This is a genomic window from Olsenella porci, assembly GCF_009695875.1.
Lineage (GTDB): Bacteria > Actinomycetota > Coriobacteriia > Coriobacteriales > Atopobiaceae > Olsenella_H > Olsenella_H porci.
On record NZ_VUNC01000009.1, the window covers coordinates 1 to 56460 of the forward strand.

The 56460-nt window shown below is 64.1% G+C and carries 49 protein-coding genes, 1 tRNA gene, 1 pseudogene and 1 riboswitch (1 of these 52 only partly in view); of the genes and pseudogenes, 12 read left to right on the forward strand and 39 right to left on the reverse strand.

The genetic code is table 11. From position 1 onward, the window contains the following. Window positions 1–139 precede the first annotated feature (139 nt). The 10 genes from FYJ68_RS09515 to FYJ68_RS09560 form a co-directional block, all read right to left on the reverse strand. On the reverse strand, window positions 140–2626 hold the full coding sequence (locus tag FYJ68_RS09515) for a VirB4-like conjugal transfer ATPase, CD1110 family (protein ID WP_197674329.1): 2487 nt from the start codon (window positions 2624–2626) through the stop codon (window positions 140–142). Then, a complete protein-coding gene (locus FYJ68_RS09520; RefSeq protein ID WP_090862568.1) occupies window positions 2601–3017 on the reverse strand; it encodes a PrgI family protein in 417 nt (138 codons plus the stop codon). The genes FYJ68_RS09515 and FYJ68_RS09520 overlap by 26 nt, the downstream gene beginning before the upstream one ends. A 10-nt stretch (window positions 3018–3027) precedes the next feature. Next, entirely contained in the window at window positions 3028–3246 is a 219-nt protein-coding gene (locus FYJ68_RS09525) for a hypothetical protein (protein ID WP_059053491.1), read from the reverse strand. Between the two features lie 89 nt (window positions 3247–3335). After that, entirely contained in the window at window positions 3336–5150 is a 1815-nt protein-coding gene (locus FYJ68_RS09530) for a VirD4-like conjugal transfer protein, CD1115 family (protein ID WP_172824992.1), read from the reverse strand. Then, on the reverse strand, window positions 5147–5848 hold the full coding sequence (locus FYJ68_RS09535) for a hypothetical protein (protein ID WP_090862571.1): 702 nt from the start codon (window positions 5846–5848) through the stop codon (window positions 5147–5149). The genes FYJ68_RS09530 and FYJ68_RS09535 overlap by 4 nt, the downstream gene beginning before the upstream one ends. Window positions 5849–6016: 168 nt before the next feature. Continuing rightward, complete coding sequence (locus FYJ68_RS09540) at window positions 6017–6868, reverse strand: ATP-binding protein (RefSeq protein ID WP_154436062.1); 852 nt, start codon at window positions 6866–6868, stop codon at window positions 6017–6019. A gap of 131 nt (window positions 6869–6999) precedes the next feature. Beyond that, the gene (locus FYJ68_RS09545) at window positions 7000–7368 is read right to left on the reverse strand and encodes a helix-turn-helix domain-containing protein (protein WP_059053485.1); all 369 of its coding nucleotides are present in this window, start codon (window positions 7366–7368) and stop codon (window positions 7000–7002) included. Further along, entirely contained in the window at window positions 7352–7654 is a 303-nt protein-coding gene (locus FYJ68_RS09550; RefSeq protein WP_059053483.1) for a hypothetical protein, read from the reverse strand. The genes FYJ68_RS09545 and FYJ68_RS09550 overlap by 17 nt, the downstream gene beginning before the upstream one ends. Before the next feature lie 161 nt (window positions 7655–7815). Next, window positions 7816–8106: a helix-turn-helix domain-containing protein gene (locus FYJ68_RS09555; RefSeq protein ID WP_059053480.1), complete on the reverse strand. Its 291-nt coding sequence runs from the start codon at window positions 8104–8106 to the stop codon at window positions 7816–7818. Window positions 8107–8526: 420 nt separating this feature from the next. Continuing rightward, window positions 8527–8601, reverse strand: a tRNA-Val gene (locus FYJ68_RS09560). A 363-nt stretch (window positions 8602–8964) separates the two neighbouring features. Here FYJ68_RS09560 and FYJ68_RS09565 point away from each other — a divergent pair. Beyond that, window positions 8965–9462: a GAF domain-containing protein gene (locus FYJ68_RS09565; RefSeq protein ID WP_154436063.1), complete on the forward strand. Its 498-nt coding sequence runs from the start codon at window positions 8965–8967 to the stop codon at window positions 9460–9462. Here the strand turns inward: FYJ68_RS09565 and FYJ68_RS09570 are convergent. Further along, window positions 9459–9953 (reverse strand): MerR family transcriptional regulator, encoded by a 495-nt coding sequence (locus FYJ68_RS09570; protein WP_154436064.1) that lies wholly within the window; start codon window positions 9951–9953, stop codon window positions 9459–9461. The two genes, FYJ68_RS09565 and FYJ68_RS09570, sit on opposite strands and share 4 nt — an antisense overlap. A gap of 88 nt (window positions 9954–10041) precedes the next feature. Here FYJ68_RS09570 and FYJ68_RS09575 point away from each other — a divergent pair, with 88 nt between their 5' ends. Further along, window positions 10042–11208 carry an iron-containing alcohol dehydrogenase gene (locus FYJ68_RS09575; protein WP_154436065.1) on the forward strand — a complete coding sequence of 389 codons (1167 nt, stop codon included), beginning with the start codon at window positions 10042–10044 and terminating at the stop codon, window positions 11206–11208. Window positions 11209–11830: 622 nt separating this feature from the next. After that, window positions 11831–13033: an alanyl-tRNA editing protein gene (locus FYJ68_RS09580; protein ID WP_195837796.1), complete on the forward strand. Its 1203-nt coding sequence runs from the start codon at window positions 11831–11833 to the stop codon at window positions 13031–13033. Window positions 13034–13374: 341 nt separating this feature from the next. Here the strand turns inward: FYJ68_RS09580 and FYJ68_RS09585 are convergent, their stop codons facing one another. The 4 genes from FYJ68_RS09585 to FYJ68_RS09600 all read right to left on the reverse strand — a co-directional run bounded on the left by FYJ68_RS09585 (window position 13375) and on the right by FYJ68_RS09600 (window position 18350). Further along, complete coding sequence (locus tag FYJ68_RS09585; RefSeq protein WP_154436067.1) at window positions 13375–14109, reverse strand: DUF4428 domain-containing protein; 735 nt, start codon at window positions 14107–14109, stop codon at window positions 13375–13377. A 304-nt stretch (window positions 14110–14413) separates the two neighbouring features. Then, a complete protein-coding gene (locus FYJ68_RS09590) occupies window positions 14414–15040 on the reverse strand; it encodes a response regulator transcription factor (RefSeq protein ID WP_154436068.1) in 627 nt (208 codons plus the stop codon). Further along, on the reverse strand, window positions 15037–16524 hold the full coding sequence (locus tag FYJ68_RS09595) for a sensor histidine kinase (protein ID WP_154436069.1): 1488 nt from the start codon (window positions 16522–16524) through the stop codon (window positions 15037–15039). Before FYJ68_RS09595 ends, FYJ68_RS09590 begins: the two co-directional genes overlap by 4 nt. Beyond that, window positions 16521–18350 carry a hypothetical protein gene (locus FYJ68_RS09600; protein WP_154436070.1) on the reverse strand — a complete coding sequence of 610 codons (1830 nt, stop codon included), beginning with the start codon at window positions 18348–18350 and terminating at the stop codon, window positions 16521–16523. The genes FYJ68_RS09595 and FYJ68_RS09600 overlap by 4 nt, the downstream gene beginning before the upstream one ends. A 303-nt stretch (window positions 18351–18653) precedes the next feature. Here FYJ68_RS09600 and FYJ68_RS09605 point away from each other — a divergent pair, with 303 nt between their 5' ends. Further along, the gene (locus tag FYJ68_RS09605) at window positions 18654–19847 is read left to right on the forward strand and encodes an SPFH domain-containing protein (protein ID WP_229772179.1); all 1194 of its coding nucleotides are present in this window, start codon (window positions 18654–18656) and stop codon (window positions 19845–19847) included. Window positions 19848–20074: 227 nt separating this feature from the next. On the opposite strand, the gene FYJ68_RS10275 is transcribed toward FYJ68_RS09605, so the two are convergent. Next, window positions 20075–20392: a (2Fe-2S)-binding protein gene (locus FYJ68_RS10275; RefSeq protein WP_229772180.1), complete on the reverse strand. Its 318-nt coding sequence runs from the start codon at window positions 20390–20392 to the stop codon at window positions 20075–20077. A 389-nt stretch (window positions 20393–20781) separates the two neighbouring features. Here FYJ68_RS10275 and FYJ68_RS09615 point away from each other — a divergent pair, with 389 nt between their 5' ends. Next, on the forward strand, window positions 20782–21156 hold the full coding sequence (locus FYJ68_RS09615; RefSeq protein ID WP_154436071.1) for a 3-hydroxyisobutyrate dehydrogenase: 375 nt from the start codon (window positions 20782–20784) through the stop codon (window positions 21154–21156). A gap of 403 nt (window positions 21157–21559) precedes the next feature. Here the strand turns inward: FYJ68_RS09615 and FYJ68_RS09620 are convergent, their stop codons facing one another. From FYJ68_RS09620 to FYJ68_RS09665, 10 genes and pseudogenes are all read right to left on the reverse strand, one after another. Further along, on the reverse strand, window positions 21560–22909 hold the full coding sequence (locus tag FYJ68_RS09620; protein ID WP_195837797.1) for a serpin family protein: 1350 nt from the start codon (window positions 22907–22909) through the stop codon (window positions 21560–21562). 241 nt (window positions 22910–23150) lie between these two features. Next, a complete protein-coding gene (locus tag FYJ68_RS09625) occupies window positions 23151–24446 on the reverse strand; it encodes an O-acetylhomoserine aminocarboxypropyltransferase/cysteine synthase family protein (RefSeq protein ID WP_154436073.1) in 1296 nt (431 codons plus the stop codon). A gap of 70 nt (window positions 24447–24516) precedes the next feature. Continuing rightward, window positions 24517–25533, reverse strand: a complete 1017-nt coding sequence (locus tag FYJ68_RS09630; RefSeq protein ID WP_195837798.1) for a 4Fe-4S binding protein — start codon at window positions 25531–25533, stop codon at window positions 24517–24519. 156 nt (window positions 25534–25689) lie between these two features. Beyond that, window positions 25690–26526, reverse strand: a pseudogene (locus FYJ68_RS09635) (ABC transporter ATP-binding protein). Beyond that, window positions 26526–27530, reverse strand: coding sequence for an ABC transporter permease (locus tag FYJ68_RS09640; protein ID WP_154436075.1), 1005 nt, complete (start codon window positions 27528–27530; stop codon window positions 26526–26528). Before FYJ68_RS09640 ends, FYJ68_RS09635 begins: the two are co-directional and overlap by 1 nt. Before the next feature lie 13 nt (window positions 27531–27543). Beyond that, the gene (locus FYJ68_RS09645) at window positions 27544–28581 is read right to left on the reverse strand and encodes an ABC transporter substrate-binding protein (RefSeq protein ID WP_195837799.1); all 1038 of its coding nucleotides are present in this window, start codon (window positions 28579–28581) and stop codon (window positions 27544–27546) included. A gap of 1196 nt (window positions 28582–29777) precedes the next feature. Then, window positions 29778–30053 (reverse strand): BrnT family toxin, encoded by a 276-nt coding sequence (locus FYJ68_RS09650; RefSeq protein ID WP_154436077.1) that lies wholly within the window; start codon window positions 30051–30053, stop codon window positions 29778–29780. A gap of 340 nt (window positions 30054–30393) precedes the next feature. Beyond that, complete coding sequence (locus FYJ68_RS09655; protein WP_154436078.1) at window positions 30394–31269, reverse strand: class C sortase; 876 nt, start codon at window positions 31267–31269, stop codon at window positions 30394–30396. A 109-nt stretch (window positions 31270–31378) separates the two neighbouring features. Continuing rightward, window positions 31379–32884: a SpaH/EbpB family LPXTG-anchored major pilin gene (locus FYJ68_RS09660; protein WP_154436079.1), complete on the reverse strand. Its 1506-nt coding sequence runs from the start codon at window positions 32882–32884 to the stop codon at window positions 31379–31381. Window positions 32885–32983: 99 nt separating this feature from the next. After that, window positions 32984–36565: a Cna B-type domain-containing protein gene (locus FYJ68_RS09665; RefSeq protein WP_195837801.1), complete on the reverse strand. Its 3582-nt coding sequence runs from the start codon at window positions 36563–36565 to the stop codon at window positions 32984–32986. Window positions 36566–36805: 240 nt separating this feature from the next. Next, window positions 36806–36879: riboswitch (cyclic di-GMP riboswitch) on the reverse strand. Between the two features lie 332 nt (window positions 36880–37211). Between FYJ68_RS09665 and FYJ68_RS09670 the strand changes: the two genes are divergently transcribed. From FYJ68_RS09670 to FYJ68_RS09680, 4 genes are all read left to right on the forward strand, one after another. Next, a complete protein-coding gene (locus FYJ68_RS09670; protein WP_154436081.1) occupies window positions 37212–37409 on the forward strand; it encodes a hypothetical protein in 198 nt (65 codons plus the stop codon). 413 nt (window positions 37410–37822) lie between these two features. Next, window positions 37823–38614 (forward strand): DUF1295 domain-containing protein, encoded by a 792-nt coding sequence (locus FYJ68_RS09675; RefSeq protein ID WP_154436082.1) that lies wholly within the window; start codon window positions 37823–37825, stop codon window positions 38612–38614. 54 nt (window positions 38615–38668) lie between these two features. Continuing rightward, a complete protein-coding gene (locus FYJ68_RS10395; protein ID WP_268233786.1) occupies window positions 38669–38803 on the forward strand; it encodes a hypothetical protein in 135 nt (44 codons plus the stop codon). 6 nt (window positions 38804–38809) lie between these two features. Next, the gene (locus FYJ68_RS09680) at window positions 38810–39007 is read left to right on the forward strand and encodes a hypothetical protein (protein ID WP_154436083.1); all 198 of its coding nucleotides are present in this window, start codon (window positions 38810–38812) and stop codon (window positions 39005–39007) included. A gap of 223 nt (window positions 39008–39230) precedes the next feature. Here FYJ68_RS09680 and FYJ68_RS09685 read toward each other — a convergent pair whose 3' ends face one another. The 9 genes from FYJ68_RS09685 to FYJ68_RS10560 form a co-directional block, all read right to left on the reverse strand. Then, complete coding sequence (locus FYJ68_RS09685) at window positions 39231–40013, reverse strand: SDR family NAD(P)-dependent oxidoreductase (RefSeq protein WP_154436084.1); 783 nt, start codon at window positions 40011–40013, stop codon at window positions 39231–39233. A gap of 203 nt (window positions 40014–40216) precedes the next feature. Beyond that, window positions 40217–41452, reverse strand: coding sequence for an FAD-dependent oxidoreductase (locus FYJ68_RS09690; RefSeq protein WP_154436085.1), 1236 nt, complete (start codon window positions 41450–41452; stop codon window positions 40217–40219). 176 nt (window positions 41453–41628) lie between these two features. Beyond that, window positions 41629–42762 (reverse strand): nuclease-related domain-containing protein, encoded by a 1134-nt coding sequence (locus tag FYJ68_RS09695; RefSeq protein ID WP_229772181.1) that lies wholly within the window; start codon window positions 42760–42762, stop codon window positions 41629–41631. A gap of 486 nt (window positions 42763–43248) precedes the next feature. After that, window positions 43249–47961 (reverse strand): sensor domain-containing diguanylate cyclase, encoded by a 4713-nt coding sequence (locus FYJ68_RS09700; protein WP_154436087.1) that lies wholly within the window; start codon window positions 47959–47961, stop codon window positions 43249–43251. Window positions 47962–48214: 253 nt separating this feature from the next. Continuing rightward, the gene (locus FYJ68_RS09705; RefSeq protein ID WP_154436088.1) at window positions 48215–49042 is read right to left on the reverse strand and encodes a nitroreductase family protein; all 828 of its coding nucleotides are present in this window, start codon (window positions 49040–49042) and stop codon (window positions 48215–48217) included. Window positions 49043–49098: 56 nt separating this feature from the next. Further along, window positions 49099–50109: an NADP-dependent oxidoreductase gene (locus tag FYJ68_RS09710; RefSeq protein WP_154436089.1), complete on the reverse strand. Its 1011-nt coding sequence runs from the start codon at window positions 50107–50109 to the stop codon at window positions 49099–49101. Continuing rightward, window positions 50106–50567 (reverse strand): Rrf2 family transcriptional regulator, encoded by a 462-nt coding sequence (locus tag FYJ68_RS09715; RefSeq protein ID WP_154436090.1) that lies wholly within the window; start codon window positions 50565–50567, stop codon window positions 50106–50108. Before FYJ68_RS09715 ends, FYJ68_RS09710 begins: the two co-directional genes overlap by 4 nt. 149 nt (window positions 50568–50716) lie before the next feature. Then, window positions 50717–51364 (reverse strand): flavodoxin family protein, encoded by a 648-nt coding sequence (locus FYJ68_RS09720; protein ID WP_154436091.1) that lies wholly within the window; start codon window positions 51362–51364, stop codon window positions 50717–50719. A gap of 120 nt (window positions 51365–51484) precedes the next feature. Beyond that, a complete protein-coding gene (locus FYJ68_RS10560) occupies window positions 51485–51841 on the reverse strand; it encodes an SDR family NAD(P)-dependent oxidoreductase (protein WP_407670326.1) in 357 nt (118 codons plus the stop codon). On the opposite strand from FYJ68_RS10560, the gene FYJ68_RS10565 reads away from it, so the two are divergent. Beyond that, complete coding sequence (locus FYJ68_RS10565; RefSeq protein WP_407670327.1) at window positions 51758–52099, forward strand: TetR-like C-terminal domain-containing protein; 342 nt, start codon at window positions 51758–51760, stop codon at window positions 52097–52099. The genes FYJ68_RS10560 and FYJ68_RS10565 overlap by 84 nt on opposite strands. Window positions 52100–52289: 190 nt before the next feature. Here FYJ68_RS10565 and FYJ68_RS09730 read toward each other — a convergent pair whose 3' ends face one another. The 4 genes from FYJ68_RS09730 to FYJ68_RS09740 form a co-directional block, all read right to left on the reverse strand. After that, a complete protein-coding gene (locus FYJ68_RS09730) occupies window positions 52290–53312 on the reverse strand; it encodes an aldo/keto reductase (RefSeq protein ID WP_326832314.1) in 1023 nt (340 codons plus the stop codon). 27 nt (window positions 53313–53339) lie between these two features. Then, entirely contained in the window at window positions 53340–53495 is a 156-nt protein-coding gene (locus FYJ68_RS10570; RefSeq protein WP_407670328.1) for a flavodoxin, read from the reverse strand. 137 nt (window positions 53496–53632) lie between these two features. After that, entirely contained in the window at window positions 53633–54181 is a 549-nt protein-coding gene (locus FYJ68_RS09735; protein WP_154436092.1) for a flavin reductase family protein, read from the reverse strand. 8 nt (window positions 54182–54189) lie between these two features. Beyond that, window positions 54190–55131 (reverse strand): aldo/keto reductase, encoded by a 942-nt coding sequence (locus FYJ68_RS09740; RefSeq protein ID WP_154436093.1) that lies wholly within the window; start codon window positions 55129–55131, stop codon window positions 54190–54192. Between the two features lie 155 nt (window positions 55132–55286). Between FYJ68_RS09740 and FYJ68_RS09745 the strand changes: the two genes are divergently transcribed. Then, complete coding sequence (locus FYJ68_RS09745) at window positions 55287–55745, forward strand: MerR family transcriptional regulator (protein WP_154436094.1); 459 nt, start codon at window positions 55287–55289, stop codon at window positions 55743–55745. Between the two features lie 459 nt (window positions 55746–56204). After that, window positions 56205–56460, forward strand: the 5' portion of a protein-coding gene (locus FYJ68_RS09750; protein WP_154436095.1) for a hypothetical protein. The gene runs 20 nt beyond the window's last position; the window shows 256 of its 276 coding nt (coding positions 1–256); its start codon is at window positions 56205–56207; its stop codon lies beyond the right edge, outside the window.

Sequence of the window (56460 nt, forward strand, 5' to 3'; positions counted from 1 at the left end):
CCGAGGGCCCGTGTGGGCTCCGCGTCCGCGTCGCGCACGATCCCCGCGCGCACGGCGTCGGTCCTGCCCTCGAAGGCGACGGACGCCGGGTCCGGGGCCTGGGATGCCAGGCGGCTCTCGGCGTCCTTCGCGTCGGCGCTCATCTGGCGCCCCTCCCGCCGGAGGCGCGCTTGAGCTCGGCGACCTCGTCGGGCTTCGTGTTGAAGAGGTCGTAGAGCTGGCCCCTCGGGAAGTCGTCCTTTATGGGCACGCGGGCGGCGCCGGCGATGAGGAGGCCCTCGCCGGGCTTGGCGGACTCGTCGATGTATCCCTCCTCGCGCTCCGAGAGCCCCAGCAGGTCAGCCCAGGCCCTGCGGTCGAGCGGCGACTGCTTGTGGAGCAGCACGAAGTCGGAGTTGAGGACCATGTTGCGGGCCTCCTCGTGCTCCAGCATGTAGACGGAGTTCTGCGTGATGCCCGTGCAGATCAGGTTGAACTTGCGGCCCTCGGCCCAGAACTTCGAGAAGTAGCTCACGATCGAGGGGTGCTCGAAGAGCGACTGCACCTCGTCGATGTAGAGCCAGGTCGTGACGCCGCGCTCGAAGTTGGCGTACATGCGGTTGCGCACGCTCTCCAGTGCCGTGAGCATGCCGAAGGTGCGCATGTTCTGCGAGAGGTCGCGCAGGTCGACGCAGGTGATGCGCGCGTCGAACCCCACGTTGCTCTCGTGGCTGAAGAACGAGGTGGCCCCGCGCACGTAGCGCTCGTAGCGCAGCGCTATCCCCCTGGCCTCGGGCTCGGGCTGCGCGAGCAGGCCCTCGTAGAGGTCCGCGAGCACCGGCACCCTCCCCTCGGCGGCGCAGCGCTCGTAGGCGTCCTCGACGCAGCGGCTGATGATGGACTTGTCCGCCTCGGGCAGGCCCTGCCGGCCCTCCGCCATGGTCGCGCCGGACAGCGCGAGGAACGCGTCTATCTTGAAGGCGCGCTGCGAGGCCGTGGCGTGGCCCTCCACGTCCGCGAGGTCGAACGGGTTGAGGTGGGCGTCCGAGTCCGGGCCGAGCCTGATGCACGTGCCGCCGTTGGGCACGACGACCGAGGAGTACTCGCCGGCCGGGTCGAAGACGATGACCTGGTCGTCGGGGTACGCCAGTATCGTGTTCTCGATCTCGCGCTTGACCGAGAAGGACTTTCCGCTGCCGGGCTTTCCCGCCACGTAGCCCATGGGGCTCGCGAGGCGCTTGCGGTTGCAGATCACGAGGTTCGAGCTCTCCTTGTTCTGCCCGTAGTAGCCGCCGCCCTCCTGGTTGAGCTCCTGGGTGGCGAAGGGCATCTGCACGGCGATCTCCGCCGTGGTCATGAAGCGCCCCACGTCCACGTGGTTGTTGCCCAGGGGCAGGATCGAGTTCATGCCCTCGCGCTGGCGGTAGTCGAGCGCCTCGAGCTCGATGGAGTTCGACCTCGCGGCGCGCGTGATCTGGAGCACGCGCTCGTCGAGCTCGGCCTCCGTGTCGGCGTAGGCCCATGCGAGCCCCGTGTAGCGGAAGAGCCGCTGGTTCTTGTTCTGCAGGTCGTCGAGGAGGTCCTCCGCCTCCTCCTTGGAGTAGCGCAGCTCCGAGGGCAGGATCGTGTAGTCGTAGCCGCGCTTCACGGCGGCTCGCTGCTCGTCGATGATCTCCTTGTCCATCCAGGCGAGGCGCTGCTTCACGAAGGAGACCGCCCGCGCCTTGTCCATGCCCTGCACGTGGATGGAGACGGAGAGCGGGATCGGCAGGTCCACGATCTCGGCGATGCAGCGGTCCATGAGCTCGCTGCCGAACGAGCGGAACACGAGCGCCTGGCACCAGGTGCCGTCGATGCGGAGCTTGGAGGCCGAGCCCCCGGGCTTGGTCTCGATGCAGCCCGGGCACACCAGGTCCTTCGCCCTGAGCCCCGTGTGCGCTGCGAGGAGCGACCAGTCCGTCGGGATGCGGCGGCCCGGCCTTATGAGGGCGCCCATCGCCTCGAGGCGCGCCGGCCCGTCCAGGGGCTCGACCTCGCACCTCACGCGCTGGAGCGCCTGGGTGACCTCGCCGCGGATCCTCGCGAGGCGGGGCACCGCCGACTCCACGTCGCGCGCCCCGACCGCGTAGGTGAGGTGGCGCGTGCGCACGAGGTTCGAGATGCCCTCGCGCATCTTGTCGTTGAGGATGCGGTTGTACTCGGCGGCGAAGCGCCCCGTCACCGGGTCGGACTCGTCGAAGAACGATCGGCTGCCGATCTCCTCCGCGGGGATCGGCGTGTTGGTGATGGAGAGCTGCACCGACGAGTCGGCGCCGAACCCGTCCAGGAGCTGGCACCAGGCGGAGAAGACCGCCTCCTGGGCCTCCTTCCGGGCGCTCTGGTAGCTGATGTCCGAGAAGGCCACGGTCTGCGAGAAGAGCCCGCGCTCCACCTCGCAGATCCCGTCCGCCCACATGGACTCGAACCCGATGGCGTCGTAGACGTCGCGCGCCGCGTGGCGGCGGCGCCTCTGCTCGGCGGTGGCGTCGGCGAGCTCGCGGTCCTGCTCGCGCATGCGCTGCCCGACGGACTTGCCCCTGCCGGCGAGCCTCAGCCTCGGCCCGCGACCCTCTCCCTCGCCGCTAGCTTCCTTCCTTGCTCGGCTCACGGAGCTCGGCCCCCCTCCTCCTGGCGCGGCGCCTGTGGCGGCGCGTCGTCCTAACTGCGATTGGCCCGTCTGGGAGACGGTGGGCCTCCGGGCCCCTGTAGAGCAGCACGCCGTCGCCCGTCGCGTGCTCCCAAAGGAGCGGCAGGAACCGCTCCGCCCGCATGCCGTGCGGCCGCCAGAACCCGGCGAGCCAGAACGGCAGCGACGCGCACATGACGGGCAGGCTCGCGTCCGCGGCCTCGATGCCCAGCAGGAGCTGGCACGCGGCCGCCGCGGCGACCGACGTGGCGAGCCCGCCCGCGACGCACAGCAGCGTGCGCAGGCTGAGCTTGCCGACGACCTTCTCCTGGTACTCGCCTATGTCCTTGTGGACGGCGACCGAGAGCGGCATGGCCGGCCCCCTAGGCCGGGAGCCAGGACGTGTCGATCATCCCGAAGTAGACCGCCGCGGCCACGACGATGGCGCCGCCCGCGATGGTCGAGATGGCGCTCGCTATCTGCGAGCCGCCAGCCTCGGGCCCCCTGATCGCGATTCCCAGGGCGACCGCGCCCCAGACGATGAGGAAGCTCCCGAGGAACGTGACGCACCCCGAGACGAGCCTGATGATGTTGGAGAGCATCGCACCCCTCCCGTGTCGGATCCCTGCATTGCGGCGGCCTTTCCCGGCCGCGGCGCGGGTCGGCCGCCGGGTCCCCGCGCGGCCGTGGCTCATTTCATCCGTCCCGCCCCCTCCCCGCCGCCCGCGAGGGCGCCGCGCGAGAGCTCGCCCGCCCTGGGGTGGGACTCCGGGCTCAGCTTGCGGTCCATCACGGGGTCGCAGCCCGAGACGAGGAGGATCGCCATGCGGCGGTCCATCCTGCCGACCTCGGACGCCTGTATGAGGTCTCGGGCCTCGTGCTGGTAGCTCCTGGAGGAGCCGCCCGAGGGCCCGCGGCTCTCGGTGCTGGAGAGGGTGGAGACGGTCTGCTGCCCCACCTGCTCGGATATGGCCTTGTTGGTCTTGGTGGACTTGCCGCCGAGGAAGAGCGTCGTGTCGCAGCAGTCCGCGATGGTCTCGGCGTCCTCGCCGTAGCGCGCGGTGAGCTGCGAGAGCGACTGCACGACGAGCGTCATCCCGATGTTCCTGGACCGGACGGTGGCTATGGTGGTCTGGATGTCGGGGAGCTTGCCGATGGTGCAGAACTCGTCGAGCACGAGGTGCACCGGCGTCGGGAGCGAGCCCCCGTAGCGCACGAGCGCCCGGTCGCAGAGCCTTCCCACGCACTGCCACGCGAGGATCGCGTAGAGGAAGTTGTACGTGCTCTTGGTCTCGGAGGGCGTCGCGAAGATCGCCACGCGCGCGCCGGGGTCGCCCATCCCCTCGAGCCCGAGGTCGTCGTCCGAGAGGACCTCGCGGAGCTCGGCGGAGTCGAGCTTGCCCAGGCGGGCGTTGCAGCTGATGATGATCGACTTGAGGGTCTTCCCCGCGGCCGTCTTGAACGCGTGGTAGCGCGAGAGCGAGAAGTCGCCCGGGGCGGGCTCGGTCACGGGCACCCAGCGCACGCCCGGGCCGCGCCCGCGCGTGACCGACCTGCCGTCGCCCGAGGCGGCCTCGCGCACGGGCACGCACGTGCAGCCGGTGCGCAGCTCCTCGAAGAGCACGTCGAGCGGGCTCATGAACGACTCGTCCTCGTCCCTCGCCTCCGCGAGCGACAGCAGCGTCATGAGCCCCGGCAGGTTGCGGTCCGCCTCGGGGCAGTGCTCGACGAGGTACCCCACGAGCGCGGTGTACAGGAGCCGCTCGGCGTTCTCCCAGAAGGGGTCAGCCGAGCTCGTCCTCTCGCCGTTCGTGTTCTCTATGAGGCAGTCGACGAACTCGAGCACGTCCTGCTGGGTGCGCACGTAGGCGAGCGGGTTGTAGTGGCTCGAGCGCGAGAAGTCCACGGTGTTGAGCCACGCCACGCGGTAGCCGTGGGCGCGCAGCATCGCCCCGCAGGTGGGCTCGAGCGTGCCCTTGGGGTCGGTGACCAGGTAGGACGCGTTCATCTGCATGATGTTGGGGAGCACGTAGCCGCGCGTCTTGCCCGAGCCGGAGCCGCCCACCACGAGCACGTTGCGGTTGCGCTCGTAGCGCGCGTCGTGGTCGTCCCGGGACATCGCGAGGGACACGCCCTCCGTGAGCAGGATGTTGTGGTCGGGGTGCGCGCGGTCCGCGAAGGGGCGCATCTCGCGGGCGTCCGCCCAGCGGGCGCTTCCGCCCTCCTCGCCGCGCCGCCAGTTGCCGGAGTGCGCGAGGGCGCGCGCCCACGCGACCCACACGGCGCACGCCGCCACAGTGCCGCAGGCGAGCTGCGCGGGTCCCGCCGCCGGCAGCAGGTGCCGGGCGAGAGCGTGCGCGGGGAGGCCGGCGAGGGCGGACTCGACGGCGCCGACGGGGTCCGCGCCGGACGCGGCGGCGAGGTCCGCGAGGAGGTCGGCTGCGTCGAACGCGGCCGCGGAGCCGATGGCCGCGGCCAGTGTCCCCTTTGGTTTGCCGGCGCTCACTTTGACCGCTCCTCGCGCCTGGGCGCTAGGTCGCGCCCGCGCTCGCGGTCGCGCGCGCCGGACCCGTCGCGCATGGCCTCCGACGCCTCGCGTGCGCGCCTGCCGCGGTCCTCCAGGGGCTCCGCGTCTCGGTCCTTCCGGGCAACGGCCTTCCCGTCGCCGCGGGTCTCGCCGGTGTGGTCGTCGTCGCGCGCCTCGTCGGCGTGGCCCCTCTCGTCGCGGTCCCCGTCGTCGCGGGCGCGGGCGTCGCGCTCCGCGCGCTCGGCGGCCCTATGGGTCTCCTCGATGAGGTGGTCCAGGCACTCGGCCACCCTCGGCGCGTCGTCCAGCCTGAAGACGAGCTCGGTCCTGCCGTCCCGTCCCTCCACGAAGCCGTTGCCGACGCCGTGCGCCTCGAGGTCGGAGTGGATGATCCCCTTGAGCTCCTCGAATCCGTCGATGGCCTTGAGCTCGCGGACGTCGAGGCGGGCGTACTTGGGCGTCGCGCCATCGCGCGGCTCCTCCCTCGCGGGCCCCGGCGCCGCCTGGTCGCCGAGCTGCCGCCTGAGCGCGGAGAGCGCCTCCTCGATCCTCGCGGCCGCCTCGCCCATGGCGCCGTCGCGCGCGGAGAGCCCGGAGCGCTCCGCGGCGACCGTGCCGGCGCGGACGATCATGTCGTAGAGCCTCTGTCCCGAGTCGTCGCCGTAGTCGTCCGCCATGCCCGCCCCCCGTTCCTTGCGTGAGGGGCGGGCCGCCGGGACGGCCGCGCCCGGCCGAGTCCCCGCCATGTCCTGTGTGGCGCCGCGGCGACGCCGCCCCACACCCTTCTACAGGGGATGGGACGGCGCGTGTCGGCCCGCCGGGGCGCCTGGCTTCCCTGGGCTTCCCTAGGGTATCCCGTCATAAACTCTCCGCATCTGCGGGGGCGTGGCGGCGGCGCGCCGCTTGTCCGGACCGCCGAGCCTCACGTCGTCGCACGTCTGCCTGATCCGCGAGACTATCGCCCTCGCGGTCTCCGCCTCGCCCCGCCTCGCGAGCCGCGCCTCGAGCTCGTCCATGGTGTACTGGGTGGTGATGACCGTGGACCGCATCCCCTCGTAGCGCGCGTTCAGCAGCTCGAAGAGCGTCATGACCGTCCAGGGCGACTGCGTCTCCTTCCCCAGGTCGTCGAGCACGAGCACCTCGCACGAGAGGTATCGCTCCTTTACCGAGGCGGCGCTTGCCGGGGAGGCGTCGTCGAAGGTGTCCCTGATCCTCGCGAGGAGCTCGACCGAGGTCGTGAAGGCGACGGTCTCCCCCCGGTCGAGGAGCACGGACGCGATGCCGGCGGCGTTGTACGTCTTTCCCACGCCGATCCCGCCGTGGATGTAGAGGCCGTTGCCGGTGCCGTGGCGGTACCCCATCGCGAACGACGAGCACGCCTCGTCCGTGGGGAGCGCCGATCGGAAGCGGCGGCCTATCCCGCACCGTGCGAGGCGGGCCTCGCGGTCTTGCGCCTGGCGCTCGCCCTCCGCGCGGCGCGACTCCTCCTCGGCGGCGGCGGCGCCGCTGCACGAGCAGCGTTCCCTGGAGACCCACACGACCCTCTCGCCGACGACGACGCCCCTCGCCTCGAGCGCCCTCCCGCAGAACGGGCAGCGTGCGGCGGGCGGCTCGGGGCCGAGCCCCAGCTCCCTCGCCTGGGCCGGCCCGATGAGCGAGCGCCTGGGGTCTGGCGCCTTTGCTGTCTCTCCTTTCATGTCCCTCCTCTCTTATCGGGTGACGCCGCGTCACCCCTGCCGCTGACGCGATGTCATGGGGGCCCGGTTGGCGGCGTGACGTCCCGTCATGGGCGTGGGGCCTCCCGCCATGCCACGCCGTCATGGGTGGCTCAGCCTCCCACGGACCTGTTCCTCCGTTCCGTGACCCTGACCGCCCGCTCGACCGCGCTGTCCACGAGCCCGTACCTCTTTGTGATCCGCTTGTTGGGCAGCACGTGCTCGCCGAGCTCGACGATGAGGCCCCTGGCCTCCAGCGCTGAGACCGCCCGGTGGACCTGTCGCTCGCTGACGCCGAGCATGCGTGCCGTGCCCCTCTTGCTCTCGTAGAACTCGACGCCCTCGTGCCTGCAGAAGCCGAAGATCCTCGCGTAGACGAGCAGCTCGCAGCCTCGGAGGCCCATCCCCTCGGTCATGAACCGGTAGACCCGCACGTACTCGACGGCGCGCTCGTGCGCCCTCCCGTCAGTGCCCCGTGCCATGTGAGGACCTCTTGTAGACCGTCGCGTTCCTCCCCGCGGGGGAGTCCTTGTAGGGGACCGTGTTCCTGTCCCACCAGAGCTTGAACTCGTCCGCGTGGACGAGGGGGTTCCTGCGCTGGTCCTCGAAGATCCTGAAGGGTATCGGATCGACGTCCCTCAAGGCGAGCTCACGGACCGTGGTCACCTTCACGTGCATCAGCTTCCCCACGTCCGCTATGGTCAGGTAGTCCTGCACCATCTGCAGGACGTAGATTACCCTCTCCTCTTCGCCGCCTCTTCCACTCATCGGAATCGCCCCCGTTCGCCTCGTTGGGTTCCGACCGGCGTCCGAAGCCGGTGGTGGGGGCCTGCTGGCAGGCCGTTGGAGACGCGGGCCCGGCCTGCCGGCCGCTGCTCATAAAACGTTATACGAGCGACGTTGCCTTGTTCTTTCGGGGGCACGGCGGGTCACCAGACCAGACCTGCCGCTACGGCGGCGTCGAGGGCGCGCTTGCTCACGCGAATCCTCCTGCCGACCCTGCTCACGGGTATGGCGCCGTTCTTCACGAGCCGGTACAGGGTGCGCCTGGAGATCCCCAGGTAGAGCTCGACCGAACGCGTGTCCATCCAGAGGTCGCCATCGGCACCCGCCGCGCAGATGCGGGCGATCCTCTCGAGGTCCTCCTCGTTCCTCGGAACGGCGGGGGATTCTCCCCGATGCCCGTTGTCCGTGCGGCTCCCGGCCTGATCCGCAGCCATGCGAATCCCTCCCAAATGTTCCCGTCTCGGGTGACATCGTGTGCCACCATGTGCCAGTCGTGCGCGTCGCCATGAGTGGCGACGACACATGTATATGACTGGCACTTTCGACCATGCGTGCCTCGCGTGGACGCCTGGCTTCCACGGGCTTCCCGTGGCTTCCCGACCAGAAAATCGGCACAGCCACGGTCAGCTGGAAGAAGGATCATGGACGACCGTCATGCACGCGGGGCGGCACTGCGGACTCGAAAAATGTGTCTGCATAATGGAGAGTTCAAAATGTATAAGGTAAATTTTGACACGCAGATGAAACGGCATTCCGCGGAAGCGTCCTGGATGGGTTGCGTGCACTCCGCGTGCACTCTTGCGTGCACCAAACGAAAACAGGCCAGAGGACATAGCCTCTGACCTGCGAGTTTATGGTGGGCGTTAGAAGATTTGAACTTCTGACCTCTTCCGTGTCAGGGAAGCGCTCTCCCCCTGAGCTAAACGCCCGAATATGTGGAGCCGTTGGGGACGGCCCGTCATGCAAGGGAGAAGTATACGCGCACGGCTTCCCAAGGGCAAGGGAGACGGACGCCTCCACCTTCGCGCCTCCACATCGCCGAGCCTGGGCTCATCGGTTCCGTGTTGTACACCCATGGCACGACCGGCGCGCGACTTCCGACGAAGTGCCGCTGGCGGCCGGCGGGATGGGTCGCGGGGCAGGTCGCGCGCATGTCTCTCCCCCGGCAGATTCCAACACTGGCACCAGACGATGAAGGCAGCGAATGGGTACCATCCCCGCAACGCAGGGCTCGCTTGCGGGAGGCTCGCGAGCGACTGGGAACGTTTGACGATTGCAAGGGGGTCGTTGGGATGGCGGAGAAGGTCGACTACTCGCTGGTGGCGGAGCAGCTCAAGGAGCTTGCCGAGGGTGACGAGCGCTGGCTTCCCGCGCTCTCGAACGCCGCGGCGCTCATCTGGGACCAGGTGTCGGACATCAACTGGGTTGGCTTCTACCTGGTGGATGGGGCGGATGACCAGTCGCTCGTCCTGGGGCCGTTTCAGGGGCGGGTCGCCTGCACGTCCATCCCGTTTGGGAGCGGCGTGTGCGGGACCGCCGCGCGCGAGGATGCGGCGCAGCTCGTTCCCGACGTCCACGCATTCCCCGGCCACATCGCGTGTGACAGCGCGTCAAAGTCGGAGGTGGTCGTGCCCCTCCACCGCCAACTGTCGGACGGAAGCCAGCAGGTTGTGGGCGTGCTGGACTGCGACAGTCCGGAGAAGGCCCGCTTCACCGAGTGTGACCTGCGCGGATTCAGACTGCTGGCGTCGGTGATCGAGGAGAGCGTCGCGCTCGTGCCGTATCGCTAGAGGGCGGAGGAGGTGGTCCCGACGGCTGGGGCAGTCTCCGCCGTCGGGGTTGGCAAGTCCGCATGCGCGGCATCCCAGAGCCGCCTGCCGTCCGCGGGGAGGCAGTCGGGCAGGTCGGCTGCAAACTCCTCGCTCCCCCACTCGCACGCCTGACTGTAGTACCAGCACTTCCAGTCGATCATCGCGCGGGTGCGCTCCAGCTCCTCGATTTGCTCGTCCACCCTGCGGCGCTGCTCGCGGAAGAGCTCCAGCCGATCGTCGTAGGTGCTGGGACCCTCCTGACACCAGTCCATGAAGCGCTTGATGTCTCGGATCTCGAGCCCCGAGCGCTTGAGGCACTCGATCAAACGCAGCGCCTCGATCTGGTCGTCGCCAAAGCGTCGAGTACCCGACGTGCGCTCCAACCCAGGAAGGAGCCCCATCTTGTCGTAGTAGCGGATGGTCGAAACCGGAAGGCCGAACATCCGAGAGACCTGGCCGATTGTGTACATCGCGTGCACCTCAAATTCGTATCTAGACCTAAAGCTAGGTTGAGATTCTACAACAGAGAAGAACGTACCTTCGACGAAAGGAAGCGCCATGCTCGGAGACTTCACCTACCACAACCCCTGCCGCGTCCACTTTGGGCCCAACGCGCTCGACGAGCTCCCCAGCGAGCTCGCAGAGTACGGCCCCAAGGTCCTTCTCACCTATGGCGGCGGCTCGATCAAGAGAAACGGCGTCTATGACAAGGTCATCACCGCGCTTGAGGCTGCCGGCAAGACCGTGTTCGAGGTTCCGGGCGTCATGTCCAACCCCACCGCAGACAAGCTGCGCGAGGGCGCGAAGGTCGCACGCGAGAACGACGTCGACCTGATCCTGGCAGTGGGCGGCGGCTCCACCATCGACTACGCCAAGGGTGTCTCTGTGTCCGCATGGACCGAGGGCGACCCCTGGGAGCACCTGTACCTGCACATGGAGGAGCCGACCGGCAAGGTCATCCCCGTGGGCGACGTGTTGACCATGAGCGGCACCGGGTCGGAGATGAACGCAGGCTCCGTGATCACCAACCACGAGGAGGGCCTCAAGATCGGCCACGTGTTTGGCCCCAATGTGATCCCGCGCTTTGCCATCGTGAATCCTGAGGTCACCTTCACCGTGCCCGACTACCAGATGCGCGCAGGCATCTACGACGCCTTCAACCACATCTGCGAGCAGTACTTCTCCGGGACCGATGACAACACCAGCGACTACATCGCCGAGGGCCTCATGCGCAGCCTGGTGCACGCAAGCCGCATCGCGGTTAAGGACCCCACCGACTACGAGGCGCGCTCCAACATCAGCTGGGTCTGCACCTGGGCGCTCAACACGCTCATCGCGTGCGGCAAGTCGACCGACTGGGAGGTCCACATGCTGGGCCAGGCCATCGGAGCGGTTACCGACGCCACGCACGGCATGACCCTCTCCGCCGTGAGCCTGCCCTACTATCGCCTGGTCATGCCCTACGGAGTGGAGAAGTTCGCGCGCTTTGCCCGTGCGGTGTGGAACGTGGATGACTCCGGCAAGTCCGAGCGCGAGGTCGCCGAGGCGGGCCTGGAGGCAATGAGCGAGTGGATGGACCAGATTGGCGTGGTCAAGAGCGCCCGCGAGCTGGGACTGACCGAGGAGAACATCCCCGATGCAGTGAAGGCGACCTTCATCCTGGACGGCGGCTACCACAAGCTGACGACCGAGGAGGTCGAGCAGATCTTCCACGAGAGCCTGTAAAGCCGCGGCGCGCAGACGGCATGCGCTGGGCCGGGACGGTGGGTTGAGCCTTCCGTCCCGGCCCGCCTCTTTTCGGGCTTTGCCGCGGACGCCGGAGCCGGGTTTTGCTTCCGAGGAATATCGACCTGTAGCTATCAGTCAGACAGCGGGCAATCATCGACGAGCGGGACCCTGCTTAGGAATTGCGAGTATTGGCAATCGATGGGGTCCCACGGGGGCGTTCTGCTGAGGAAACGCGAGCTTTGGCAATGAGGAGCCCCCGATGACTGCCAATACTTGACTTTCCTCAGTAGGTAAGTGGTGCGCGGGGCCGTGCGGAGCTACCGGATTGCCACAACTCGACTTTCCTCAGCAGGTAAGGGGCGCACGGTGCCCTCACCGAGCTCCAGGATTGCCACAACGCGCATTTTCTCAGCAGGCACAGGCGCGAAAGCGCCGGCAACCCACCGTCGAAGATTCTTTTGGGAGTTCGACCGCCTGCAACGAGCCCACACTCCGCCGTAACGTTGCGACGGCAACCCCGTGCCATCGTCCCTCCCCCCAGGCACGTGGAAACGGGCCTATCATGTGCCGCGGCGAGAATTCGACGCGCCGCAGGCCGGCGCATGGGAGGCACGGGGACATGGAGACCTTTGACGAGCTGTACTACCGGGAGCCCTACACGCGCGTGTTCGACGCGACCGTCACGTCGTGTTCGCCGCGCGACGACGGCTTTGCCATCGAGCTGGACCAGACGGCGTTCTATCCCACAGGTGGAGGACAGCCCGGCGATCGCGGCACGCTCACTCTTGGCGACGGGGAGGACCAGGTCGTCGCTCACGTTCGCGAGGCCGTCCCAGGCGAGGGCGGCGAGGGCGTGGCTCACCTCTCGGACGCGCCGCTCCCCGTTGGCGCCCACGTCCACGGCGCGCTCGACTGGGCATGGCGCCGCGACAACATGGAGGCACACACCGGAGAGCACATGGTGTCGGGCATCGTCCACGCGCTCTTTGGCTACGACAACGTGGGGTTCCACATGGGCGAGAGGTGCATCGAGGTCGACTTCAACGGCATCCTCACGGCGGACCAGGCGCTCGAGGTGGAGCGCCGCGCCAACGCGGCCGTTCGCGAGGACGTGGAGGTCGAGGCGCTTCTCCCCAACCCCGAGCAGCTCGAGGCGATGGATTACCGCAGCAAGAAGGACCACGAGGGCCAGATTCGCGTGGTGAGGATCGCGGGCGTCGACTCGTGCGCGTGCTGCGGCACCCACGTGGCGACCACGGGGCAGGTTGGCCTGATCAAGATCCTGCGCGTGGGGACCAAAAAGAAGAAGACCCGCCTGGAGCTGCTGTGCGGACGACGCGCGCTGGAGCTGTGCGAGGAGCGCATGGGCCAGCTTCGCGAGGTGAGCAACTTCCTCTCGGTTGCCGACGAGGAGGTTCCCGAGGCGGTCCGACGGCTTTCGGGCGAGAAGGACGAACTCAAGCGGCAACTCAAGCAGTCCGTGCGGCAGCAGATCGACCGCGAGGTCAGGGCGTTTGAGCCCGAGGGCGGGCTGCTCGTGCGGTTTGAGCCGAACCTCGACGTCGAGGAGCTGCGCTACCTGTGCGAGCGCGCGCTGGAGCGGGACGACGTGGCGACGTGCGCGGCGCTCTCGAACGTGGAGGGCGATGCCGGTCGCATCGCCTACGTGATTGCCGCGAGCGAGACGGACCTCAGGCCCACGTGCAAGGAGCTCAACCGCAGGCTGGATGGGCGCGGCGGCGGAAAGCCGCAGATGGTGCAGGGTAGCTGGGCGACCTCTCGGGAGGACGCGGAGGCCGAGATCAGGGACGTGTTGGGCTAGGCGAGAAGGGCGGCGCCTCGGGGTGCGCGGCCCTCACCCAGGGCAGGACGCTACGTGCAGAGCCGACCGCCGGGGGTCTCGCAAGAATAGGCGCGTTCGACGGTGCCGTAAGCGCGCGATGTCTTACGAGACCCTCAGCCCGGGAGAAAAACGGCGTTTGCCCCACGGGACACAGCGGCCCATGGGGCAAACCGTTTCGTCTACGTTGCAGACAACCGCCCGCCGACGCTAACCCGACGTGGCAGCGCTGTCAGCGGCTGCCGCCGAGTCGCTCGAGCTGGTGTCGGGCTTGCCCCTCTCGAACGACATCTTGGTTCCGTCCTCCTCCATCGACAGGACCCCTAGGTGCCCATCGCCCCTCCGCAGTACTCGCAGCACCCGTTGGCATCCGGTATGGTCGTCGCGCCGCAGAACGGGCACGTGCGGGCAATCTTCGGAGCGGCGGCGGCCGCGACCCTCTCGCGCTCGCTCTCGCGCAGTTGCGTGAGCGCATCGCGAATCTCGCCCGCCTGCCGCTCCGCCTCGTGGAACTCCACGGAGTTGCGCTCCTCGATTCGATAGTCGTTCACCTTGAACGTGATCGAGTCGTAGTAGGGCACGTTCACATGAATGGTCACGTAGACGTCGTAGTCCACGTCGTAGCGAGGCGGGTCATAGCTGTGTTGCTGGCCGTCCTTGTCCTTCCAATGGAGCTCGGTGCGCGTCTCGCGCGTCTCCGTGTCACACCCCGTGACCTGCGAGAAGTCAAGCACATCTGGATTCGCGTCGCGCCAGCGCGAGGCAGACGTCACCAGAAAGCGTCCCGCATCCTCGTCCAGGAGCACCTTGGTGTCGCTCCCCAGCGTGCGCGTGACGTTGAAGGCAGTGACACGCTCCTTGTTCGCCTCGCGCCAGTCGAGCTGCTCGCGAATCTGCCCAACCGTCGAACGACGCCTGTCGCCGAAGAAGGGCGAGAGCTTGCTCGCGCACTCCTTGCAGAGGTTGCCGTCCTCGAGCTTGCGATTGCCGAGAAGCCCTATCTCACCGCCGCAGATGCTGCAGGCCTTCTTCTCGAAGATCTTCCCGAACAGCCCCATACTCACCACTCCCCTTCACCAGGCACATCCCGTCTCGTCCCCAACTCCCTTCACCACAGATTGTGTCGTGCCTCCGCCGTGCGAAGAAGTGCCCCGCGGCCCATCTGCGACCGCGGGGCAAGACACGACGTCCAAAGGAGGGGCTGGCGAGACGAACGGGGGGCCATCGCCCCAGCCGCACCCATCGCCTCCAACGTACACACCTCAGGAGGTTGTCGCGGTCCCTCGTTCCCGGCAGAGAGGGGAGCGTTGCGGAAACGCAGGCCTCAACCCCATCCCGGTGATGCCGCCTACCGAAGCAGCGTCACCTCTCCCCTCTCATGCCGGGGACGATGAAGCCGTTTGAGACCGCGTGGACGGCAAGGCGCAGGATGTTGTCGTAGCCGGTCTTGGCGAGGATCTCGGAGATGTGCCGCTTGACCGTTCCCTCGCTGAGATAGAGCTCCGCGGCTATCTCTCTCCTGGTCTTCGACTCGCACACCAGTCGCAGGATGTCTATCTCGACTTGAGAGAGCTCCACGCCATCAGGGATGATGCGCTGCCTGGAGAGGGGAAAGGTAGAGTAGCCCTCCATGGTCGAGCGGATGATGCTCAGAAGCTCGCCCGTCCCCACGTTCTTGTAGACGAAGCTGTCGACGCCCGCCTCGCGGGCACGGTCCACAAAGGTGATCTCTGGCAGGACCGTCATGATGACCACCCTTACGTCGGGGAGCTCCCCCTTGATGAGCCGGGCCGCCACGATGCCGCTCGAGTCGTTCTCGGTGCACACGTCGAGAAGTGCGCAGGTGGCGCCGGACCGGCGCGTAGCCTCGAGGGCGTCCGCGGCATTTGCGAGGGAGGCCACGACCTCCATGTCCTCCTGGGCGTTGATGGTGCATGCAAGCGATTCCCGAAGCATCGCCTGGTCCTCGACGAGCACGATGCGAATCATGCGAGCCCCCTCTCCCCTTGGGCCTCCTTGACGGATTCGCCCTCCCTGGCAGCCACCGCTCCCCCATCCCGCGGTAGAAGCACTGCCTTCACGACGAAGGGCGGACCCGCGCTCACGGAGAGCGTGGCGCCCACGGATTCCGCCACGCGACGCATGCCCGGAATACCCGTCCCCTCGACTATGACGTCTGGCACGTCCCCGTCGTTGCGCACCACCAGCGACGACTCGCCGTCGGGGCGACCCTGGAGCCTCACGCTCACGTGACGCGCCTGGGCGTGCTTCGCCGCATTGGTCACCGCCTCGAGAACGATCTCGGCGAACGCGCGGGCAACCGTCTCGTCGGCGGGAAGTTCTCCCGTCACACGCACGTCCACCCCCACGAGGGAGAAGGCGCTGCATATGGACTTCAGGCCGGCGCTGGCGGAGGGGCGGTCCGTCTCGACGAGGTCATCCATGATGCCGTTGAGGAACCCCGTGATCCTCTCGAGCGCCTCCGGGTCATCACGGTCGTCTTCGAGGAAGCGGTGGAGTACGGAGAGACGCGAGCCGATGGTGTCATGGACGCGCACCTTCATCCGCACGATCGCCTCGGCCTCTGCAACCTTCTGGACCCGCGCCAGCGACGTGCGCAGCTCCTCATTTGCAGCCTCTAGGAGCCTGTTGATGCTCTCCAGGCGCGCGTTAATCGCCGCCTCCTCGGTCACGTCGAGAGCCATCACGCGTACGCAGGGCGTCTTGCGCAGCACCACCCTGTCGCGCACGAAAAGCCGGGTCGTCTCGCCGTCCACTTCTACGAGCAGTCGATCGGCGGACGCCTCCCTTGCAAGGCTCCTGGCGCGAGGCCAAAGCCCGCGCGCATCCGCAAGGTCGGTCGTCAGCCCAAGGCGCACGAGGCTCTCCCGCATCGCGTCGTTCATGAACAGAACCTCGCAGTCCCCGTTCATCCACATCACGCCCTCGGGCAGGGCGTCAAGGGCATCGACGAGGGAGAGGCGCGAGACCGAGGCCCTGCTGTCGCGGACGTCGAGCGCCAGCGTCGCACCCACGCGGGCGGCGAAGTACGAGACGTCGACGACAAGGAGGATGGAGGACGCCCTTCCCATGGCAGATATGGCCGGCGGGGTACAGCAGGCGAGAAGGGCAAGCTCGGCAGCCATCCAGGGGCGTCGCATGCGCACGGCGTAGAGTAGCCCCAGGACGGTTGCGACCGCGTTTGCCCAGAGCAGCGGCTCGACCAGAAGGAGCACCGGATGCAGCCAGATGACGATCGCCCCCTGGTTCTCTATCGCCGAGTTCGCCACGGCGCATGCAAGCACAAGGTGAGTCGCAAGCATTGCCTCGTACCAGACGCGAAGCCAGCGGGAGGCACCGTCCCTACGCACGTAGACAAAGCACGCGTGGATGGTCTGACCGGCAGAGAGGAGGAACAGCAGCGTGCAGATGAGGACCAGCGTCGACGCCCGCATCAGAGAGAGGTGGGTCACGTCTCCCCTCCCCCCTGTCGCGTGGACTCGCGCACGCGAACGCGGACGGCAACATTGAGAGAGGTCGGAGACAGCTCGAGGGAGAGGACCTCGCCCGCACCGGCAAGGTCATCCCGAAGGCTCTGCGTGGCAGACTCCAGCCTGGACTGGTCCACCATCGCGGCCTCCAGCGCGGCCCGCATCTCCACGCCGTCCCCGTCCCCACCCACGAACAGCATGAGTATGGGGTCGGTCGCGAAGAGGGCGGCGGAAGCCACGTCATACAGGCAGTCGTAGAGAACGCTCACCACGCCGGCCGGCAGGTCCCCCTCCTCGCTCACCATCGCCGCGCAGTCGACACCGATTGAACGCAGGTCGGACGCCGTCTCGTTGAAGACGAGCTGTAGTCGGTCTCGGTCGAACTCGGGGTCGCTCCGCTCCGAGAGGACCAAGGCGCCCTTGCGCTTGCAATAGGCCACCAGCAGCTTGACCTCGGTGAGCATGTCGCGACGCCGCGCGCGGTCGTCCTCCCCTGCCCCCCTGGGAAGGGAGGCGAGGATCTGGCGCATGCGGCACACCTTGTCCGACACGGATTCCTCGATCCCACGGAGCAGGCTCTCCTCGCTCTGGAGGCGCCACAGCTCGCGTCGCACGCCGCTCTCGTGGCGGAGGACCTCGTTGCTTCTCCTCAGGCGTTCCTGCCTCTGGGTGAGGATGCGACGGCGCTCGTCAAGCGGGGCCACGTCCTCGGCGAGAAGAGCCGCCCCTCCGCTCACCCCATAGACCTTGAAGAGCGTGTGGGGGATCGCGGAGGTCCTGAATCGGGTTGCCCCGGAGTGCGTCCCCGATTGCGCGACCTTCCTCGTTAGATCGAGGACGCACTCCGGGACGGGACCTGCCGAGTCGGTGGAAAATGCCACAGAACCATCCCTGGCAAGGACCTTGAGATCGAGCGGCAGGCGAGAGAACGCCTCGTCGTACCAGCCATACGAGGGAAGGAGGCCAAAGTCCAGGGCAAGCTCGAGGAGGGTCACGACCACGACGCAGTAGTTGAGGGAGAAGTTAGTCCTGATCGCAAACTCGTGCCGAAGCGCATACATGAGGGAGTAGGCGGCAAAGGGGACCGCAACCATGACCAGAACGCCAATGACCCCGCGCAACCTCCGTCGGGACGCCACGAGGAGGAGTGCAAAGAATCCCAGGTACTCCGCCACATAGACCGCGACGGCAAGCCAATAGCCCCAGTTGTACGCATAGGCGGACTGCCAGTCGGGGTCAGAGACGTCAAACGAGAAGACCTGGAGGTGGAGGCTGTTGGTGAGCACCAGCGCGATGATTGCGCCGCTCGCCACCCAGAGGACCCTGCGCAGGACGATCGCGAATGGTCTCTCGTCCAGAGCCGAGGCGCGAAGGGCGCACAGGAGGCAGAGCGCCGGGATGAGCGTCATGGGGACGTAGTAGAGATACCAGAGGAAGGCGATGAGGCGAGGGGCGTCGATGGGAATGCGATATTTCACGAGCACGTCGAGCATCCACAGCCCAACGAGCAACGCGACGCCCTTGAGGCAGCGGCGAATCTGCGCGTCCGAGCACCTCATGTGAACCGAGAAGCCCCACACCGCCGCCGCTGGGGCAGCAAGGAGCATGAGGCCAGACGTCGAGGAGGGCACTGCGTTGTAGGAACCCCACGAGAAGGGAAAACCCAGCAGGAGCACGCTACTGCCCGGTTCGGGAGGCAGCATGCCTCCAAACGCCTGCATGGCGAGAAGGGTCAGGCACAGCATCGTCCCACCGGCACACGCGCCGACAAGTACCCTGCGCTCAAACGTGTCGTAAGACCGGCCCACGCGGGTTGCCCCTCTCCCTCACGCATCAGCGACAGCCCATAAGACGATTCTAGCTGCGTCGGACGCGGCACTTTTGGTCGAAGGGCCAACGTTCGCCAAGCGATATGGGACGTTCGGTGATACCGCCCCAACTGTCCCCGCGTCACTCTGAGGACGCAGGCAGTTGAGCCTGAAGGAGCCACGGACGAGAAGGAGCGTGAGCCATGGGGCTGATACGGGCTGGCGTTGGCGCAATGGGTGGGGTTCTTGCCGACACCTGGAGAGACTACTTCTACTGCGACTCGCTTGACGCGAACACCCTGGTTGCGAAGGGGGCGCAAGCGGGTCTCTTCGCAGGGCCGCTCGTCAAACACCCGCGGCGAGGACAACATCATCTCCAACGGGTCGATCATAGCCGTGAACGAGGGCCAGTACATGATCGTCGTGGAGCAGGGCGCGGTGGTTGAGGCGTGCGGAGAGGCCGGGGAGTTCGTGTTCGACGGCTCGACGGAACCGAGCCTCCTCTTTGGCGAGGGTGGCTCCCTCGGAAAGCGGATACGCACGTCCTTCGAGCGCGTGGGAACGCGCCTCTCGTTTGGCGGCGACACGGGCAAGGACCAGCGCGTCTACTTCTTCAACGCCAAGGAGGTCGTGGGCAATAAGTACGGGACCATGGCACCGGTGCCCTTCCGCGTAGTAGATGCGAACATAGGGCTGGACGTGGACATCTCCGTTCGCTGCAACGGCGAGTACTCGTACCGAATCGTCGATCCGCTCATGTTCTACAAGAACGTGTGCGCCAACGTCGAGGACACCTTCACGCGCGACAGGATCGACTCGCAACTTAAGAGCGAACTGCTCACGGCACTTCAGCCAGCATTTGCGAGGATCTCTGCCATGGGAGTGAGGTACTCGGCGGTCCCCGCCCACACAAGGGAGCTGGCGCATGCGCTCAACGAGGAGCTCTCCGACTCGTGGGGGCAGACGCGCGGAATCGAGGTGGCGGCGTTCGGGGTCAACTCCATCGCCGCGTCCCCCGAAGACGAGGCGACGATCAAGGAGCTCCAGAAGGCGGCCGTGCTGCGCGACCCCACGATGGCGGCGGCGAACCTTGCCGCATCCCAGGCCGATGCCATGCGCCTGGCGGCGTCCAACCAGGCTGGGGCAGCGGTAGGGTTCATGGGCATGGGAATGGCCAGCGCCATGAGCGGAGGCATGAACGCTCAGGGGCTCTATGGCATGGGCGCCGGGGGCGGGCCGGGGGCGGGTGGACCGTCTCCCGTTGGCGGGCCGATGCCGGCATCTCCCGGAGGGCAGTCCCAGCCTGCGGCGACGGACAATCCAAGGGCGACGGCTTCGAGTGCGTGGACCTGCTCATGCGGGGCACAGAGCACCGGCAGGTTCTGCAGCAACTGCGGCAGCCCCAGGCCACAATCTGCAGACGTTCCATGGACGTGCTCGTGCGGAACCCAAAACACAGGCAGGTTCTGCAGCAACTGCGGCCATTCACGGCCATAGGGATTCGGAGCAGTCTGGGCCAGACGAGACGGATGGCGACCCGCGCGCTGTGGCTCTCGCCCTAGGCAGGATGTTGCGCACAGCGCGACCGCCGGGCGTCTCGTAAGAAATGGCGCGTTTAGGAGCACGTAAACGCGCGGAATCTTACGAGGCGGTCCGACCAAGGGGACGTCGGCGAAAGTCCGGGACTCCAGGCAGGCGAGAAGCGCCGCCCGCCTTCGCCGCGACTACGACGCCAGGGCAGCCAGTTCCCGCTGCAGGCAGGCATCAATGGCGCCGACGCACCGGCCGCACCTGGTACCGGCGCCGGTGGTGCCCTCGACGTCCTCGAGGGTCCGCGCCCCGTTCGCGACGGCACGCTGGACGTCGGACTCGGTCACGCCCATGCAGGGGCAGATGACGGCGGAGGCGGAGTTCGTCTCCGCCTGCTGCTCGGTGCCGCCCTCGTGCTGACGGTCAACACCGCCGTGGCGACCGTGGTGGCCATGTCCGTGGTAGTGGTGGTTTCCGTGATGGTCGTGATGATCATGGTGGTCAAAGTACATAGGTATGTTCTCCTCTATCTAAGGCATGTAATGGTTGGGGTTTGCCCCGACTCGCGGAGCTAGTGATATGTTATCAACTACATAGCACTTGGCACAGAAGGGGCGCATGCCTGTGGGTTTCCCAAGCGGGGGGGCGGGCAAACGCTGGTTGCGGCAAGGCGTCCGGCGCGAACGGCCCGCTCAACTCTTAGCCCATTGACCCCGCGCAACGATTGGCGCGACTGGGGTTTGAGCAGCCGAGCGCCGAGGGGTGACCCAAACCGCGCCGACACCCCAGCCATCCAATCGGGCGAGACGACCCACAACGGAGCGGAACCCATCCCGGTAGGCAATCGTATAAGACCTGCTGACAAGCCGTTCTCGGCTAAACCCCAGAGGAAGGGAGTCACATGGACAAGGAACTGCTGGACTTCGCATCGACCAAGGTGGACCAGATGCTCTCCGCGCCGTCAGCTTCGGAGGAGACCAAGCGGGCGGCCCAGGCGTGGAAGGATGCCATCGCCGCAGGCAAGGACGCAGATGCCGCGACCAACACGCTCCTCGACGCCATCAGCGAGCACCAGACCACTATCGACGACCTGATTGCCTTCGCCGGATCCGACACCGGCAGGCAGGTCTTTGGCGAGGAGGGCGCCGCCAAGATGCTGGCACACTCCCAGGCGCGCAAGGAGGCCGGTGCCAAGTTCTGCGACTGCGCCGCCTGCAAGCCCTGCCACGAGCTGCTGCACAAGTTTGGCCGCGAGGAGGCGGACGTCTACCTGTAGGGAACGCCATGCAAGGCGCCACCGCCGGGTTTGGCATGGGGGATACCCAGCGAGGCCCATCTGCTGTCACTCGGCGGCATGGCGTCACCACTTGGTTAGGCGTTGGGAACATCTCAAAGCCCCGCTTCGGACAGCGAAGCGTCGAGGGTGCTGAGAAAAGTCGAGTTGTGGCAATTCGAGGGGGCTGTTCCGCTGAGGGAGATGGTGTTTTGGCAACGATTGAGGGCAGAAACTACCCCGTGGTCTGCCAATAGCTCGTCTTTCTCAGCGGAGTGCGCCTCTCAATTGCCACAACTCGACTTTTCTCAGCACCTCGTTATTCAGGGGCCCGTACGCAGTCACTGGCACCGACCCGCACCGCAGCAAACCGGGGCTCCCATCAACCGATTGGGCGAGACGCGCCCTACTCCCCCACCCGCTGGGCAACGCCGGCGAAGAGCGGCGTCCCATACTGCCAGTCCACGATGAGGTAGATGAACGGACGGTTCAGGATCACCGTCTTGACCTCGGGTTCCCCCGACCCCGGCGCGGAGGAGCCCGAAACGCCAACGGAGGTTGCGGCGGCCGCGCGGGTGCCCTCCTCGCTCACGTCCACGTAGGTCTTCTGAATCACGCTGCCGATGAAGAGGCTCCCGTCGCCCACGGTCCCCATCGGCGAAAAGTCGGCGCGGTCCGCGTCGAAGGCGTCGGTAACCCCCAGCGCCTTGAGCTGCTCCTCGAGTCCCGCCTCCCAGTTGATCGTGAAGCGGGGAAGGCCGACGTCGACCACCGTGTTGGCCACACCGGAAAGCGCCAGCGACGCGAGCGACGCGCCGTCGAGGGACGCGACCACATCGCTCACCGTATGGCCCTCCCGCGGCAGGATGCCCACGAAGGCGAAGTCGCCGTTCTCGTATCGCTTGACGAAGCCTTCCGCCAAGTCGTTCGCCAGGTAGACCTCCTCGCGCGAGTGCATCATGGGCACGCTCAGGACGGTCCCGTCCTCGCAGGTGAAGTTGGCGTCCTTGGTGGCGTCCCTCTCAAAGGGCTCGTCCCACGCGTCGTTGAAGGCAAGGGCGTTCACCAGGTAGACCATGGCGTCGGGGGAAATCTGGTCCATGAGCCGGGAAATCATACCGTCGGTCTTGTCCGACACCCACGAGTTGACGTCCTCCACCGTCGACGAGTCAAAGGGCGCCGCAAACGCCTGTGCGCCGAGCTTCCCCCCGCACGTTCCGAGCCAGTCCCCCGAAACTTGGAGCCCCTCCGCGTCGCGCACCCAGACCGAGTTCGCGCTCTTGAGGTTGAGAGGACCGCCGGCATCCAGCCCGCTCGCGAGCGGCTTGCCAGCAAGTCTCCGCGAATAGGCGGCGAGATAGTCGGTCAGCGCGTCCGTGGTCATCCCAAAGGCGCCCTCCATCTGGGAGCGCGTCTGGCCAGACGCACCGTTTGCCGCGAGCGCGAGGGCATACAGCGCGGAGAGGGACGACGCCAGCACGTCGCCGTCAGACGCGGCGAGGCTCTCCCTCAACAGCCCCACCGCAAACCCGTAGGCAGCCTCCCTGGAGGCGTCGTCCGTGAGCACCTTCGTCAGGTCGTACGCCCCCGATGGCGAAGAGTCTTCCGCAGCATCTGCCGTGAGCTCGCGCGCGGACGGCGGCCTTACTGACCCCGGAGACGAGGGCGCGAGCGTCTCGCACCCATGGAGGATGGGCGCCGCCGAGAGCGCGGCGAGGGCGAGAAGGGCAGTCCGGCGAGTGACGGAGGGCATCATGGGCGCTCCTTCCGGTTGACTTTGCCCAAGGATACCTGAATGCCCGTCCATCTCCCCACGCATCCACGCACGGCGAGGGGAACGGTGTCCCGCTATTCCCCAACCGCACGGGGCGCGACCCAAGCGCAACGCCCCTCTCCCCCACCCAAGGACAGGCACCCGCCGCGCCGAAGCGTGACGGGTGCCGAAGCTCGCCATCTTCCGTCGGTCATGGGACCCGGGACGGCGCGTCCCTCTCGCCCTACGCCCGGGCCGCCTTGCCCAGCGCCTGGTCCAGGTCGGCGAGCAGGTCCTCCACGTCCTCGATGCCCACCGACACGCGGATCGTGTCGGGATAGATGCCCGCCTTGGCCTGTTCCTGCTCCGAGAGCCCAAAGTGGGTGGCAATCGCCGGATACACCACGTATGACTTTGCGTCCCCCACGTTGACCATCTGGTCAAAGACCTCCACCGCGTCGAGGAAGCGGATTGCCGCCTCCCTGCCGCCACGCACCCTGAACGACATCATCCCCGTGAGCCCGCGCGGAAAGTAGCGCTGGGCCAGCTCGTGGTAGGGGTTGTCGGGAAGGCCCGGGTAGTCCACATGCGACACGGCCGGGTGCGCCGAGAGGAACTCCGCCACGCGCTGCGCGTTGGAGGCATGGCGCTCCATGCGGAGCGACAGGGTCTCGATCCCCTGCAGGATCTGGAAGGCAGACTGCGCCGCCAGGTGCGCGCCAAAGTACGAGAGCGACCGGTTGTAGAGGCGACTCGTGAAGGGGTGGGGGTCATCCGAGCGTCCCGACTCGCGCAGGAACTCCTCCATCTGGGGGAACCGACCATTTGACCAGTCAAAGCCACCCCGCTCCACCACAACGCCCGCGACGGTGGTGCCGTGTCCGCCCAGGTACTTGGTGGCGGAGTACACGTCGATGTCCGCCCCGTGCTCAAAGGGCCTGAACAGGTACGGCGTGGCAAAGGTGTTGTCCACCACCAGCGGGATGCCGTGGGCGTGGGCCAGGGACGCCAGGCCCTCGAAGTCGATGATGTTGATGCACGGGTTGCCCAGGCTCTCGATGTAGACCGCCTTGGTGCGCGGGGTAATGAGCGCCTCGAACTCGTCCAGGTTGTCCGGATTGCCCACGATGCGCCCCGTGATGCCCAGGTCGGGCAGGACCTTGGTCAGCAGCGTCACGCTCTCGCCGTACATGGTGGGCGCCGCCACGATCTGGTCCCCCTCCTGCGCCAGGTTGAGGATGGCCCCCGTGATCGCCGCCATGCCGGACGAGAAGCTCAGGCCCGCGACGCCGCCGTCCAGCGAGGCCATGCGCTCCTCCAGCACCTGGTTGGTGGGGTTGGCGCAGCGGGAGTACGACACCGCGCCGGGCTCCTCGTGCGAGCACACGCGCAGGCAGCGGTCAAAGTCGCCAAACTCAAACGCCGCCGTCTGGTAGATGGGCACGTTCTTGGCGTAGTGGTTCTCCGCCGGGTTGTAGCCGGCATGCAGCTGGCGCGTGGTGAAGCCAAGGCTGCGGTTGTCATATGCCGTGTAGGGCATGTCTCTCCCTCGTTTCTCCCGAGGTTTGCAGCAGGCGAGAGGGGCGGTGCGACCTCGCCCCCAACCACCCCTAATGGCTGTGGACGCGGCTGGGGTCCGGCTCCTCCGGACGCAGCCCCGGGTAGCTTGCCTCCGCCATGGTCAGCGCACCGGCTGGGCAGGTGTTGGCGCAGAGGCCGCAGCCCACGCAGCGGGTGGCGTCCACGCTCACCTTGCGGTCCGGCGTGCGCTCGAACACGTCGCGCCAGCATCGACGCACGCAGAGCCCGCAGCCCACGCAGCGCTCCCGGTCGTACTCCACCACGTGGTGCGCCAGCGGCCAGTTGGGCCCGCTGCCCAGCTGCTCGCGCCCGCGCGAGAGGTAGCAGCAGTCCCCGCAGCAGTTGCAGATGGTGGTGCCGTTAAGGGTGTGCATGAGGCCCGCACGGTCGAACTTGCGCACGGCCTCCTTGGTCTGCTCCACGCTGAGCCTGCGCGACCACCCGCGATGCGCATACGTGTTGATGCCGTCACGGTACGAGATGCAGGTCTCGCGCGGCTTGCCGCAGTCTCCGGCGAGGCTCCGGCAGTCGCAGAAGCTGAGGTAGGCGGGTCTGCCGTTCCGGTCGATCCAGTCCAGGGTCTCCTGCAAGGTGTAGACCTCGTCCTCGGTGGGCGCTACCCCCTGCTCGCGAGCCTGCCGCTCGCGGGGGTCAAAGCTCGCGTGAAAGTACTTCCAGTCGATGTCGCGGAGCTCCTCAGGGGTAAAGCGGGAGCGGTACTCCTCGTTCTCCCACACCGGCCACACGTCCAGGAACGTGGCGTAGCCCGCAAGCTCCCAGGACGTCTGCGCCTCGTCCACCAGGTCGAGAAAACCGATCTTGTACTGCTTGCGGAGAAATTCTGCGGCGCCGGCGGGATCCTCCCCCAGGCTGGCGAGGACGCGGCCCGTCTCCCCCACCCCAAAGCGGTCGGGCGCCGCGAGCGCAAAGCGCACCTGCAAGGTCGAGAAGAGCCTCGCCATGTACTGCCGCACGTTCTCCGGAACGCTGTATCGCTCCGCAAAGCGGTCCCAGTCCCCCTGGCCAATCGGCCTCAGCTCGGTCATGACATCCCTCTCCTCGTCTACTCGTTCCCGGGCCCCCGCCCGGGTTTCTCGTCGCATGGGTCGGAGCGACGCGGACGGCGCCACCCTCCCAGGCCCCGCAAACTCATCGCGGGGAGCGACGGCGGGCCGCTCCCTCTCCCCCAGGGCACATACGGGCTAGATGTAGTACTCCGGCTGCGGCTCGGCGCTCGCTAGGTTGAACTTTTCCAGCAGCGAGGCACGCAGCTCAAGGAACTCGGATCCACCGCGATGCCGCGGCCTGGGAAAGTCCACGTTCACGACCTCGCTCACCCTTCCCGGGCGCGCTGTCATGATCACGATGCGGTTGGACAGGTAGATGGCCTCGTCCACGTCGTGGGTCACCAGCACCATGGTGGTGTGGTTGGCACGCTGCAGGTCGATCAGCAGGTCCTGCAGGGTCGCGCGCGTGAAGTTGTCGAGCGCGCCCATGGGCTCGTCGAGCAGCAGGACCTCGGGGTCGTTGATGAGCGCGCGGGCGATGGCGACGCGCTGTGCCATGCCGCCGCTGATCTAGTGCGGGTAGGCGTCCCCAAAGCCGTCAAGCCCCACCGCGTGGATCAGCTCGTCCACGCGGCCCGCATTCTCCTGGTACACGTGGCGGGCACGGAGCCCCGCGGCGATGTTCTCGCGGATGGTGAGCCAATTGAACAGCGCGCCCTGCTGAAACACGAAGCCGCGCCGGTGGGACGCCCCGCGGATGGGCTCGCCGTCCAGCGTGAGCTCGCCGCCCTGGGGCTGGTCGAGCCCGGCGATCAGGCGCAGGGTTGTGGTCTTGCCACAGCCGGAGGGTCCCAGGAGCGAGACGAACTCGCCCCTGCGCACATCCAGGCTCACGTGGGAGAGGGCCTCCACGGTTCCTCCCGCCGCCGTCTCGTAGGTGCGGCTCACGTCCCGCAAGCTCAGCGCAACGACCCCTCCGGGGAGACCCGCGTCCTCCCTCACCTGCTCGCTCGTTGTGTTGCTTGCGGCCATCAGGCCACCTCCCCCTGCTTGCTGAGAAGCCCCTCCTGCCACCGCAGCGCGCGGGCCTCGATGATGTTGAGCACCTTGGTAATCGCGCTGAACAGGATCGCCATGACCAGAATCGCAGCGAACACCTTGTAGTACGCGCTCCAGATCTTTGCCATGTTGATGTAGTAGCCCAGGCCGCCCGGCTGGCCCATCATCTCGGCCATGACCAGCGTGGTGAACGCGAAGGCGTTGGCGGTGGAGAGGCCCTGGAACACCTGCGGCAGAGCGTTGGGCACCGCAACGTGGAACAGCAGGTAGCGCGTGTCGCCGCCCAGCGTGCGCGCCGCCTCGAACAGAACCTTGGGAGTGCTTTGCACGCCCTGGGCGGTGACCGACGCCACCGGGAACCACACGCAGATCACGATGAGAAACACCGCGGCGGCAAAAGGCGTGGGCAGCAGGGTCATGGCAAAGGGCATCCAGGCGACCGCGGGGATGATGCCCGAGAACCTGAGCACCGGGCTTATCCAATAGTACGCGCGCGGAAACCAGCCTATGAGGATGCCGGTGCCCACCCCAAAGGCAGCGCCCAGCAGGTAGCCCCACAGATACAGGCGCAGCGAATAGAGCGTGTTCTGGAGGATGAAGTCTCCCTCCTCCAAAAAGGCCCCCACGATCTGGGCGGGACCGGGAAAGAACGGCTGAACGAACACCTGCGTCTTAGTTCCGAGGACATCCCAGGCGAGAAGCGCGATGCCCACGGCAAACCGCAGCGGCGCCCCATGCACAAAGGCGTTGCGGTTCTTCTCGTTGCCCCTGCTAACTAGCGCGTCGAGCAGGTATCCCAGCACCACGGCGCCCAACACCATCCGGTACAGCCCGTTGAAGTTGACGAGCCAGTCCCCCACGCGAACGGGGGTGATCTCGACTGCGGCAACCTGCGGCACCAGCACGTTCCCGGCGATCGCGAGCAAGAATCCCCCAATGGAGAGAGCCACGGCGGCCGGGTATCCAATCCTCCTCATGCGGCGAAGCCCCCTAGTCCAGGCTGACGCTCTTGTAGTACTTGCTCACGAAGTCGTCCGGCGAGGACTTGATCATGCCCAGGCCGTTCAGGAGGTCGGCGTAGTAGCGCACGTCCCCCTTCACGTCGTGACCGCCCGTGGAGAGTTCGCCGTAGCCGTACGCCTTGATCATCTCGACCGCCAGGTCCTCGTCGTCGATGGTGGCGTACTTGTTCTTCGCCACCAGCTCCACGGTCTTCTCGGGGTTGTCCGAGATCCACTTGTCCGCCTTGTGGATTGCCCTGATGATGGCGGCGATCTCTCCCTCGTCCTCCTGGAGCACCTTGTTGGACGCCACCAGGAAGCAGCACGCCCTGCCCGAGAAGTCACCGCTCTTGGAGTTGTCCAGGATGACCTTGGCGCTGCCGTCCTTCTCGGCCTTGGGACCATAGGGGTCCCACACCGCGGCGGCGTCCACGGTGCCGTCCTTGAGCGCCTGCAGCTCCAGGTTGCCGTCGTCGTACACGGACACCTTCACGTCTCCGTCCCCCGTGCCAATGGAGAGGTTCGCCTCCCGCTGGAGCCACAGCGCGAGCACCTGGTACGGGGTGCCTCCAATCTTGTTCACGGCGACGGTCTTGCCCTTGAGGTCGGCGGCCGACGAGACGCTGTCGTCATCCGAGCGTGCAACCACCTTGATGCACCCCAGGTTCACCGCATCCACGACGGTGGTCTGGACCCCGGACTCCATGGACTCGAAGGTTGAGAAGTCACCCATGCCAACGGGAAAGGTGCCGTTGTTGAGGCCCGTCTTCTGGGTGTCGACGTCGGCGGAGACTTCCTCCACCTCCACACCCTCCTCCTCAAAGTAGCCCCTCTGCTTTGCGACCCACAAAGGGGCGGCGCAGAGCGAGCCGGACAGGTCGGGAATCTGCACGGAGTACTTGACTGCAGCGGCGGACAAGTCGCCGCCCGCGCTGTCAGAGCCCTCCGGCACCCTGCTGCAACCGGCGATCATGGTACCGGCGAGAAGGAACAGGAACCCCCTGCGAGTCGTCATTCTTGAATTCATATAACCCCTCCTGGACCGGCAACCCAATACTCTCTCGTAGCTTGCTCTGTTTAACTGCAGTTTTACAAGTTGTTTTGCTTGTATGAGTAGCGCTTGTCTAAACATAGCAACACAGAAGGGCTCTGAATAATTCCTGTTTCCGCTATACCGTTATCGTTCTAATGTATATCTCATGAGGGGGAAGGACGGTGGGGTGACTCACCCCATCCCGGCGCATGCTGACCCCACTCCCGCTCTGACGGGGCAACCCCCCAGCAACCCTCGCGTATGCCAAGGATGCCTCGGCAGACCTCTCCTGCAAACCAAGACCGGCTATGCTTAAGGTATTGAAGGTGCAAGCACGAAGCCATAGGACGTACGCAAGCAAACGGAGTGACCAGACGTGCCCCGAGGCCGACCGGAGGGCGCGGAACTCTCGCCAGGACTAGGCAAAGAGAGGCGAGAAACGCGGGGGCCTCGCCGTCTGCCCATCCCCTGGCCGCGAGCTTTACCTCGCAGGTGCCCGTACGCTTTCCGGGACGGGACGCTTAACATCGCTAGCCCTCTTGCTGATTCAGAATCCGGATGCTTAGCGCCACTAGGTCTCATGTGGATTTGGGCGCCAAATGCTTACCGCCGTTAGGCCTCATGTCGGCAGGGCGCCCAAAAACCCACACGAGGGCTAGACTCTCTAAGCCCATCTCCCCCCAATTTCGCACGAGGGCTAGGTTTCCTAAGCATCAGGGACACCAATCCGCGTGAGGGCTAGCAACGCTAAGTACCCCTCCCCCCGATTTCCCACAAGGGCTAGGACCGTTAAGCACCCCCGTTGCCAAACCTACGGAGGATTCCAGTCACGCTTCTACGAGAGCACCAATCCCGGGTCGAAAACGTCATTCAACACGAGTTCCGCGAGCATGGCATCGTCACAATCAACCGAAGAAAGCCGGGCGACAATTGACAGCAAGCTAGACTGCGGCAGAGCGCGAGGCAACCCGCTTTGCACACCCATCGTCAAGACGCTCGGGGACCCACATCTTGATGACTGCTTGACAGTTGACACCAATGCGAGCCGCCTCACAATCGAGCGCCGTAACCATCCACACGGGAAATCGACGTTCACGCGCTTTGCCTCGCGATTGGGAAACTCGGGATGTTCGAAGTCAAAGTACGCTTCCATGTCCTCGCCAGAGTCAAAGCTCTCGAGCAGGGCGTCATCATCTATGCGCGTTGCGTTTATGGCTCTTCCTCTCCCTTTCTGTGGCACGACGGGCGGAGATGACCCGAATGGTTTCCTCTCCACCCTCGGTATGAACAACGCTCAGCAGCATCGTGTACGTGCGACCTATTGCCATGAGGCGCTTCTCGCCCTTCCTTTTCGCGTGTACAACCATGAGGTCCGGGTCATCCCAAATCTCGATCGATTCCTCGAACGAGACCTTGCGCTTCCGCATGTTCCCCTCGCTCTTTGCCGAATCCCGTTCGAATCTCATTCTATTCGTGATATATAAGTTTTATATCTAATATGCACTGCTTCAAGCCTTCGCGAGGGGGCTCCATCTCCCCCTCGCGTGGAAAGCTTTTTTCTCGATGGCACCACTGTACCCACGAGGGCACGAGGCTCCGTCTCCAGAACCACGCCCTGACGGGAATGCCCCCGAGAGGTGTGTCCTCGACGAGATGTTCGCAAATTGACAAGAAGGATTCTCCAGTTGCTCACAAATTGACAGATTCGTCCCCATATTAGGTTTGTAAATTGACAAAGCCAAGGTCAGAGCCGTTATGGAACGCGAGCCGTCCCCCAAGCGAGAGACGGCTCGCGTCATCTGCCCACTACCTGCGCGCGTGGCGCGGGGTGTGTCCAGGCGCCTTAGCCTTCCCGCGCACGACGACCCAGCGCAGGATCAGGAGGCCGATGCCCACACCCAGGCCGAGAAGCGACAGCAGCACGAGCGGGGCGCCCTTGTCGGAGGGGGTCAGCAGCGGCACGTGGTCGCCCTCCTTCTGCATGTCCAGCCACTCCTGCGGCACCTCGCAGCGCTCGGCATGAACCAACAGCCTGTGCGTGTTCACCCCGTAGGGAGTGCAGGTAACGAGCGTCACCAGGTCCTTGCCATCCTGGGTGACGAGGCTCTGCGTCTGGTCCGGAAGCACCACCTCCGAACCGGTCACGCGGTAGGCGTGGTCCTCCCCCAGAACGCGGATGATGAACCAGTCCCCCTTCTTCATCTGGTCAATGTCACCCAGTATCTTCGCGGAGGGAAGGCCGGTGTGACCGGCGAGGACACAGTGCGTGGAGGGGCCGCCAATGGGCAGCGACGTGGTGGGCAGGTGCCCCACGCCCCGCAGGAGCTTGTCGTCCGACACCCCATGGTAGATGGGGAGGTCCACCCCAATGCACGGGATGATGAGCTGCCCCATCACGCCATCGCCCGCAAGGTTGAGGACGCTCTCGTACTCCTGGTCCGAGGGAGTCGCGTTGTTGGGGTCAAAGGGGTCCGACACCACCACGCGCCCCTCGAGCTGCCGTTGGTTGAACTCCCGAGCGCGCTCCCACTCCGCGGAGAGGTCCTGCTTGGAGGTCTTTGCGACCACGCCCTCTTGGTACTCCCCCACCTGCGCCTGCCCCCTGCGGGCAAGGTAGTCGCTCACATAGGGGTACAGGATGGCGGCAACGCCCGCAATCGCAAGCAGCAAGGCGACCACCATGGCACGCGTGTTGAGTCTGCTGGCAGGGCGAGAAGGGCCGGAGGCGCTGGCTGCAGCCTCCGACCCTTGGGCCTTATATCCGATTCGCTGGAACAAGACGGGCGGCTACCTACTCGGAGCGCTTGGAGCCGCGAGAGGCAATCACACAGGCGGTACCAACGAGGACAACGCCGCAGACGGTGATGGCGAAAGTACCGGCCTGGCCGGTCACGGGCAGCAGGGGCTGGTTGCCATCGACGACCTTGTCGGTTGCAACCAGGTAGTTGTTCTCGATGACGTCCTTGGTCGCGGGGTTGTCAAACTTCGCGTCATCCTTGTTGAGCGAGAAGCTCACGTCAGCAGCCTTGACCTTACCCGCGGGGACCGTGGTCTCCTTGGCAACGTAGTCGCCAACCCCAAGGTCCTCAAAGTACACGTACGCCTTGCCGTCAACCTTCTTGGAGGTGGAGGTGATCACCTTGTTGTTCTCGTCCTTGACTACGTTTCCAGCCTTGTCATACAGCGTGAAGACAGCGCCCTCGAGGGCATTTTCTTTCTGGTCAACCTTCTCGAAGACGAAGCCGTAGGTGTAGACCTTGGTCTTGTCATTAGGCGTGACGGTCGTCTCGGAGTACGGGTTGGGGTTGAAGGTGACCTGTGCGGTGTTGCCCGTCACGTCGCCATTGGCGTGCGAGAAGGCAGCGGAGGTCAGCTTGGCATTGTATGTGACGGTGACATCAGCGCCAGGGTGAGCGAGCACATACTTCTTGGCAAAGTCGAAGGTGTAGCCGCCCTTTGCCTGCTTGGTGGTATCGGTCTTGAACGCGCTTGCCCCATCGGTCGTTGCGGAGCCGTCCACCCACACCGTGGTCTCGCCAACCTTGACCGTAATCGAGCTGGTGTCGATCTCGAGGCCGGCGGTCGGGGTGTCGACGATGGTGAAGGTGGCGTCCTTGGAGTCCGCAGGGTAGTTGGGCACGTTCGTCGTCACCTTGAAGGGAACGAACTTGCCAACGCTGTACTTGTCGGTCTCCTCCTTGAAATCGTCGCCCACGCCCTTTGAGACATTGACAGGCTCGCTCTTGATCTGGTTGACATTCTGTGCCATCGTCGTGTTGGCAGCCCATGCGCCATTCTTCTCGACGGGACTCGCGTCGATCGTGGTGGGCTGGTACACCTTGGTGGTGCCGCTCGTCGAGGTCACGACGACCACCCAGTAGCCAGAATCAAGCCCGGTGAAGGTTGCCGTCCCGTCCGCCCCTGCCGTAGCCTCGACCTTGGTAGCCACACCAGTTGCGGTTCCGTCGGCAAACGCCTTGGAGTAGGCGTCTGCGGCGGCCTTCGCACCATCCGAGCCAGTGTTTCCGGACTTCTGGAGCTCCTCGACGGTGTCATACTTTTCGGGAAGGCCGGTCGCTGCCTTGTACTGCAGCACGTTGCTACCGTCGATGTAGGCGTCAAAGACCTGGTACGCAGTCGCCGTGTCGCCACTGGTCAGTCCAGAGACGGTGAGGCTGGTGTCATCGACATCGGTGATGCCGGTGCCGGTCGTCTTCGCGAACGCGACCACTGGGCTCATCGCGGCGATGAGCGCGGCAGTGCTCAGGACCGCCCCAACGCTTCTCCTGCAGTTCATGGTTCCTCCTCTTTGCCCAACAGGGCACTAGCCAACAAGCCTTTTTGCATATATCCAAGCCCGGCGAGCGGACGGATTGCCTGGGTAAGACGAGCGAGGCTACGAGCGCCGTGAGAGACCCGCCTTTACGACCGCGGCGGCTACGGCAGCCACGCCTATCAGGAACAGGGGCCCTACTCCCATGCCACCGAAGAGCGGGAGGCTACCGACGGCCTTGACGTCGGTGACTGTGATGGCAAACCGTCCCTGGTCGTTCTTTTTGATTTTGGTCTTCGCTCCCGAGAGGCTCGTGAAGTCAGCGGTGCCGTCAACTTTGATAACGAGGGTGATCGTGCCCTTGGGGAGCTGATAGCCCTCGGGTGCCTTGGTCTCGGTGATGGTGTACGTGCCGGGACGGAGAGTGTTGGGAACGACGACCGTTCCGTCGCCCTTCGTGGTGAGCTCGACCACGCCCGGCGTTATCGAACCGTCGTCCTTGACGTAGCCGCCATCCGTTTGGATGGTGAACGCGGCCCCGGAAAGCGGTCCCTCGTCTGTCTTGCCGTCAGCCGAGACGCCCTTCTTGAGGAGCGAGAAGCCAAAGCTCGACGTGTTGGTGACGGTGAAGCCGTCAGCCATAGAGCCCTCTATCTTGGAGGAGTACCCGCTCAGCGGCTCCTCCTCCACGGAATAGGTGATCTCGTTTCCCTTCGAATCCCGCTTGGGGAGGTTCTTCCACACCACCGTGAGGTCGTTCCCTGTGGCACCTGCGTTGATGGTCCTGTCCTGGCCAGCAACCATTGTGGGGTTGGCATTCCCGACCTTCTGCATAAGGTGAAGGGTCACGGCAGGATGCCCAGCGGGATCGGCACCGCCGTCATTCCACACCTTGGTCGCTCGGACCTCGACCACGGTACGGTTGGTAATTGTGGGGATGTCTGCCGCCGCGTTGATCTCGTGACTCGCCGAGGTGACGTCGGAGGACGTCTGAGAGTAGGGTGCTGCCTTGGCGGAGAGGTTCGTCACCGTCGTTGTCCCGGAGCCAAAGGTGCCGCTCGTGCCACTCCCGTGGTTGGGCTCCGTCACCGTGAACGCGCTGAGGACGGTGTAGTTCCAGCTCTCTGGGGTACGGATCGTGAAGTCGTGGGAGTCGCTGCCGTCGTCCCACCACTCGACGGAGCCAAAGTCCGCAACGCCTTTGGTCACCTTGGCGGTGGCGCGCTGCCATCCCACGTTGTCCGAGGGCGAGAGGGCAAGAGTCTTGCCGTTGTACGCAGCACCGACGTTTGCGCTCACGTGGAGAAAGTACCTGTTGTTTCCAGCAAACGTGAGCTTGTAGCTCCCCGAGACACCCGTCTCGGTCTTGGTCTCCTTTGAGACGGTGACGCTTACCTTCGCGCTCTTGCCGCCAACCGTGACGGTGTAGGTGTAGGTGCCGGCCTGAGCGGACGAGAGGTCGACCTTTCCAAAGCTCACGCTTCCGTCGTCGCCAACCTGCGCCGTCGCGTTCTGTGGCGATGGCGCGCCATCGGAGGCGGTGACGGTAGCGGTGCCGCCAAGACCCTTCACCGTTGCGGAGAGCGTGCCGGAGGGTGCGCCGTTGTCCTGCGAGAACGCCGGCGTGATTGAGGTATCGTGCGAACCCCTCGTGACCTCGAGCTCCGCCACGTGGCTCCCGGCGCTCACGAGGTACTTGTAGGTGCCGGAGTTCACCTTTGAGAAGTCCACCTTCCCAAAGTCTGCCGTACCGTCCGAGCCAATCTGGGCACTTGCGCACTGGGGCATGGGCGCACCATCGGTCTCGGCAGATATGGTCGCCGCCCCTGCGATGCCGTTGACCCTGGCGACGATCCCGCCGTTCTCGTACGTTGCGGAGAGCGTACCCTCCCCGTAACTCGTCGTGATGGCGATGGGGTCCCCCGAGGCCTTGGAGTTGTAGGTGCCGCTCACGCGAACCTTGACCTGCTCGGCGGAATAGACGATCCCATCCTTGGTGCAGGTCCCGTCCCCGTTGTCCGTCGCGCCAGTCGGGACCTGCTCGGAGATGGTGTAGTCGCGATTGATGGTGCCATCCTGGTAGTTGAAGTCCGAGGGCAGGAAGCCTGGAACCGTGAAGTGCGCGATGCCGTCGGCCCCGTTTGTTGCCGTACCCACCTGGCTGCCGTTTGCGTCCCTCAGCACGAACGCGAACTGGCCCTTCTGCAGGTCGCCCCCAACGAGCGACTTCTTCGCCTTGAGGTCGATGCTGTTGCCGCTCTGGTAGGAGTTCGAGAACTTGGGGCGATAGTCGTCCCCGCTCCCCTCCTGCTTTGAGAACTTGCTGTCGGAATACCAGGTGTTCTGGATGCTGTAGCTGCCATCCTTGCCCTGGACCACAGCGGCCTTGAGGTAGTGGACGTGACCGTCGTACACCACGCCGTCCTTGGTGTAGGTGCTGTCGCCGTTGTCCTTGGCGCCACCGGGAACGACCTCACGCACGCTGTAGTAATAAGTCTTGCTGGCATTTTGCGCGCCCAGCTGCATGGAACCAAAGTTGACGCTGCCGTCCGCCGCGCACCCGACGGTGGCGGAGGTGTAGTCCTTCCCCGTCTCGTCCGAGGCGATGCGGTCCTTTGGGATGCCGATTGGCATGGCTGGTGCGGTGTCACCGTCGTAGTAGCCGCGGAGCTCAAACTGGAACTGACCCTGGCGGAGGTTGACCTGCTTGCCACCCGAGGTGAGCGTCTTCTGGGCGGAAATGGAGTCTCCGCCCACCAGGTTGTACTTGATCTTCATGTTGGAGAGCTGGTTGCCGCGCTCCATGTAGAAGAAGCTCATGGTGTGAGAGGTGTAGTCCGCGAAGGTGTTCCCATTCCACGAGACGGAGCCTTCGCGGCCGGCCGCCTGGTAGAGGCCTCTCAGGGTGTACGTTGCCGTTTCGCCCTTCGTTTCGCCCTTCTGTCTCACGTCGCTGATCTTTACCGCGCCCGTGCTGTAGTTGATGTCGAGGGATGACGCACCGTGAATGCCGCCTAGGTCTCCCACGAGCACGCCATCGATGTACACCCACACGTCGTCGTCGCCCGAGAACTCAAATGTCATGGGCTCGAGGCTGCCGTCGGCCTTCTCCACCATGCCGCCGTAGGGCTGCGTGAAGGGCGTGGTCATGGTGACGCCGAAGTAGTGGTCGTGGTAGTTTCCCCTATGCGTACTGTGATACTGCGGGGCAATGGTCGGATCAAAGGGGAAGAAACCGTAGTAGGTTGCCTCGTCCTTCCCGTTGATGTCGTGACTTGCATACCCCGGAAGCGTGGAGACGATGAAGCTCTTAGAGTTCTTGTCGAACATCGCCCAGTCGTCAGCGCTGTTATAGTAGTAGTAGCCGTCGCTGTCCTGCTGGAAGAGGTGGGTGGCACCCGTATAGGACGCCTTGCCGTTCTGAGTCTTTGTGGGGTCAAACAGGTATGCGAGGGACTCGCCGCCATTTTCGGAGGAGAGGACGGGATAGCCGTCTTCGCCCAGGGTTTTCTGGACGATGCCCTGGGTTACGATATTGCCCCCCAGATACTTGTTCAAGTCACCCGTGACCTGATTGTTAAGCTGGTGGAACTTGAGATTGTGGTTTGCGTTGATGCCGCGATCTAGTGGGCCAACACCATTCTTGTTCTGCCATAGGCTATCGTCCTCGTCCTGGCTGTCAATCCAGTAGTCGAAGACGTTCATGGTGGCGCCAAGAGGGTTAGAGACGGTCTGCAGAGTCTTCGCAATCGCTGTGGCAGGTGTGGCAAATGCCACCAGCAGGGCTACTAGGAGACCCCCCCCCCAGAGCAGAATTCCAGTCATACGAGACGCGCCAAGCCGGGTTCCCGTCGCGCTGCCTTCAGCCAGATCAGAGCACCGCATTTGTACCCCCAACCAACAGCCAAGACGTGAAAGGCTGCTTACGCCGTTCAGAGCAAACGGAAAAGCAGCTGGCTGCCTGTTAGGGCCCTGTAGCTTTGCGTCACCGCCTTTCGGCGGCTTTGCCTTTATATTCCGAACCGATAATCCAACACCTTTAAGTTCTTGTGCAGGATACTAATCCTCCGCCTTTGTTCACACAAGGCATTTTTCAGGTCTGCAGGTTCTAAATTAGGGACCAGAGCCAAGTTTGGGTCCTCAATGAAAAATGGAGCCCCCGAGCTTTCACGCCCCTGATGCGTTCCAATCATCATCACCCGCATAGCGGGTGGTTTGCTTTTAGTGTATAACCCAGAAAAGCCGGCCAGGGACTCAAGTCCCTGGCCTTCACTTCGTTCAGACCAGATGGTCGGCCACCCAGGCTCTTGGGTACATGATGCAAAGTGACACCCAGCTCAAGGAGGCTCCAATGGACAACAAGTTCTTCAGCGACGAGGACCCGTACTTCCAGGTGTGTGACAGGCTCGATGCCGGGGAGAAGCCCGAGGCGGTATACGCCTGGGCGCAGAAGCAGCGTGGTAAGGCAAAAGACGAGGTGCTTCGCGACGAGTGGGACGAGGCACTGCGCTACATCCGGGAGGAGAACCCCGGGCTTCAGGTCTCCTAAGCGGGTCTCGGTGGCCCTAACCCACCAATAGCACTAGTAAATGCGCAGGCAAGAGGGTATATTCCATCTGACCTGCTTTTCTGAGTTGACCCCCGCTGTTTCTCCCCATTGAATTGACGGGGTTCCAAGCAAGCTCCATGAGCCAAGACGGGAGACAGGAGTGGCCTCGAAATCACGAACGCAAACCCTGTCCCCCAACGCTGTTTTCCACCTCCCCAGGAGAAGGCAAGCTGAATACGGGGAGTTCGTGCTCGGACATCAATACTTCCCACACCCCCGCAATCCCTACAATCGTATGGCCCTGCATGGTGGGCCTATGCAAAGCCGAGGTGGGAATGTCCTCGCGCATGTCGCCAACACGTACCTGGGTTCATCTTTCCTACCTGCGCCAAGCAAGATTCCGAGATGCGTACATGAGAAGTTTCCTCATCCTTCTTGCCCTGGCCCTTGTTGCCAGCTCTTGCGGCTTCCGCAAGTACGTGTGGTTCATCTCCATCGGCTATGGGACGGCCATCGGCCTGATCGGGGTTGGCCTCCTGGCGCTGTTCCGGGACTCCCTCACCATCGGGACCGCATCGCAGTGTGCCCTGCTCGTCGTCTACGGATGCCGCCTTGCCGGCTACCTGGTCTACAGGGACGCAAAGACCTCCTACAACCGCCGCATGAAGGGAGAGATCAAGTCAGACGACGGCGTCTCCCTTGCGGCTAAGGTGGGCATCTGGGTCTCCGCCTCGCTCCTCTACGTGCTTCAGACGTCTCCCGTCCTGTTCCGTCTGGGCGATAACCGCGACACAGATGCCCTCTGCTACGTCGGGCTGGCAATCTCGGCGACAGGACTCGTTCTCGAGACGACGGCAGACCTCCAGAAGAACCGCGAAAAGCGGGAGAGGCCCGGGCGCTTCGTGGACACCGGGCTCTTCCGCCTGGTGCGCTGCCCCAACTACCTTGGCGAGATGGTCTTCTGGACCGGCGTCTTCGCATCAGGACTGAGCGTGTACGGCAACGCCATCGAATTGGCCTGCTCCATCCTCGGATACCCGGGGATCATCTACGTTATGTTCGGTGGTACGCGGCGTCTAGAGATTCGGCAGGACAAGAACTACGGGGACGACCCCGAGTACCGGGACTACAAGTCCAGGACGCCGATCATGGTCCCGTTCGTCCCGCTCTACTCCGTGAAGGATCACAAGTGGCTGGTCGCATGAGGGTCCATGAGGAGGAGCAGGAGGACGCCATCCCCGAGGGATTCACCCCCCCTGATGGCACTGCTTGACTGCGCGCCCGCGGCATTCTTCTGCATTGGCGCGGACGTGCTGGCAACGCGATTCGACAGCACCCTGTTCCGCGTCGGCATCGTGCTGGTGGTGCTCGCCGGAGCGCTCAAGGCGTCCTGAAAGCTCGTGATCGCGCTGGCGGGGAGGGACGTTCGCTTCCTCAACCGGCAGATGAGATACCTGATGCCCGCCGGCTTTGCACTGGCGCTCATCTCGCTCGCAGTGGACCGCGCGCGTTGGTCGCCCGCTGCCATGCTGCGTCACGTGATCTCCCTGCCCGCCCTCCCCCTTCTTATCGCGGGGAGACTGCAGGCATGCTCCTGATAGCCTGGTTCGCCCGTCACCTGAACGGGCGCGACGCGCGGGCAAACTAGAAGGGGCAGATGGTGAACGCGATTTCCCAGTTGTGCATCATGCTCGCCATCGTGCTCTGTGATCTGAGTGGACAACGAGGAGGGGGACGGGACCTCAAGTTGTCCCGCCCCCCTTCACATTCCCCCAAACGGGGTAGCGTCGCCTTCCGCCCCTTCTCGCGACGTCCTCTGCCCTAGTGCGCGGGGACGATCGCGTCGAGGTTGAACCCCATTCCGGTCGTGTGCGCCGTTGCGTCCGACGCCAGGAACAGAACGGCGTTGGCAACCTCCTCGGGACGCGCGTAGCGCTTGTCGAGGGCGGTGGAGGCAAAGATCTTCTCGGCCTCCTCGTGGGTCTTGGTGTCACCGAAGGTATCGAACTCGATGCGGCGCATCATGTCGGTGTCAACGGGGCCCGGGCAGACGTAGTTTACGTGGATGCCCTGGGGCATCAGCTCCTGCGCCACGCACTTGGTGAGGCCAGCCACGGCGTACTTTGAGCTCACGTAGGCCTGCATCGTGGCGGTGGGGGTATAGGAGCCGGCGGAGGCGAGCACCACGATGGAGCCGGCGCCCTTCTCCACGAGGACCGGGGAGGCGTACTTCATGAGCCACATAGGAGAGTAGACGTTGAGGGTGTAGACCTTCTCGAACTCCTCCGTCGACTGTTGGGAGACCGGGCAGACCTTGCCCTCGTACCCGGCGTTGCAGACCACGATGTCAATCGTTCCGTAGGCAGCGACCGTGTCGTCGACGAGCTTCTTGACCTGCTCCTCCTTGGTGGCGTCGCAGACGAAGCCCTTTGCATGGCCGTCGTCCACGCCAAGCCCCGGGATGAGCCTGTCGAGCTTCTCCTGGCGCGTCGACGAGAGGGCGAGCTTAGAGCCCTCCGCCGCGAACGCGCGGGCGATCGCGGAGCCAATGCCACCGGTGGAGCCGGTGATGAGAACGACCTTGTCCTTCAGATTCAGATTCATTGCTTTCCCTTCTCGTGTGTTCTCGCCCCCTATAAATTAACCCTAGTAAGGTAATCATGACCACGGTACGTGGCACCAATCCGCAAACGGCGCCTTGCGTCAAAGGAGCGCAGGGACAGGCCTCCCCCTACCCCCGACGGCATCCGTCGCGAATGCGGGGGATGACGCTTGCCGCCCGGAATATGGGACCCGCCTGGTGGGCCTCACGACCCCGAGATTCCCATGTAACGCAACATGCCATCTGCCGCCAGCTTGGCGCCAGCGACCGCATGCACGACGGTCTTTGGCCCCGTGACGACGTCACCCGCCCCAAAGACGCCCGGCACCGTTGTCATGCCGTTCTCGTCCACCCTGAGCGTCCCGCCGTCGGTGGCCTCGAGGCCCCTCGTCGTCAGCAGCAGTTTGTTCTTTGGGACCTGCGACACGCAGAATATGGTCGTATCGGCGTCAAAGTGGACCGTCTCGTCGCCCATGCCCGCGAAGGAGCCGTCCTCCGCAAGGATCGAGCGCTTGAAGACGGGACCGCCCTCGTCCACCGCCACCACCGAGAGGCCGTATTCAATCTGCGCCCCATCGAGCTCGGCAAACTCCACCTCGTCGGAGGAGGCCGAGACGCCGCCCCAGTTGGAGAAGAGGGTCACGTGGCGGGCACCCTTCCTCAGTGCAGTCCGGGCCACGTCCATGGCGACGTTGCCAACGCCGATCACGGCGACGTTGCGACCGGTCTCGCAGTCGTCTGGGTTCACCAAGTAGTCGATGCCAAAGAAGACGTTGCCCCGCGCCTGCCCCCTGATGCCCAGGGTGCGCGCCCTCCACGCCCCGGTGCCAACGAATACGGCGTCGTATCCGTCTCGCAGCAGGTCCTCGATCTTGAGGGCACCGCCTATGGTCGTGGCGGTGCGAATCCGCACGCCAAGCGAGACCAGAAGCTCGCGATATCTCTCCACGTAGCTCTTGGGCAGGCGGAAGTCGGGAATCCCATACTCAAGGACGCCGCCGATCTTCGGCTTCTGCTCGAACATGGTGACCTCGCAGCCCGCAAGCGCCAGCCTGATCGCGACGACCATGCCTGCGGGGCCAGAGCCCACGACGGCGGCAGCCCGGCCATTTGGCGCCGCCTTCGAGGCGACGATGCGATGCATGTCTCGCCCAAGGTAGGACTCCGACACATATGCCTCGATGGACGAGAAGTGGATTGGGTTGCCCCTCCTGCCCTGCACGCAGTGCCCCTCGCACTGGCTTCCGTGGTTGCAGACGATGGAGCAGATGGCCGACATGGGGTTGTTCTCGAAGAGGATGGCACCCGCGGTCTCAAGGTCATGCTCCCTGAACAGGCGGATGACCTCGGGTATCGGGGTATGGACCGGGCACCCCTCCTGGCAGAGCGGACGGCGGCATTGGAGGCAACGGTTTGCTTCCTCGACGATGTGCAGTGACATGTACTCCCTCTTCCGCGACGACCAAGGGTAACTTCATCAAATGTGGCACTAGGTGCAGCCCGTCCGATGGTACCTGTCCCCCACCCCGTTTGCCACGGCGCCTCCGTGTGCGTCGCACACGCGACGCTCACCGGCGGATGCGGTGCAGGGGACAGCATGAAGCCGCGCGTCACGCCTCAGCTCGCATAGTCGTCGTAGTCGTCGTAGTCTCCGTTGAGGTAGTCGTCCAGCTCCTCCTCGACGAACCTGGACTTGCGATTCTGGTACTTGGGACGAAGCCTCGTCTTGGTCTTCTCGGGCTTACGATCGTTCTTCTTGTTGTGACGCCTGCGTGGGGCGGGAAGCGGAGCATGCGTCGTCACTATCGACTTCACATGCTCCTCTCGCTTGGAGCCGTCGGGGTCGGTGTAGGCGATGCTCATCCGGTCGGCAAGCTCGTCCACCTGTTCCTTGGTCCAGCATGTCTCCTCCCTGCCCTCGATCATGCGGATGACGTCGACGATGTTCTGCGGGCTCTCGCTCGTCGTGGCAACGTACGCGCCCCCAATGCCCTGGGATGCGCTCATCTCGAAGCCGCAGCTGTTTGCATAGGCCGTCACATTGAAGACGTGGCCTTCCGGAACAAAGCCAGCCAGCTCCTCCTCCAGAGCCCTCACATGTCCCGCGTTCTGGGCTACCCCCTTGTCGACCGCCCTCTTGTCCGTCAGGGGCTGCCCATTCTCCCCGACACGTGTCGTGATGACCGAATAACCGTCCTGATAACTATCGGGTCGCACCTCTATGAGACAATACAGGCTCTTGACCTCAATCGAGTACAGTCCGTGGGTTGTGAGAAGGGCTATGTCAATCTCGTCGGTACATTCGATTCCGGCTTTTCCCCGCGACCTTAGGCGCTGCTTCGTCGGGATATAGAGATGCCACAGGAGACGTGCGGGACCGAGTTCGCCAGCATCGATTGCTTCCTCCAGAAGGCTGAACACGACGTATTCTCCGTATACGCCACGCTTCCAGGTGTTGTCCCTGTGAACGCGCATGTGGAAGATGCCATCCTGGTCGTAATAGGGTTTCCCGAAGGGGTTGCTTGCGTTCACCTTGGGATCAGACGTGTTGACACGCAGGAAGCACCGTGACTGCCTAAACCACTCGCTCGCGTAGTAGCGGTCGAAGGGGAAGCCCCTCTTGTGGCTGAGCTCTGCAATTTTCTCCCTGAGCTGCTGGGTGTTGGGCGTAAGCTCGTCAATCGCTCGGCGCGAGGGAAGGAGGGGGAGGTTCTTGAGCATCCCCCAGCGATTGTTTTTCCTGATCGCCATATTCAGTTGTCTCTGGAGCTTTGAAAGCTCGCTCTCGAACGCACGCCGTTGCGTTGCGAGTTCCCTCGCCCGGGCGTCGTAGGCCTTCGGCGTCAGTGGCGCCCCGCAGTTGGGACATGCCTCCCCGCTGTACTTGATGGGGACCTTCTGCAGACAGTTCCAGCAGGTAATGCGCGTCCTAGGTTTCTTACTGCCCATGACCATCCGCCTTTCCCTAGACTACGGGCGGCTTGAGCATACGAGGGACCCCGGACAAAAATGCGATGTGCAGGCGGCCTCAATCTGGACATGCTTAACATTTCCCTGCCTAGCGTGGATTGGGGGCCGAATGCTTAGCCTCCCTATCCCTCGTGGGGATTTCGGTGCCTGATGCTTAATCCTCCTAGCCCTCGTGGGAGCTACGTGGCGGAAAACCATACGAGGCTGGGAATCATTTAGCATGACACGGTCGAATCCGCACGAGGCCGGGGAACTCTAAGCCAGGCCCTACCTGTCCCCTCTCCTCCTGCGGAAGCTGTGTCCCTTGTCCTGATACATGTTCATGTCTGCCTTCGTGAGGAGCGCGTCGAAGTCGGTCACCTTCCCGCGGATGCTCGAGAACCCGATCGCCATGCTGATGCCGTTGTTTTCCGCGCTCTTCCGCATGTGCCGGATCAGCAGGAGGATGTCGCGCTCCTCCAGGTCTTCCGTAATCACGACGAACTCGTCCCCGCCGGTCCGGAATACGTAGCCCTCCCCCGCACATTCCCGGAGGACCCGTGCGGTCTCGCTGATCAGAATGTCACCGGCATGGTGGCCCTTCGTGTCGTTTGTGTTCTTCAGGCCATTCAGGTCGATCGATATCACGCCTAGCACGCCGTCGCCCCGCCACTCCCGGACCCGGCGCTCCAGTGCCCGTCGATTTCCGGCACCGGTCAGCTGGTCGATCATGCTCTGCCTCTCGAGTTCGTGCAGGCTGTTCCTGTTGCGGATCATCACTGCGATGAAGTCCGTCAGCGTCTTGTACAGGGCGCTGCCCGTCTTAAAGCTCTCCTCCGACGGGTTGACGACCAAGGTAAAGCCCTCCCTCTGGTTTTGGAGCAGCAACTGTCCCGAGACAAAGCTCCTGACCCCATGGATCCTGAACGAGAAGCCCGGGTGCTCCCTCTGGAACGCCTCCATGTCGCTGACCATGACCAGCCGCTCGGAGACAAACTTTGCGTACAGCGTCCGCAGCTCCATCCGCGGGATGCTCTGCAACTCCTCCTTCAGGGGGATAACGCCCGGAGCCGTCCACTCGTAGGTGGCGCTGACGGTGTTGTCGCCCCTCTCCTCGAAGACCAGGAACCGCTCTGGCTGCATGTTCTCGGCGATGCACGAGATGGTGCTCTCGATTCCCTTCTCGGGGTCAGCCTCTTGCATCCCGCGGGAGATGGCATCGCTCGCACGCATCTCCTGGTAGACCCGCTCGTGGTCCCTTGACAAGGTGTGGAGGTACTCATCCAGGTTGAAGGCGACCGTGAGCTTGAGGGTGCGCTTCTCCCACGTGGTCAGGAAGGAACGCATCAGCAGGCTCTCTCCGGTCTTGTTGTTTGTGTGGGATACAGGGAGCGCACGGTCCATCCGCAGCATCGCATTTGGGCAGTCCCTGCATGGGGCATCATAGCCTTCGAGGTCCTTGTAGCAGAGACGTCCCTTCAGGCTTCCTGTCCCAATTCCAACGTCCTTGCGCGCGGCAGGATTCAGGTATACCAACTCATACGTCTTTGGATCGCTGATGACGACCCGCTCCGGCAGGTTGTCCAGCACCTCCCTCCTGACGAAGATGCGATCCCCAGTGTAGGGCTTGTCTCCGTAGGCTTCACTCTCGGCACTGCTCAGCCGCCGAGTCATGAGCTGGAGCATCTCGTCGAGGCTCATCACCTCCGAGCCGTACGCGACCGCATGCATCAGCACGGGCATCGTCTGGATTCCCGTCCGTCTCCACAGTGACGGAAGGGCCTCCGAGACCGTCTGGAGCCTCTCCTCGATCTTCCCCACATGCTTCCTCTGGCAGAAGCAGAGGAAGCAGCAGAGCCCAATTCGCGCGACCGCCCAACCGGGAGTCAGCGACTTTCTAAGCAAGGAGGAAATCTTCGCGAGAATCACTTGTGCATCGTCGGCACTCTTCTGCATCACCTCGGCAAAGGCGGGGACGTCAATCAACAGTCCCACGTAATCCAGCCCCTTCAGGCGATACTGGTCCGCAAGGATCAGCCCTGGCTCAATAGCCCCCCTGAAGCTGAGGAACCCGGTCTCGTGGTCGACGAGCCCCAGGCGGGATTCCTCGTCCTTGTCGTCGGACTCGTTCCCGCGAACCATGCTCAGCGTCCCGACAATCTCCTTCTCCTGATACCAGGGAACCCGCGTGACCTGGACTTCTCGGAGCCTCCCTTCCGACAAGGCCAGCTCTTCGGTGCCGATGGCATGCGTCAAGTCGCTCGATGTGCCGTCCTCGTGCGGGACATCCCCCGCATTACCCAGGCGGCAGCCGAGCTCCTCCTCGGTTTTCCCCAGATACTGCGCCTCGTCGTCGAAGCCTGCCTTCTGTAGGAGGTTCCTGCTTGCGCCAAGGATCCGCCCCTCCCGGTCCTCCCAGAAGAACGAATACGGAGAGGAGCCGCTGAGCGCACGGAACAGGCCGCTCTCCTTCTCCAGGGTTTCCGACTGTTTGGTTTTGGCGCCCATGATTCCAAAGGATTTGCAGAACACCGGCAGGAGCGTGTCTCTGTCGCTCTTCTCCTCCCAGACGTCCTCTCTCTCGCACAGCAGGAAGTTATTGGATTCGCTCTTGTAGATCGACAGCGCCTCGAACACCGCCCACCGGTAGGTGCCGTCCGCCCTCCGAACGCGAACGACCTCGGCGCGAGAGGTGCTCTCCCCTTCCTTTGCCCCCGCCTCAACGGCCTCGGGGCTGATGAAGGCGGCAAAGCGCCCCCTGTCATCCGGATAGACCAGCCTCTGGGAGAACAGGCTGATAAACTCGCCGATTCCCAAGGATGACGTCTCCTGGTTCAATTCCAGATGGCTCGATCGGAGGACCCTGACCTCTCCCTTCCCGCGGTCAAACAGGTAGAAGCCCTCGTACAGCTGAAAAATGTCGCGCAGCGTGCTGTCCAGCAACTTTGCCTGCCGAATCGCGGAGCTATTGCTGATGTTGTAGATATGCGCCTCTCCAACCCAGTTGTGCTCGTCTCCGGAGATCCAGCGAACGCTGACCCGCATGTACTGTCCGTTGTCCGAGTACGTCAGGGTCTCCTCCGACCTTGACCGCAGGGCCTTCCCCAAGAGGCGGTTGAACCTGTCTCGCAACGGATATCTCGCATCCGCAAGATTGGCATTTGCCTCGGCCATATCCAGGGTTCCGGTACTCCTCAGCTCTCTCTTGTAGGCATCGTTCTCGATGAGGAGCTCTATATGGGTTCCGTCGAACCTGAAGAGCGCCGTGGGGGAGTCGGAGATGACGTTGACGCTCTCTGCGGCATCCATCAGATGCGCTTCCTCGGAACCCTCAAAACGAAGGCTCTTGCCTTGTATGAAGGCAAGCGTGTCCTCGTACATCATCGGGTGCCCGTAGTAGTACCCCTGGATCCTTCCGCACCCAATCTTTTTTAGGAACGCGACCTGTTCCTGCGTCTCCACTCCCTCTGCTAACGTCTGCACGCCAAGCACCCTTGACATCGCCACAACCGAGGTGATGATCTGTCTGCTTCTGTCGTCAAAGTGACTGAAGAAGCCCATGTCGATCTTGATCACGTCAAAGTGATAGTTGTGAAGCAGGTTCAGCGAGGAATACTCACTCCCAAAGTCATCAATCCACATCTGATAGCCTGCCTGCTGGAACCGCCGGACATTCTCTGCCATGCTCATGCGGTTCCGCATCATGACCCGCTCGGTTATCTCGAAGAAGAGCACCGTCTTCGGAATCCGGTAGTGGCTCACCGTCTTCTCGATGGTGCCGAGTGGGTCCGCCACATCGAAGTCATAAGCCGAAAGGTTCATGGAGACGGGGAGGAGTGGTAGGCCGTTGTCCATCCGGTCGCGAACGAGACGCGCAACCTGGTCCAGGACGTATCGGTCAAGACGGTTTATGAGCTGTGCTTCCTCCAACACCGGAACGAACACCCCGGGGAAAATCATACCGAGCACGGGGTCCTCCCAGCGCGCCAGCGCCTCGAAGCCGCTCAGCTTACCGGTCAGCGTCCGGATCACCGGCTGAAAGTACACCTTGATGTAGTGCTTCTCAAGCGCCTCGCTAAAGTGTCGCAAGACATAGGTCTTGTTGGCGATGGTCTCTCCCATCGAGGGCTTGTAGAAGGCAACGCTGACATTTCCGTCCGTCTTTATACTGTCGCAGGCAATCTTTGCCGCGTCGAAACCATGGCGCGGGTCGTCCAGCGTGTCCGCCTCCGAGGGCCTGTAGACTCCGGCCTTAAGCTGTATTACATCATCGTTGATGTAGCAGTTCACCTCGCTGCAGACGTGCTCCAGCTTTGCCTCCAGGTCGTTTGATGGCAGCAGCGCCACAAAATGGTCTGCCGTCAGATGTCCGACGAGGGCACCCGGAAAGCAATCGGTGATGATCTCTGCCATTCGCCTTAGGCATCGGTCCCCCTGCCGCATGCCGTACAGCCAGTTGTATTCCTTGAAGCTGGTGAGGTCAAAACAAACCGAACAGAGCGCGGGCACCGAGGGCTTTGCCGTACAGGCATCAACCTTTCGCTGCGCCTCCTGAAAGAAGTCGTGCATGCCCAGCACGCCCGTGTTGTCGACACCGGTGTGATCGCTTGCGATCTGCTCCGCGGAGAAGACCATCAGGACGTAGGCGCGCCCAAGGGGGGTGTCCCTCAGCGAACCCGCCCCCTCCGCCTTGAGGAAGTGCCCTGCCTTTGTCCGATAGTGGAACGAGAGGGGAAAATGATCGGGGTGCTTGCCGGCGACTTCGGCAAGGGGCCTGTAATCCTCCTCCATGAGGTTTCGATAGTTTGATGAGCAGAGTCGCAGAAAGTCCCGGGCATCCTCGCACTCATAGAGCGACGCCATCTTCTCGTTGGCGAAGGCGATTCTCTCTGTCCCGTCTGCAAGGACGAAGCAGACCCCTCCGTCAAGCAGGTCAAAGTATTCTTGGCACTCAGCCTGGACGCGACTCTTCCCAGACGCATTCGCGATGGCCTCAGTCATACCCTCACGACCCCATCCATTCAGTCACCAAAGCTTGCCCAATGGTACTTCGTTACGCTCTCACAATCCGTTCCGTTCGAACTGCATTTGATGACTTTAAGAACGCATTCAGGTCTGGAGGAAGCGCACTGGGCGGACAAGCTGCCGGGACGAGTCTTGGGCTAGATTCTACGCGCCACTTTGCAAGGGAGCCATCTGTGAAAGGGGGGCGCCGCCCGGAGCGGCACCCCCTACCCTGCAGTCGCTCGAGCCGTTAGGCACCCGAGACTTCGCCGGAGATGGCAAAGGTGGTCACGTAGTCGGTGGCTTCGGGCGCCTCTATCCCCGGATCCGACTTCATGAACGTCCCCACCAGGCCGGCATCCTGGGCGGCAATCTGAAAGTGGCAGGCCGCGATGCCCATGTCGACCTTCTGGATGTCCCCGGTCGACTCCCGCGCGTACCCCTTGGTCCTGCGCTCGAAGAAGTGGACCCTCCCGCCGTCGACGACAAGTCGCCACGGTTGCTTGTTGGTTGCCGAGGGAGACCAGCGCACCATCTGGAGCGGCCCCAGGAGGCCGCCCGCCTCTCCCTCGCCAAGGGGATGGCCGAAGTCGCCCCTGAAGAAGAGGGACTCGAACGGGGCCCGCTCGTCAGATTTCATGTTCCTGCGCATGAGGGACTCGCGCACGGACCTCTTGTCCGCAGCGTAGCCAAGGGGGGTCACGGCGGGCATGACCTCGTCGGAACCCACCCCCATGGCCCTCTCGAACGCCTTGCGGTCGATCGTCGCGGCAAGCCACACCGTACCCAGCCCCAGCGACGTGGCGAGAAGGACGAACCGCTCAAACGAGCAGCCAAAGCCCAGCTCCGCGTCCTCCTGCCTACGGTACTTTGCCGCCACGTACGTGTTGGCACCAACGATCACGGGGCTGGACACGCCGTCGCGCCTGCGGTCGAGGAACCTGAACGTTATGGGCACGCCAAAGGGGTTGGTGTCCTGCTTGGTGAAGTCCTCGAGCTTCGCCATAATCTCGTCCGGGATGGGTTTGTCGCTGAAGGTCCGCACGCTCTTGCGCGCCTTGATGGTGCTGGAGTCCATGTGTTGTGCCCCCTGTTCCTCTCGCCACTACGTGCTTACGCCTTGCCGGAGTGCCCCTAGTCTTGCTCGACGTGCAGGAGGGTCTTGCCCTGGGAGTGGCCGGACCTCACGCGCTCGAGCGCGTCGTTTACCTGGTCGAGCCCGTAGGTGCCGTCGATGGAGACCTGCAGCGGACGCTCCGCCGGGAAGAGCTCCCCCACGCGCTCGAGCTGCGCGCCGTCCTCGTGGACGAAGACGAAGTCGTACGTCTGGTCCCTCTGCGCCGCCATCCTGTCGAACTTGCGGCCGGCGATGCCGAAAAGCGCGCGCTTCACGGGCGAGAGGCCAGAGCGCCTGGCAAAGCGGCCGTTGGGAAGGCCGCGCAGCGACACGAGGTGCCCGCCGCGCTTGAGCACGCGGAACTCGTCCGGCAGCTCGCGCTCGCCCAGGGTGTCGAGCACGCAGTCGACGTCGTGGAGCACGTCGACGTAGCGCTGCGCCTTGTAGTCGATGAAGGTGCTGGCGCCGAGCTCGCGGACGCGCCCCTCGTTGCGGGCGCTGCCGTTGGTCGACACCACGAGCCCCATGCGCGCGGCGATGGGGATGGCCATGGCGCCGAGGCTGCCCGTCCCGCCCGAGATGAAGAGCGTCTGGCCCGCCTTCGCCCCCATGAGCTCGAGCGCCTGCATGGCGGTGAGCGCCGTGAGGGGCACGCAGGCGGCCTCCCCCATCGATAGGTAGTCGGGCACGACGGCAAGGGCAGACTCGTCCACGGCGGCGTACTCGGCGAACGCGCCGATCTTGGCGAGCGGCATGCGGCCGTACACGCGGTCGCCGGGCTTGAACTTGCCAGCCGCAGAACCCGCCTTGACGACGGTGCCCGAGAACTCGTTGCCCATCACGAGCGGCGTGCGGTACGGCACGATGAGGCGCACCTCTCCGCGAACGATCATGTTGTCCAGCGGGTTCACCGCCGCCGTGTGGATGCGCACGAGGACCTCGTGCGCTGCGAGCTCGGGAACGGGGATGTCGCGCACCGCGAGGGTCGCGCCGCTCTTGCCGTACCTGTCCAGGATCGCTGCCTTCATTTGCCGTTGCCTTCCTGCTGGTGGGAGTCCTTCTCGCCCTTCTCGATCCGCTCGCGCATGCGCGCCATGCAGTCCGCGAGCGTCGCGCCCGCGAGCTCCGCCTCCACCACCTGCTCCGCGTGGCGGAACATCCCCCCGAGCACGGGGCGGATGTTTCTGCCCACGATGCACTCGTCGCTGGGGTTCTGGTGGATGTCGAACACGTGGACGTCATCCGTCTCCTCGACCGCGCGGTACACGTCGAGCAGGGAGATGTCGGCGGGATCCTTGAGCAGGGCAAACCCGCTCCTGCCGCGCCGGCCCTCGATGATGCCCGCGCGGCTGAGGCGCGCGGCTACCTTGCGGATGTAGCTGGCGTTTGTCCCCACGCTCGTCGCGATCTGCTCCGAGCTCATGGGCTGCTCCGCCTCGGAGACGAGAATCAGCATGTGGATTGCCGTCGAGAACTTGGTGTCCATGCGCTCCCCTACTTCCTACGTCTGTCGAGAAGATATTGTATCCGTAGGTGATACATCTAGCGCGACAATGACTCACGGCCGACCAAGGTACACAAAACTCATCACTTGGAATACGCCGAGGGGACGTGCGCAAGCATCCCTACGCAGGCTCAATCGCCGCTCTCGCGCACCAGCCTCTGTCCGATCCCGTAGGCGTTCTCCAGGTCCTTGGGGAAGTTCTTCTCGCGCGAGAGCTTCTTTTTGGCCTCGTCGAAACCCGCCATGTTGTAGCGGGAGTAGTCCGACACCTGCAGGGTGTCGTGGCACGGGTACAGGCAGACCTCGCCGTTGAGCATCTGGAGCTCCTGCGCGTACCCCTCGAACGCGTCCTTGTAAAGCCTGTCGTAGAACTCCTTCGTCGCGTTCATGCTGACGAAGAGCCCCACGTTCACCTTCCCGGTGAAGTAGTTGCTGTAGTCGTCGTAGGACAGCGCGCAGAAGTGCAGCCGCTCCATCACCTCGAAGTACCGGCTCGTCGGTCTGCCCAGGTAGATCGCAGTGCCAACGAGAAGGACGTCCGACCGGAAAATCCTGTCGATTATCGGGGACAGGTCGTCCTTCCAGTAGCAGTGGCACCTCTCGGCACCCTTCCTCTTGCAGAGCATGCAGCTCCTGCAGCCAGTGAAGTCGAGGTCGTAGAGGTCTATGTGCTCGACCTCGGAGCCGGCGCTCCTGGCACCCTCGGCCGCCGATTTTAGCAACTTGGCGGTGTTCCACGCCTTGCGAGGGCTTGCGTTGAGTACCAGGGTCTTTGTCATGAGTCTCCTAACACTGAGAATCACAAGTAAACGTGCGCGTATCCAACGCGAGTTTAAACGCTTTCGCGAATCATGTTCCACAGAAGACGTGCCAACTCGCCGCAGCCCAAACACGCCGCGCTAGCTCCTGGAGTCGGGCTCTTTCCAGGGAACCTCGAGATAGTTACCAGAAGACATGGCGGCGTCCACGGGGATCACGGCTCCCGTGACATAGTTGACAAGGACATCCAGGGAACCGTATGCATCAAGGGCGGTCTGCATGAGCTGCGCCACATCTTCTTCGGAAGTTACGTCCGTCTTGCAGAACAGGGCCTCGCCTCCCTCTTGACGTATCTCTTCAGCGATGGCCTCTCCCCTGTCGGCTCTACGTCCGACAAGCACGACCTTCAGACCTTGCGCAGCAAAGACCTTTGCAGTCGATTCGCCAATGCCCTCAGCGATCGCTCCCAGAACAGCCTCGACGCCTACCTGCTCGATTTCTACGTGAGGAACGAGCGTGAGGCCGTCTGCCGGTACCAGGGGGTGACGACCCTCGACGAAGAGACGGAATACGTGATTCGCCAGTATTCCTATGGATGCCTTGGCACCACGATCGAATGGATCCTTGGGAAGAACGGCCTGAGCGTTGAGAGCATGGCTCGGTACCAGTACCTCTGCATGCCCGAGATACTCAAGCGCGCATGGATGGCCGATGCCGGCAGCATGAAGGGCCCCGCTTGCCGAACGGAATCATAGTGGGCAAGCTCGTGGCAAATGCTTCTCATACGTTGGACACCAAGTCCGGGCTCCCTCGAACGCATCTTAAAATCTGCAGGACAGACATCTTCATCTTTACTGTCTAAAAAGCAAAGGTGCTTACGCTGACACCAACGCTGTGGCTGAGGCAACTACACGCACTGCGACGGCATCGGGCGGGCGTGCACATCTATTTCGTCGGGTCGGTCGTGCCCGCAAGGGGTCTCTCCCCCGGCCGCGCGAGGGGGCCAACGAGCTCGTGGGGGCGGTATGCCTCCTCGAGGAAGCCCACCTCCTCGGCAGAAAGACTCAAGTCCAGCGCCCTCACGGCATCGTCCACGCGGTCGGGCCTGGAGCAGCCCACGATGGGCGCGGCAACTCCACGGGACCAATGCCACGCGAGCGCGATGTCGGCCATGGGTACGCCGCGCCTGCTCGCAAGCTCCGCGACGCGTTCCACAATGGGCAGGTCAAGCTCCCTGTCGTGGTCGTACTTCTCGCGCATGGTGGAGTCGGTCGTGGAGCGCCTGCTTTCGGAGTCCCACGTCGGACGCGTGAGGTGGCCGCTCGCGAGCGGGCTGTACGGGGTGAGCGACACGCCGTACTGCCGGCACACGGGAATCATCTCGCGCTCGTCCTCGCGGTACAGCAGGTTGTAGTGGCACTGCATGGTACTGAACGGGGTCCAACCGTTTTCTTGCGCCGCGACCTGCATGTTGTGGAACTGGTAGCCGTACATCGCGCTCGCGCCCAGTGCCCGCACCTTGCCTGCGCGCACGAGGCCGTCCAGCGCCTCCATGGTCTCCTCGATGGGTGTGTCGTAGTCGAAGCGGTGGATGATGTAGAGGTCCAGGTAGTCGGTGCCAAGGCGCCGTAGGGTGCCGTCGATTTCGTGCTCTATCGCGGCCTTGGTAAGGTGCCCGAGGCTTCCCTCGTTGAAGAACACCTTGCTCGCCAGCACCACGTCCTCTCGCCTCGCCCCGAGGTTCTTCAGAGAAGTGCCTATGAACTCCTCGCTCGTACCGTGCGCGTAGCAGTTCGCCGTGTCGATGAAGTTTACGCCGAGCTCGAGGGCGCGTTTGAGGACGGCTTGCGTTGCCGGCTGGTCGATGACCCACTGGTGAAAGTCGGGAAACACCTTGCCAAAGCTCATGCCGCCGATGCACACGCGCGATACCTTGATGTCGGTCTTGCCAAGAGTTGCGTACTCCACGATTACCTTCTTTCGGCAGAAAGCCAGCTATATCCCAAGCCCATCGACCCACTCGGCAAGGCGACGCCCGGACGGCGAGCCGTTAAGGACGCGACCGTCGAGCACGCGGGCCTCGGGATGAAGCTTCCTGATGCGCTCCGTCGCGCGAGAGATCCCGCTCCCGGTTGAACCCGAGCGACATATCGCCCCACTCGGCGGAAATGGTGTTGGTGAGGTATAGCCAGGACTGCAGGATGATGAGACACACCACGACGTAGCTCGCGAGCCTGGAAAGGGGAATCACACCTCCGACCGGCTCCTCGTTCACGCCAGGCACGAGGCTACTCCCTGTCAAGACGCAGGCATCCCCCAACGCGCTCGCCAAGACTCCAGTACGAGTAGGTGGGGAACTCGAAGAGGACCGGCGCCACCCTGCCGTAGTCTATCTTTCCCCTCTCGTCCAGGCATGCCTCGTCCACGTACGTGCCGTCGATCGCGAGCACGAAGGTCTCGAAGCCGTCCGTCTCGTACACATCGTCGACGGAGCAGGCAAGCGAGAGGGGCGACTCGTCGACGAGCGGCGCGCCGTCCTCGGCCGCGCTCCACGCAAAGGCGCAGGACTTGTCCTCCTTGGTGCCGCTCACGCTGCCCACGTGGTCTGCCGCGCGAAGGAGCTTCTCATCGATCAGGTTGACCGAGCAGGTGCCGTTCTTGCGGATCCACTGGTTGGTGTAGTGCTGCTTGGCGCAGCTTATGGTCACCCTGTCGTGCCCTATGATGCCGACGTGCGCGACGAGAAGCCAGTTGGGGCCCTTGTCCGTCATGGCGCCCACGACCGTCACGGGCGTGGGGTACAGTGCGAGCTTCGATCCAAGGTTCTTCTTTGCCATTGTCTCTCCTAGTCCATCTTCTTTTCCCAGGCGCGCACGGCGTTGATGCCGAGAGAGTCCGCGACATTTTCGAGCTCGCGCACCTCGTCAGCGGATAGCACGACGGAGCTTGCATTTGCTGCATCCGTCACGTGGGACTCCTTCGTGACGCCCACGATGGGGCGCGTCCCCTTGGCGATCGCCCAGGCGACGGGGACCTGCGCCAGCCCCACGCCGTGCGCCTCCGCGACCTTGGCGAGCTCGGCGTTGAGGGTCTCGAGCCTGTCGAGGACCGGGTTGTACTTCTGGGCGCGGGCAGAACCCTCGGGCATGGGGTGCGACGTGTCGTACTTGCCGGACAGAGCGCCCTGCTCGAGCACCATGTACGACCAGAACTCGACGTCGTTCTGGCGGCACCAGTCGAGGATGCCCGAGTCCTCGGACGAACGGTTGATATGGCTGAAGTGGTTCTGCACGGCACCCAGGCGAAGCCCGTGCTCGCGCAAGATTGCGTCCGCCTGCTTGACCTCCGCGAGGTTGTGGTTGGAGACGCCGATCACGGGAGCGTCCTCCCTGCCGTCGAAGAACACTGCGAGCTCGCCAATCCAGCGTGGGGCGTCCACCGTGTTGTGCACCCAGTACACGTCGAAGTGGTCGAGTCCCATGGTGTGGAGCTGCATCTCGTACATATCGGCCACGGCTGTCTTGGACGACACGTCCATGCACTGCGGCGTGAGCTTGTCGGAAACGCGGTAGTCCTCGCGAGGCAGGTCCTTCAGGAAGCCTGCGAGCGTCCTCTCGGACTCGCCCATGCCATAGACGTACGCGGTGTCCCACAGGTTGAGGCCCGCGTTCATCGCGGCGTCAAACACGGGTCGAAGCTCGTCTGCGGCGAGCCCATGCCCAAACGTACCATCGTTTCCCCAGGCCCAGGCGCCCAGCACGATCTTGGGGTCCTTCTCGTTGTGCATTCCTGTCTCCCATCGTCCGAGCTGTGTCTTCCTCAAGTCGCTGGGACGATTCTCAGACTTAGACTATGGTTTAAGTCAATATACTTTCTCTAAATTATGAAAGCGGCTTCACATCCTGTGACGGGGTGCGGGGCGCCACCAGGAGGGGAAGCGTTTTGGAGAAGGTCTACACCATTGGGGAGGCGGCGGCCGTGCTGGGGATGCCGGCGTCGACCATCCGCTACTACGACAAGAACGGCCTGTTCCCGGACATGGCGCGAAGCCAGGGCGGCATCCGCGTGTTCACCGAGGACGACCTGGAGTGGGCGCGCTTCATAGAGCGGCTCAAGGTGTCTGGCATGCCCATCCGCGAAATCAAGCGCTACATAGACCTCTATCGCGAGGGGGACTCCACTATCGAGGAACGCCGGCGCATCGTGAACGAGCGGCGCGAGGCCATCCTGAGGCAGATGGAGGACCTCAGGCTCTCGCTCGACTTCATCACCTACAAGTGCTGGTATTACGACGTGGCGGCAAAGTCGGGCACCTGCGACACGCCCAAAAACATGCCCGCCGAGGAGCTTCCGGAAGATATACGGCGCATAAAGGCAGAGTGCCGAATCAACAGGTACTAGGTTGCCGGAAAACGCCTCGCACGGAGGGCTCGACGTCGCCAGGGCGTCCGGACTCGCGATCCCTGTGGCAAGACTGCTCAGAATAGGGATAGGATTCAATCCTTCTTCTAGAGAGATTAGACCACGAGGGCTCGCTTGTGAATGGGCCGGGGATTCCCTACCTGAGCGTCATTGAGGCATTCCGGCGTCTCTGCGTTCGCCCTGGCCGGCATCGTGATCGCAAAGGCGAAGCGGAACAACAAGACCCATGCCTCTAATGTGGCAGATACCCTGATCAGGCCACCTGATCGTGATGCTCGCGCCCGAGGGGCGCCTCAGGGCACGGCCCTGAGAGTTCTCCTGTCAGGCCCTCCCAACTCCGTGGACAAGCTGTGCATATCGCGTGTGCCCGCGGCAGGCGGTATTCAGCATACCTAAAATAAATTGCGTACAATGTTTTTACCGAGGAGAGGAAGACGCATGACCGAGAAGGAGACGGGGCCGATTGGCTCTTCGAGCAGCGAGACCGCCAACAGGAAGATCCTGGAGCTGGTGGATGAAGCCAAGGTGAGGCGCATACCGTTCTTCGTGCGCAAGCATGCATTGAGCAAGACCTTCGAGAAGATCGAGCACGAGCACCCCGAGCTCTATGCCGTGGCCGCGCAGGAAGGCCCGCTTCCCGACGAGGCGCGCTCGCAGCTCGGCGCCATCGTGAACGCGATCTTCGACCAGAAGC

Bases quoted from the DNA above. Each gene is read 5' to 3' on its own strand.
- FYJ68_RS09685 (WP_154436084.1), bottom strand. From the start codon at position 40,013: ATGAATCTGAATCTGAAGGACAAGGTCGTTCTCATCACCGGCTCCACC.
- FYJ68_RS09625 (WP_154436073.1), bottom strand. From the start codon at position 24,446: ATGCCCTACACGGCATATGACAACCGCAGCCTTGGCTTCACCACGCGC.
- FYJ68_RS09590 (WP_154436068.1), bottom strand. From the start codon at position 15,040: ATGATTCGCATCGTGCTCGTCGAGGACCAGGCGATGCTTCGGGAATCG.
- FYJ68_RS09540 (WP_154436062.1), bottom strand. From the start codon at position 6,868: ATGAAAGGAGAGACAGCAAAGGCGCCAGACCCCAGGCGCTCGCTCATC.
- FYJ68_RS09700 (WP_154436087.1), bottom strand. From the start codon at position 47,961: ATGACTGAGGCCATCGCGAATGCGTCTGGGAAGAGTCGCGTCCAGGCT.
- FYJ68_RS09565 (WP_154436063.1), top strand. From the start codon at position 8,965: ATGGCGGAGAAGGTCGACTACTCGCTGGTGGCGGAGCAGCTCAAGGAG.
- FYJ68_RS09585 (WP_154436067.1), bottom strand. From the start codon at position 14,109: ATGGGGCTGTTCGGGAAGATCTTCGAGAAGAAGGCCTGCAGCATCTGC.
- FYJ68_RS09720 (WP_154436091.1), bottom strand. From the start codon at position 51,364: ATGACAAAGACCCTGGTACTCAACGCAAGCCCTCGCAAGGCGTGGAAC.
- FYJ68_RS09575 (WP_154436065.1), top strand. From the start codon at position 10,042: ATGCTCGGAGACTTCACCTACCACAACCCCTGCCGCGTCCACTTTGGG.
- FYJ68_RS09695 (WP_229772181.1), bottom strand. From the start codon at position 42,762: ATGGCGATCAGGAAAAACAATCGCTGGGGGATGCTCAAGAACCTCCCC.
- FYJ68_RS09520 (WP_090862568.1), bottom strand. From the start codon at position 3,017: ATGCCGCTCTCGGTCGCCGTCCACAAGGACATAGGCGAGTACCAGGAG.
- FYJ68_RS10275 (WP_229772180.1), bottom strand. From the start codon at position 20,392: ATGTACTTTGACCACCATGATCATCACGACCATCACGGAAACCACCAC.
- FYJ68_RS09550 (WP_059053483.1), bottom strand. From the start codon at position 7,654: ATGAGTGGAAGAGGCGGCGAAGAGGAGAGGGTAATCTACGTCCTGCAG.
- FYJ68_RS09655 (WP_154436078.1), bottom strand. From the start codon at position 31,269: ATGGTGGTCGCCTTGCTGCTTGCGATTGCGGGCGTTGCCGCCATCCTG.
- FYJ68_RS09525 (WP_059053491.1), bottom strand. From the start codon at position 3,246: ATGCTCTCCAACATCATCAGGCTCGTCTCGGGGTGCGTCACGTTCCTC.
- FYJ68_RS09665 (WP_195837801.1), bottom strand. From the start codon at position 36,565: ATGAACGTCTTCGACTACTGGATTGACAGCCAGGACGAGGACGATAGC.
- FYJ68_RS09735 (WP_154436092.1), bottom strand. From the start codon at position 54,181: ATGGCAAAGAAGAACCTTGGATCGAAGCTCGCACTGTACCCCACGCCC.
- FYJ68_RS09650 (WP_154436077.1), bottom strand. From the start codon at position 30,053: ATGAGATTCGAACGGGATTCGGCAAAGAGCGAGGGGAACATGCGGAAG.
- FYJ68_RS09660 (WP_154436079.1), bottom strand. From the start codon at position 32,884: ATGAACTGCAGGAGAAGCGTTGGGGCGGTCCTGAGCACTGCCGCGCTC.
- FYJ68_RS09640 (WP_154436075.1), bottom strand. From the start codon at position 27,530: ATGAGGAGGATTGGATACCCGGCCGCCGTGGCTCTCTCCATTGGGGGA.
- FYJ68_RS09630 (WP_195837798.1), bottom strand. From the start codon at position 25,533: ATGACCGAGCTGAGGCCGATTGGCCAGGGGGACTGGGACCGCTTTGCG.
- FYJ68_RS09545 (WP_059053485.1), bottom strand. From the start codon at position 7,368: ATGGCACGGGGCACTGACGGGAGGGCGCACGAGCGCGCCGTCGAGTAC.
- FYJ68_RS09740 (WP_154436093.1), bottom strand. From the start codon at position 55,131: ATGCACAACGAGAAGGACCCCAAGATCGTGCTGGGCGCCTGGGCCTGG.
- FYJ68_RS10395 (WP_268233786.1), top strand. From the start codon at position 38,669: ATGGCACTGCTTGACTGCGCGCCCGCGGCATTCTTCTGCATTGGCGCG.
- FYJ68_RS09580 (WP_195837796.1), top strand. From the start codon at position 11,831: ATGGAGACCTTTGACGAGCTGTACTACCGGGAGCCCTACACGCGCGTG.
- FYJ68_RS09555 (WP_059053480.1), bottom strand. From the start codon at position 8,106: ATGGCTGCGGATCAGGCCGGGAGCCGCACGGACAACGGGCATCGGGGA.
- FYJ68_RS09615 (WP_154436071.1), top strand. From the start codon at position 20,782: ATGGACAAGGAACTGCTGGACTTCGCATCGACCAAGGTGGACCAGATG.
- FYJ68_RS09645 (WP_195837799.1), bottom strand. From the start codon at position 28,581: ATGAATTCAAGAATGACGACTCGCAGGGGGTTCCTGTTCCTTCTCGCC.
- FYJ68_RS09570 (WP_154436064.1), bottom strand. From the start codon at position 9,953: ATGTACACAATCGGCCAGGTCTCTCGGATGTTCGGCCTTCCGGTTTCG.
- FYJ68_RS09670 (WP_154436081.1), top strand. From the start codon at position 37,212: ATGGACAACAAGTTCTTCAGCGACGAGGACCCGTACTTCCAGGTGTGT.
- FYJ68_RS09690 (WP_154436085.1), bottom strand. From the start codon at position 41,452: ATGTCACTGCACATCGTCGAGGAAGCAAACCGTTGCCTCCAATGCCGC.
- FYJ68_RS09535 (WP_090862571.1), bottom strand. From the start codon at position 5,848: ATGGCGGACGACTACGGCGACGACTCGGGACAGAGGCTCTACGACATG.
- FYJ68_RS09675 (WP_154436082.1), top strand. From the start codon at position 37,823: ATGAGAAGTTTCCTCATCCTTCTTGCCCTGGCCCTTGTTGCCAGCTCT.
- FYJ68_RS09710 (WP_154436089.1), bottom strand. From the start codon at position 50,109: ATGAAGGCAGCGATCCTGGACAGGTACGGCAAGAGCGGCGCGACCCTC.
- FYJ68_RS09705 (WP_154436088.1), bottom strand. From the start codon at position 49,042: ATGGACTCCAGCACCATCAAGGCGCGCAAGAGCGTGCGGACCTTCAGC.
- FYJ68_RS09715 (WP_154436090.1), bottom strand. From the start codon at position 50,567: ATGGACACCAAGTTCTCGACGGCAATCCACATGCTGATTCTCGTCTCC.
- FYJ68_RS09620 (WP_195837797.1), bottom strand. From the start codon at position 22,909: ATGATGCCCTCCGTCACTCGCCGGACTGCCCTTCTCGCCCTCGCCGCG.